A 55706-nucleotide genomic window follows, 5' to 3' on the forward strand; every position below is an offset into this window, starting at 1 on the left:
CATCCGAAATATCCGACCAGCCCAGGATATCCGCGCGGAGCTTAACTTGCACATAGATGTGGCCTGTGTCGGACAGGATCTCCAGATCCTCATCGCTCTCGACCAGCACAGACGAAACCTTGAACTCGGCGGCGCGCAGAAGAACCGCTGCAACATAAAGATGCTGATACAAAAAACCGCGATGCGTCGCTTCGATGCGGCCGAGCTGGACCGCGTCGACAACAGTTGGGCCCGTTTCTCCATTACGTTTCGTCATGTGCTTCCCCCCGTTGCCACGCCGCCTCAAACCAGTAGCGCATATGCCGGGTCTCGGACAGCAGGACTATCGCCAAGGGCCAAATGGGGCGACCGACTTTAACCTTCGGTTCGCTCGCACCAGCTTTGCCGCGGCCCTCCCCATGGGCGGGCTAGGCCTTCATCGATCAAGATATCGCCGATGGACCGTCCTGCCCTTGTGACAAGGCGAAGTCTTCGTCCGTATTGATCCTCATCCCGGTCTACCGTCGCTAATGAAAAACTGCCTTGATTGAGAAGTGATAGAAGACGCTGCTTGGCTGCTTCACCATTCTCCCGTTCGTAAGGGCAACGGGGCGGGCTCAGTTCAGGCGCGTCGATATCCGCGATCCTGATTTTCTGGCGCTGAAACCAGAACGTATCTCCGTCGACCACGCAGCTCACGCGTCGCCCTTCTCCGCAAATCGTGAAGGTGGCAGACATGCTGTCTGAAGAGCGCGTCTGCGCTTCACCCCGCGCGGCGATCGTTCCGAAGATCATCGCCAAGGTAACCGCGAACACAGCATTGGTTACGTTCCTGGTCATTACTCTTGATCTGCCTGGCGTTGATCGAACACCCCATGCGGCAAAGCAGCCGGACGATGGAAAGGGTTTTGCATTACACAGGTTTTCATATCGTTCCGCCGAAACCAGATCGCCCGACCGCACCGCAATGGCGCATTGCCGGCAGTGAATACGATCTGCTCGTCGGCGCGCATTCTCAAGACCTCGTGCGGCTGGATGAGAGGCCGTGATGCGAGTTGCTTCGAACGCGTCCGCGATGAGCCGCGCGACTGAAAACTGCGGCTGACCTGGTCAATCTCGACCGTGGTCGTGCCGCAGCGACGCGAAATGTAATCGGCCGTCTCGGGGTCGTTGATCGCTGCAAACGAGATCCAGCTGGCGCTCTCGAACCACTTGCTTGACGCATCGCGTCCGCCATATGTTTCGCGCAGCTGGCCAATCGACTGGTAGATCATGGTGAGGGTGATACCGTATTTCCGGCCGGCATCGCGGGCCGTTTCAAGCACCCGCATGTAGCCGAGCCTTGCGGCCTCATCAAGGAGGAACAATGTTCGGCTCTTCATAGCACCATTGCGGTTGTAGATAGCGTTGAGGAACGAGCCGATCACAACGCGTGCCAGGCCGGCATGCGTCTCCAAGGTCTTGAGGTCGATGTTTATGAAGACGTCCGTATCGCCGTTCGCCAGAGCATCGGTTGAAAAGTTGGAGCCGGACACTAACGCGCCGAAATTCGTGTAGCTCAGCCAGTGCGTCTCTTTGATCGCGTTCGCATAAACGCCAGAGAAGGTTTCAGGTGTCATGTTCACGAATGCCGCGACATTCTCCTTCACGAAGTCGGAGGCGGAATTGTCGTAAATCTCCTGCAGCCGGGCACGCAGCTTCGGCTCCGGCTCGGACAGGTTGGCTCTGACCTGCCGCAATGTCTGGTCCTTTTCATCCGTATGACCGGAGAGGCAGACGTCGGCGATCATCGCCGTCAACAGTTGGAGACCGGATGCACGGAAAAAATCATCGCGAACACCTGTCGCGCGGCCGCTATCACTCATGATCCAGGATGCGACAGCCGCAATATCCTCTTCCCGGGTGCCGCCGTGGCGGCCGATCCAATCAAGTGCGTTGAATCCGGAACCGGCAATCTTCGGGTCGAGCACGATCACGCGCCGACCTGACTTGCGCCGGTGATCCATGACCATCGGCGCCACCTCGTTCGACGGGTCGAGCACGACAAGTGAGCCGCCCCATTTGAGCGCGGTCGGCACAGTCACCGAAGTGGTCTTGAAGCCACCAGACCCGGCAAACACGATCCCGTGCGACGAACCAAAGGAACCGTCGAAGCACAGAAGAGGCGCCGACCCGCCTCTGCCCCAGGTGGCCGGCTCGGCCGCACGGAAAGAGACGGCGGCCGGACTATCGCGGTCAACGCGATATCGTTCGCCGATGACGATGCCACCCGTTTCAGGAAGCAGTTTTTCCGCTTCCTGCATCGACATCCAGTCAGCCTCCCCATGGAGCGCGCGTCTCCCCCGAATGCGCTTCGGTTCGCTCCGCGCAAAAGCGGCGTTCCCCATTCTGACGACGCGCAGCGCAAAGAATGTTGCGAGGATCGCAAGCCCCCCGCCCAGGACTGTCGACGGGTCCGCATAGGACATCGCTGACTGTCCTGCGGGCACCTGACTTGCAAAGCTCAGCAGCCGCGCTCCCTCCCTGAACGCCCCGACAAGAACGACGCCCAGCCCCCCGGTGGCCACGCTCCATCCTGCGGTCCTGATGTCGATCGATCCCCTCGCTCCGAACAAGAAGATGACACCGCAAGCAGCCGCGAGCGCATAAGGTAGCGCAAGTCCGATCCGGCCAAGCATTACCTGCCCCTCGCTGGTCGTGCCGAAACCCGCAACCCAGTGCTCGATACCTGGTACTGCGAAGACAACAGCAAGCATCGCGACGGCGGGAGCGGCGGCGAGGAAGATCTTTTTAGGCGTCATCAGTGAAAGCCTTTGCTCCGATCTCCGTCAGGCGAGACCGCTCCCCCTCGTCCGCCTTGATCCGTTGGCCAGCGTCGATCAACAGGCCAAGCAGAAGCGCTCTCTTCTCGTATCGCAAGCCCGCCTTGACGATCAGTCCGCCAAGCTCGATCTTCTCCCGCGCGTCTTTTTTTCGGGCTTCGACTGTGGTCATCCGCTGCATCCGTTCAGCCCTCAGAAGACTGGCCCGCAGCATCGCCAGTGCCGTTCGGCGGCGTGGCGGGACCTTTTCGCCCGTGAGCGGATTTCGTCTCGCGCCGAAACCGCGCCGCTACCTCTTCGAGCGCTGCAACAAGCTCCCCCTCCTCGACCTCGATCTCGCCAAGGCCCGCGCGCAAGGCGATACGGCCGATGCGTTCGGCGTCGCGCGTTTCTGCCAGCTTGAGCTGCTCCTGCAGGCGCGCGATTTCTTCACGGATTTTCGCTGTAGGCTTTTTCATAGGCGTTCGCTTCCTCTCAACTGCTGGTCTGATGAGGCCGAAGCCTGCACCAAGTCTTCTTCCGCTGGAAAGGTGCAATTTTGCACCTCGCCAAAGCGTCAGCTTTTGGCGAATGATCCCGCCGTTCCGAAGGAGCGGATCAAAGGGCGCAATTATACGTCGCTGCCGCGACGTGCTGTTGAAGATGCCCCGGCGGGGCCGCGCCTCTGAGAGAACGCCTTGATTTTACTCGCGATAAAAAGGACTTCGCGCCGTGGCCGTTCCGCATTTCTCAGTCAGCATCGTCGCACGCGGCTCGGGCCGCAGTGCCGTGCTGTCGGCGGCTTATCGGCACTGCGCCAAGATGGAGTTCGAGCGCGAAGCACGGACGATCGACTACACCCGCAAGCTTGGCCTCATCCACGAGGAGTTCGTCATTCCCGAGGATGCTCCAGCATGGGTGCGGGCGATGATTGCGGACCGATCGATATCGGGCGCCTCCGAAGTGTTCTGGAACAAGGTCGAGGCTTTTGAGAAACGTGCTGATGCGCAGCTCGCCAAGGACGTCACGATCGCTCTCCCGATCGAACTTACCGCGGACCAGAACATCGCCCTTGTCCGCGATTTCGTCGAACGGCATGTCACCGCCAAGGGCATGGTCGCCGACTGGGTTTTCCACGACGCGCCCGGCAATCCGCATATCCACCTGATGACAACACTGCGGCCCCTGACGGAAGATGGTTTCGGAGCTAAAAAGGTGGCGGTTATCGGGCCGGATGGCAAGCCGGTTCGAAACGACGCCGGCAAGATCGTTTACGAACTTTGGGCCGGCAGTGCCGACGATTTCAACGTGTTTCGGGACGGATGGTTCGCCTGCCATAACCGGCATCTGGCGCTTGCCGGAATGGACATCCGCATAGACGGGCGCTCCTTCGAAAAGCAGGGTATCGAGCTCACGCCGACGATTCATCTCGGCGTCGGAACCAAAGCGATCGAACGGAAAGCGCAGGATGCCAAGATCGGCCTTGCCTTGGAACGGCTTGAGCTGCAGGAGGAGCGGCGGGCGCAGAACGCCCGGCGGATTCAACGCCATCCAGAGATCGTGCTCGACCTGGTCACACGAGAAAAAAGCGTCTTCGACGAACGCGATATCGCCAAGATCCTCTATCGCTATATCGACGATGTCGCGCTTTTTCAAACCCTGATGGTGCGGATCCTGCAAAGCCCGCAGACGCTCCGGCTGGATCGCGAGCGCATGGACCTCGTGACGGGTGTGAAAGCACCGGCAAAATACACGACGCGCGAGCTGATCCGGATCGAAGCCGAGATGGCAAACCGGGCGATCTGGCTGTCGCAGCGCTCGTCTCACCGCGTCAGGGACCTGGTTCTCAAGTCCGTCTTCGCCCGCCATGAGCGCCTGTCGGACGAGCAGAGAACAGCGATCGAGCATGTGGCAGGACACGAGAGGATCGCGGCTGTGATCGGTCGCGCAGGTGCGGGCAAGACGACGATGATGAAGGCGGCCCGCGAGGCCTGGGAAAGCGCCGGTTATCGCGTCGTCGGCGGTGCCCTCGCCGGAAAGGCGGCCGAAGGACTTTCGAGCGAAGCGGGGATTGCCTCGCGCACCTTATCGTCCTGGCAATTGCGCTGGAGCCAAGGTCGCAGCCAACTCGACGACAGAACCGTCTTCGTCCTCGACGAGGCCGGAATGGTTTCGTCCCGGCAGATGGCGCTCTTCGTTGAAGTTGCAACAAAGGCCGGCGCGAAGCTTGTCCTGGTCGGAGATCCAGAACAGCTCCAGCCGATCGAAGCGGGTGCGGCCTTCCGCGCGATCGCCGACCGCATCGGTTACGCCGAACTGGAGACCATCTATCGCCAGCGCGAGCGATGGATGCGCGACGCGTCACTCGATCTCGCCCGAGGCAGGGTCGGAAAAGCGGTCGATGCCTATCGCGCCAATGGAAAGCTGATGGGCTCAGAGCTGAAGACGGATGCCGTCATCAATTTGATCTCCGACTGGAGCCGCGATTACGATCCGACCAAGTCTTCACTAATCCTTGCCCATCTGCGTCGCGATATCCGGATGCTGAACCAGCTGGCACGGGGGAAACTGGTCGACAGGGGGATTATTGATATCGGCCACTCGTTCAAAACTGCGGACGGGAACCGAAATTTTGCCGCCGGTGATCAGGTCGTATTCCTCAAGAATGAGGGTTCGCTTGGCGTCAAGAATGGCATGTTGGCGAAAGTCGTGGATGCCGCCCCGGGTCGCCTCGTCGTGCAGATCGGTGGTGCTGGAAACCCTCGGCTGGTCACCGTCGAGCAGCGCTTCTACAACAACATCGATCATGGCTATGCCACGACCGTCCACAAAAGCCAGGGCGCCACCGTCGATCACGTCAAGGTGCTAGCTTCCCTCTCGCTTGATCGTCATCTGACCTATGTGGCGATGACGCGCCACCGCGAGGATCTCGCAGTCTATTATGGGCGGAGATCCTTCGCCAAGGCTGGCGGTCTCGTGCCGATCCTGTCCCGCTCCAATGCGAAGGAAACGACGCTGGACTATGCCGCTGGCCGGTTCTACGCCCAGGCGCTTCGCTTTGCCGAAGCCCGCGGTCTCCACCTCGTCAATATCGCCCGCACGATCGCGCACGACCAGCTCCGATGGACCATTCGCCAATCGTCGAGGCTCGCCGAGCTTGGCGTTCGTCTTGCTGCTGTGGCCGCCAAACTCGGTTTGGGGACAACAAAGCTCGACCCATCCACCTCAGCCGCGATCAAGGAGGGAAAGCCCATGGTGTCCGGTACGACGATCTTCCCGCATTCGATCGGTCAGGCGATCGAAGACAAGCTTTCAGCCGACCCTGCCCTGAAGGCGGATTGGCAAGAGGTCTCCGCGCGCTTCCATCATATCTATGCCGACCCGCAGGCAGCGTTCAAAGCAGTCAACGTCGACGCCATGCTGGTCGATGGGGCCGCCGCGAAGGCAACGATCATCAAGATCGCCGAGCAGCCTGAAAGCTTCGGATCGCTGAAAGGAAAGACCGGCTTGTTTGCCGGCCGCGCCGATCGACAGGCGCGAGACAACGCCCTCATCAATGCTCCCGCGCTTGCCCGCGATCTTGAGAGTTTTATTTCAAAGCGGTCGGAAGCCGCAACCCGATACGAAGCCGAGGAACGGGCTCTTCGCAGCAAGCTCTCGCTCGATATTCCTGCCTTGTCTGCCTCGGCGCACCAGGTTCTCGAGCGGGTGCGCGATGCAATCGATCGAAACGACCTGCCAGCCGGCCTCGAATACGCCCTTGCCGATAAAATGGTAAAAGCTGAACTGGAAGGGTTCGCCAAGATCGTGGCGGAGCGCTTTGGGGAGCGAGCCTTCCTTCCTCTTGCTGCCAAGACCGCTGACGGAAAAGCGTTCAAATCTTTGTCCGTGGGGATGCAGCAAGCGCAAAAGAGCGAGCTTAGATCAGCCTGGGACACAATGCGGACGGTTCAGCAACTCGCCGCCCACGAGCGATCGGCCGTCGCCTTGAAGCATGCGGAAACGCTTCGCCAGACCCAGTCAAAGGGGCTGTCGCTGAAATGATCGAAACCACGACTTACCAACGTCAACAACGTGGGGCTCTCCTCCTCCTTGCTGCGTTCGCGGGCTTCATACTCATCGTGTCTGTGGGCGGGCTCGCCGGCCGGCTGCGGGTTAACACCACGCCAAGCGAGCCGCTTGGAATCTGGCGAATCGTGTTGCTTGATCGTGCCGCTCAGGTCGGCGACACCGTATTCGTTTGCCTTCCCACAACCGCAACCGTCATGGACGGGAAGACCAGAGGCTATCTGCGACCAGGGCTATGTCCGGGTGGCTTCGGCCCGCTGATCAAAACCATCATAGCTGTTGGCGGCCAGCAGGTTGATGTCGCCTCCGGCGTGAGCGTGGATGGACGCGTCATTCCCTCGTCGCGACCTCTAGCCCGCGACGGTCGAGGCCGTCCGCTACGACCGTATGAAGGCGGCGTGGTTCCGGCCCGCTCGATCTTTCTCCATTCGGCTTTCTCAGGGTCCTGGGACTCGCGATATTTCGGGCCGATTCCCGAAGAGGGCATTCTCGGTCTGGCGAGCGAGGTGCTGACCTTTGCGCCATGAATGCCAGCTCGCTCTCGCCCTCATCGTTGCGTCAGGAGCTGTCGGTTTCATCGCCTGGAGCGGCCAGGCCTCGGCACTTCCTTTGTCAGCGGCCTTTCCGCTAATCTGGTCATTGGCGCCAAGACGGCATTGCGCGGCAGCTGTATCCACAGCCTACTTCCTCGCCGCATCGCGCGGACTGCCACAGGGCGTCGCCGCATTCTACCAGTCGGATCTCTGGCCGGGTTTGATCCTTTGGATTGCCGCTTCCACCGGGTTCGTGTTTGTCCATACAGTCGTGTGGACGCCACACGCTGGGTGGCGGAGGGCCCTACGGTACTTCGCGGCCATATTGCTGATGGCTGTGCCCCCTTTCGGCATCGTCGGATGGGCCCATCCGATCACGGCCGCAGGCATCCTGTTCCCCGGGTGGGGCTGGGGCGGGCTTGTGTCAATGGCGGCCGGCCTCGTGATTATGTCGACACGATGCTGGCCAGCTGCGGCCTTCGCCTTCGCAGGCCTATGGCTTGGACCGGCTGCATTGGCGACAGACCGGGAAGATTGGCCCAAAAGCTGGCAAGCAGTCGACCTGCAGCTCGGTAGCAGTCTCGGCCGGGATGGAAGTCTTTCTCGCCATCGTGATCTCGCCGCGACAGTCTTCGATCAACACGTTTCCGGCCGTTCCATCGTGGTGTTGCCCGAGAGCGCACTAGGCTTATGGACATCCTCGGTGGATCGTTTGTGGCGCCAGCAGCTATCGGGAACCGGCCTTACAGTCGTCGCAGGCGCAGCGATGATCAACGCCGAAGGATACGACAATATCCTCGTACGGATCTCGGCCGAGAGCAGCGAAATTCTCTATCGTGAGCGAATGCCGGTCCCAGGCTCGATGTGGCAGCCGTGGCTTCCGCTGATCGGCAAAGGCAGCGGCGCCCGGGCACATTTCTTCGCAAATCCGGTGGCCGAGGTGCTCGGATATCGGGTTGCACCGCTCATTTGCTACGAGCAGCTGATCGTTTGGCCCGTTCTCCAGTCGATGTTGCACGATCCCGACCTCATAGTCGCGGTCGGAAACGGATGGTGGACCAAGGGGACAAGTATCGTCTCAATCCAACGCGCCAGCGCTGAGGCTTGGGCTCGCTTGTTCGGCAAGCCGCTCGTGATGTCTTTCAACACGTGATTTGGAGCAAACCATGGATGCCGGTTTCATCGATACGTGTGCGGATCCTGCCCTCCCCCCGGCGATTGTCGAGCAGTTTGTGGCGGCTGTCGGGAGCGACGATCCACTTGCTATCACCGTCAAAGAGAACGGCCGTCTCGTACTGATACCGAGGCCTCGCTCGGCGGACGAGGCGCTCGAAGTCGTGAAGGAATATGTGGGTCATGCAGTCGTGCGGGTCGGCCTGACGCAGTTTCCGGCGGGGATCGGAGCAAGCGATGCGTCGCAACTAAGGGCGATCATCTTCGACACCTGCGAGAACCTTCGGACCGGCACGGCCATGTTTGCAAAAATTGCCCGGATCGTTACCAAATGGTATGGGCACCCGACCAACACGGAACTTCTACCGCAAATGCTGGATGACGCCATCTATGCCTGGAGGACCGGCAGTTTTGAAGGGAGCAATGTGTTCAGGGCAGATGACCCTGGCGGTCCTACCTTCTTCGAAGCAATCCCCAAAACCGGCCGCCCGCCGGACGAGCCTGAGTCCGATCCTGGTGGTCAGACAGCTGCGTCGACATCCAACCCCGCTAGCGCGGCCGACGCTGGGATCAGAATTGACCTGTCGCGAATCGGCGGACAGAAATAATCGCATATCCGGCGTTCTGGGACGGCCAATAGACCAGCTGCTCGTGGCAGATAAGCGTATAGAATTTCGCCTAGCAGGACGCCATTTTAAATCTTTGCAATCGTACATTCTCGCGCTACAACCGTCTCATTGTATCTGATAATCGGTCACTCAATGCAACTTGCGATGCGCCGCCTGGTCGCTCATCACTGTTAGCGCGCGCTGCAAGCCAGCGCTTCGCGGTCGGGCGAAGTGGGGTTGCAGTGCTAAAAATACAGTGAGGTTGTCGATGGCCCATTGGCTCGAAAGACTATTGGACATTACTGCGATCGCTCGAGATCAAAGTACCCTCGAAGCGGCACTCTCGCAGCTTGCCGATCGGTTCGACTTCTCCGGATATGCGTTCGTCAACCTCCGACCCGGTCATTCTTTTGCAGTTTCAAACTATCAGGCGGAATGGCAAGAGCGATATTACCAGGAAAATTTCAGGCACCTGGACCCGGTCGTGCGCCAGGCCCAGAAATGGCGTCGCGCGTTCGCGTGGTCCGGAGAATCAGAAAAGGCCTCGCTGAGCAAAGAGGAGCGGCGATTTTTCGCAGATGCGAGCGAATATGATATCCGGTCCGGCGTCTCGATCCCGGTGGCGACACCCAACGGTGCGATTTCAATGCTCACTTTTGCGTCTTCCAAGGCCAACCTGTCTACTGAGAACGACATTGATGCGATAGTGGCCGCTTCAGCGGTAGCGCAATTACACGCTCGTATTGACCAGCTTAAAGTGCAGCCCTCGATCGAGGAAACTGTCTACCTTAGCCCGAAAGAGGCCACTTACGTCCGGTGGCTTGAACAGGGTAAAACGGTTGAAGACGCGGCAGATATCGAGAACGTCAAGTACAACACCGTTCGGATAGCCCTGGCGGACGCGCGGCGACGTTACGATCTGTGCAATAACACGCAACTGGTTGCCTTGGCGATACGCCGTGGGTTGATTTGATCAGGTGCGGTCAGACTTTCGGTGTCCGACCGAGGATCTTCAAGAGTGTCGTCAGAGCGGACATCTGGGCGTGCATTTCGATGGCCGCTGCGAAATAGTCAATCTGAGCCGCGTCATTCCCGTCGATGCCGCCTTGCGCGTTAGTCGGTAAGTTCTGAAACAGTATCTCAGCCTTTTCCACCAGATCACGGTGCTTTTTGATCGCTTCGACGGTTAGTCCCTCTATTATCCGTTCAGGTACACCTGCCAGCAACCCGACGAGTGGACGAAGGTCTACGTCTTCAATCGTGCCATTTTCCTCTTTGGACATGGCTCCTCCCAAACGAATGCGCGGTACGCCCCCGCATTGTTCCTGACCCCTGGCGATCGGGGAGTTAGTAACCGAGCATGTGCCGGCCCATGGACCTTTAGTTCCGAGGAACCTGGACATGAGTCCATGGCTCCCCGACCATAGGTCGAGGAATTCGACGTCCTAACGGCGGACGCCAAACCGACATGCTCGGGTTACTAAGCCCGCGAGATAGCGCGTACTACCTCGAGAGGGCTTATAGCGCTTGCGGCTCTACCACGCCACTACAGAATTGCAACGGATGAACTCTCACTGGCAGCGAGTGGTAAACTTTGCCAACAGATCGCGAAGGCTGCGACCAGACATTCCGGGAAAACGTGGATCAGACCAGCGAAGACGAGGGGAGCCATCCCGGTTAGTGTCATCCTACGAGGAACTCGCCGAAGAAAGCGAAACGACACGAGGCCGGGCCGATTGCTGCCAGATGATGGAGGATCGGCCGCAAGGCTCGGTTTCACGGAAGGATGTGAAATGGTATCGGTGCTATTAGCGCAAGATGATAGCGACCGCGACGATTTCGGGACGGAAAAATACCCGCGAGGATATCTTCCGGAACTTTGCGCAGCGCATTACCCACCGGGCGAGGGTCATTTCCCAAGTTGGCTCCAGGAGATTGCCAAAGTTAACTTCAATGGATCGCACTGGCAGGCTCGGTGGAGAACCAAACGTCGGGATAGATGGCTATCGCGCTTTCGTCAGGGGCGCGATCGGCCGTTCTCCACAGCGAGCGAATGGACCGAGCTTCCGGAAAACTGGCTGGCAACATGGAAGCAGTGACCTCCCTCGACGCGCCCACGCATGGAATAAACCAGGCAGGCATCAGGGGTGTGACGCTAAAGCCCCCGTTTTCTGCCCGCACCAGCAATGTCAGCGCGACCTCCTCGCTCGGTCGCCACGGAAAGATCATCCGTCCGCCGGGCTTCAGCGCCCTTAACCACTCGGTCGGCGGTGCGGCCACGCCGGCGTTCACGTAGATCACGTCCGACAGCGGCAACCGCTTCCTCGTAGCATCACCCGTGATGACATCTACGCCTTCAAACGGTTCGAGGTTCTGCGTGGCCTCTCCGGCCAGGTTCCCGTCGATTTCGAATGCGGTAACCTTGCCTGTGGGCAAGACGAGCATTGACAGGATCGCGGTGTAATACCCGGTTCCTGCGCCGACATGCGTGACGGCCTCCCCGCGCTGTGGCGCTACCGCTCCTATCCATGCCGCATGAAGCGAAGGTTCGCCGTTATTGATCCCCTTTTGTGCATCCAGCGCCACGAGGGCATTTTGATAGAGGTAGACTGGATCAGCGCTCGGCGTCTCAAAGTACCGGAGGTTAACCATGACTTTCCAAGGGCCGGGAGGGAAAAAAGCTTCGCGAGGGACAGCCTCGAAAGCTCTCTCAAGCCGCGGATCAGACGATCTGCTGGCCGCCGCCATGAGGCGGGCATAAAACCCTCTGATTTCTTCGATGCTGGCTCGCTCATTTAACATGGGGAGGTCTCCTGTCCGCGCTGGATTTGGGCGACAGCAAGGAAACCCCGACCGTACGCGCCTCGTCCGAATCTTCATCCTGTTCAAACTTCATCGCTGCCGTCAGCCGCGCAATGGTTGCTCGATGCACACGAAACAGCCGTGCCACATCGGCCGGTTTCCGGCCGGCCTCGAGCATGTCGATGATTTCTGCGCGCTGTTCATCATTGAATTTCGGCGGTCGGCCTCCAACGCGGCCTTGTTCACGAGCAGAATTCAATCCCGCGCGAGTTCTTTCGCGTACCATGGCGCGCTCGAATTCGGCAAATGCCCCGAGCATCTTCATCATCATGCGACCCGCCGGGCCCGAAGTGTCCACGGCTTCGGTCAACGACCGGAAGCTGGCGCCGGCTGCTTCCACCTTGTCCAGGATATGGAGAAGATCCTTCAGCGAACGGGAGAGTCGGTCGAGTTTCCAGACGACGAGGGTGTCTCCGTCGCGCAGCTGGTCAAGCAACCGATGAAGCTCAGGCCGATCCCATCGAGCACCTGATGCCTTTTCATCAAATACACGTTCGCAACCGGCTTCCCAGAGCGCCTCTATCTGGGTTGCCGCCTCCTGGCCGTCGTTCTTCGAAATCCGCGCGTAGCCGATTAACATGTTCTGCTACATAAACCTGTTGCCAATCACAATTTGGCAACAGGTTTATGCGCAAGTCAAGCATTTATGAATCCTGGAGCGAACGACAATATCAAAGGTAATGATTTGGCAGCCGTACCAAAATCTGCACCTCAATTAACACGGTTCCCATTTGACTCGGTAAATTGAGTGAAGCGCAACGAGGCCGGAGGCTGGCCAGTCATTTTTAGTTCGAATAAAGGTTCGGGAAAATGACGTCCTGATCTACGATCACGTTGAACCGGTAGCCCGGCCTAATGTTGATCGTCGGCTGCACATTCAGGTTTTTAGAGATCGTTTGCTCGGCAACCCGACCAAAAGTTTCCGCGAAATTTCGCCGGGCTGCATCCGACGCCGTATCCTGAGTGGCAAGTGTCGAGCTTTCCGGTACCGCCATGTCGATGCCTGTCCCGATGAGAGCGACGAGCGCAGCGGAGCCGAATGTCCGCAGATAATGATTGTCCACCTTATCGCGGAAGCCGCTATACCCCTCAGAGTCGGTCCCTGCCATGCCGCCGATCTGCAGCGTAGACCCATTCGGGAAGATGATGTCGGTCCAGACCACGAGGACTCGACTCTGGCCAAAGGAAACCTTGCTGTCATAGCGTCCAAAGAGTTTCGTCCCCTGCGGCACCAGCAGGAAGTGACCCGTCGCGCTGTCATAGACATTCTGGCTCACCTGGGCAGTGATCCGGCCAGGTAGGTCCGAATTGATGCCGGTGATCAAGGTAGCGGGAATGACTGAGCCACGCTTCAATTCGTATCGAGACTGCTGCAGCACGACCTGATTGGGCAGGTAGCCAAGCTCTTTGATGTCAGCATTGAAGAAATCCTCTTTCGAAGCCTGGCCGTTGGGATCCCCGGCTTGTCCAGCTATGCCCCCTCTCAACGCTGCAGCATAAAGATCTGAGGCACCGCTTGGACCCGTCGTTCCCTGTGTGCGCTCAGTCGTGCTGTCGGCATGGCCTCCCTTTGCGGCAATGTCCGATATGTCGACCTTCAACGGCGAGTCGATGGCGGCGCCTTTTGCCTGAAGGCTCGCCATGCGCTGTCGCTGCTGCTCGCGCGCGATCTGTTCTCGCTGCTCGCGCAGCATGCGGGCGTTCCATTCCTCATCCGATTCCATGCGTGGCCGTCGGGTGTCGCGAGGTTCCTCTTTAGCTTCGGCTTCAACAGGTTGGTTGACGACCGTCCTGCTCGTGTCGGGGGTGGGCTGGAAGACAGGCTGTTCCTCCTGATCACCGATAATACCATCCTTCACACCCCGCTTCATCTGTTCCGCAAAACTGGACGCCGGACTATTCGATCCGGCTTCATTCGGAAGGTCATGACCGAAGCGAAGCCCACGGGAGGAGAGCCCGTACACGAGCACTGCAAGAAAAACGACCGCGATGCCGATACCGAGAAAGAGTGGGACGCGATTGAGGCGCTTCATCCCCTGGGTGTCGGCAGAGCCGTTTGTTCCCAACTGAAGAGATTGGACCATGATCGTTTCCGCCTCAGTTGCGCTTCATCAAAGAAAGCGGGCTTGCAGGCGTCGCGACGCCGTTGGTGACGGAGTACGCACGCCCGAGCTCAAGCGTGTCCGTCGACAACCTGACGAGGACCTGTCCATCGGAGGCGACAATCGAATAAGCCACCTCGACAGGCTTGGGCCCGTCTTTCGCGCTTGTGGCCTTTTCGTCGCCAATGATGGAGAACCCCCATCCCTTCAGCGCAGATTCCAGTGAGACGGCAAAATCGGAACTATCCTTCTTGAGCCTGATCGGCGTAGCGGTCGATCCGGCCTGCTCGGCAAAGCGCCCCGCCATATCACCGGCAATCGCGCTCGCTGCCGGCTCCGTAACGTCAACGGAGGCGGCGCTTGTGGTCAGACCGTCGGTTGCGCTTTGACAACCCGCAAGGCTCAGGCAAAAGGCAATCGGCAGAAGGCAGCGACGCAACATGTTTCAGCCTCCCCGCCGGATGGTGATTTTCTGCTGCCTCCAGCCAACTCCCGATAACAGCACGGCCTTGTCGATATTGTAGTCGACGATCATCATGTCATTCTTCAGCCGGTAGTTGACGATGCGGTTTTGTCCTCCCGAAACGACGAAGAGAACGGGCGCGTCCTGACCGGAAATTGCGCGCGGGAACTGGATGTAGGTCTTCTGGCCATCGGAATAGACCCGCTTTGGTCGCCAAGGCGCGCTGCCGCTCAATGAGTAGGAAAACGCCAGCTGTTCCGGCGGTACGCCGCCGCCCGGTCCACTCATCGACTGGATCCTGGCATTGATGTCCGAAAGCTTGGTCGACGCATCCTCCGGATATTCGAAGCCGACGCGTGCCATGTATTGGCTGGGATGCGATTTCAGCTGGATATGATACGTCCGCCGAGATGTCGTGACGACCATCGAGGTTACCAGGCCGGGTTCGGAGGGCTTGACGATCAGATGGATTGCTTGCCCGGTCGCGGCGCCCGATGTAGCCGGCTCGACCTTCCATCGAACAGTATCGCCAACCAGAACATCGCGGACGATCTCCCCACCTTGTAGCTCGATATCGCAGACTTGAAGAGGTGAACATACGACAGACGGTTGGGTCTCGCCGAAGAGGAAGATCACCTTCCCATCTGGGCCGCGCGTGACCAATCCCGCCTGACCGCGCCATTTTCCGGACAGATTGGTGCCTTTCACCTCGTTGTTGGTCAGGCTTTGCGAAAGCGCCGGCGTCGGTGCGCCGGCCGTTACGCCCAGTGCAAGCAAGCAGCCAACCGCTGCATATCCGTATAGGGTCCCCATTGCATTTCCCTGCCCTTAGAGTTGTGCGGTCCAGTCGAAGTCGGTCACGTACACCCCGATCGGGTTGAGCCGGATTGTTGCTTCGTCCTGCGGTGAAGTGATCGCGACGGTGGCGATGCCGCGGAACCGGCGAGTTGCGACTTCCTTGCCCTTCCGGTCACGCTCGTATTCTGTCCAGTCGATCTGATAAGTCTGGTTGGAGAGTGCGACGATGTTGTTCACCTCAATCGCAATGGTCGCATTCACGGCCTTTTCAAAAGGCGAGTTTCCGCGGAACCAGGCATTGACCTTTTGCGTCGAGGGATCACTTGTCCGCAGCAGTGCGTAAGTGCGGTCGATATATTGCTTTTGAACCACCGCATCGGGTGTAATGGAGCGAAAGCTTGCAACGAAATTCCCCAGCGTGGCGCGCACGACCCGGGCGTCGGCATATTCGATCTGTTGCGGGAAACCTCCCGACACTGTGTTGCCGAGCTTGTCGACCTCGACGATGTAGGGCACAAGTTTCACTTGCGTGCTCAGATACAGCGCATAGCCGAAACCTATGACGGCCATAGCCAGGCTCAAGATTCCGACAGCCCTCCATGCAGAGGCGGCTCTCACGTAGGAGCCATACCGCTCAGACCATTCCTGTCTCGCCGCAAGATATGGATTATCCGGTGCGCGTTGCGCTGCCATGCTCGTTTCCTGTCTGATTGTTAAGATTTATCCGGCCGTTCTGGCGGCGGAGTGGAGGACGATGATTTGCCGCGAGCCTGATCAAGCTTGGCGTTCGCGAGGCCCAAGATCGATCCGGCATAAGCGCCGGGAGAGCCGATCGCCTTATCCTTAGCTGCTGATCCGGCCGCCATTGCGCCGGATGTGAAGCCGGCTCCCATGCCTCGAAGAGCCGCGCCCGATGCGGAGGCCCCTCCGGCCCTCGCAGCCTGCGCCGCCGCAAACCCTGCTCCGACGGCACCAGCACCGAGGAAGGCTCCGCCCGCCGCAAACGAAGCGGCCTGGCCGCCGTGGCGGATCGTCTCCATCCCACCGGACACGGAGGCCCCCTGCACCACGCCCTGAATGATGTTGGGAACATACAGAGCGATTATGAAAACAACGACGGAGATTCCGGCAATCGCCAGCGTTGTGATGAATTGATCGGATTCGGCCGTCGGTGCCTGCGCGAGACCAAGAAGAACATTTGAGCCGATCTTGGCGATCATCACGAGCGCCATCAGCTTCATGCCGACGCCAAAGGCATAGACAAGATACCGAATGGCGAAGTCCTTGGTGAACGACGATCCACCCAGTCCAAGCATGATCATGCCGGCGAGAAGCCCCACATACATCTCGACCATAACGGATACGAAAATCGCAGCCACGAGCGAGAAGCAGATAACGACGATGCCCATCGCGAGCACAGCTGCGATTGCAAGCGCATTGTCTTCGAAGACCCCGAATTTCGCCTGCTCCGACATCTGGGATGCAACGCGGATCCCGGCGTCGAAGACTTCGGCGGGCGATGCGGATCCGCCGCCAGCGCCGATCTGAAAGAGGCTATCGACAACCGCCTTGGCAAAGGTTGGCCCCTGGGTCAGGACGAACGCGAAGAAGCCGATGAACATGATGCGGCGGACAAGTTCGGCAAACCAGCTGTCGAGAGAGGCGGCCTGCGTCGCGAGCCACACCGCCGCGATGCCAACTTCGATCCCGGCGAGGATCCAGAACAGCGACTGTGCTGCATCCATAATGGTGGTTTCCCAGCCTTTTGCGGCCGTGGAAACCTGGTTCTCCAATTCCGTGAGGACTTGACCTTGCTGTGCAATGGCCGGTGCCGCCAAGAAAATGCAGGTCGCGCCGGCAAGCAGGAAGATCCGCGTCAAATCACGCCTCACCATCTCGGCCGCATCTCCTGCCCCTTTTCAATCGGGGACAGATCCTTGCCTGTCCCGAAGAACTTCTCACGTGCGGCGCGCTGCTCTCCGCTCATCTCAGGCGCAGCGGTGGTCCTGTTTTGGGCAAAGATTACGGCAGATACAGCGACGAGGGCGCAGCCGCCTGCAAGGACGGAAACGATCAGAACGGTTCTGGTCACCAGCGCGGCTCCATTTTTTGCCCGGTCGGGACCGACTGGACATCGGCATTGAAGAAATTCTCGCGGCGAGCCTGGGCAAGATCCTTGTCGGTCTGTTCGCTTTGCAGCCAGGTTCCCATCATTGTCGTCTGCTGCGAGACAATCCCCCGAAGCTTCTGCATTTGGGCCACCTGTTGGGCAGCAATCTGATGGCCAACCTGCAGGGCCTTCATCTGGCCGTCGGCCGATTGCGACATTGAGCGCAACGCGCTCATCGTCTCTTCTTCGCTGTCAAACTGATCAGCGGTCAGGCTTGCGGCTTTGAGAGTACTCGAAATCGTATCCCGGTTCGTGGTCGACCAGGTTTGATAGGTCGACGAGAAGCTCTCAGCATTAGGCAGGCTCGTCTTTAGATCAGCGTAGCTTTTGAACCGCTGCTTCAGCAGGTCGTCCGCGTTACTCATTTGAAACGCGATGCCTTGACCTTGATCTACGAGGTCTCGCAGCTGATCGAGGTCGTTCTCGACCTCTCCCCAGATATGGTTTGGAAGCTGCGCAGTGTTCTGCAGCATGTTCTGGTAAATGTTGAGCTGGTTCTGAATCTGCTCGGCAAGCTGGGTGATCTGCTTGATCTGGTTTTCGATCTGGGTACCGGATTGGCCGACCAGCGAGATCAGCTCGCCATTATTGAGAAGCTGCGTCCACTCTGTAGCGCCGCCGGCCGCGGAGCCGGCGAAGGATAGAGTCGGTGACAATGCGAGGCCGAGGTTTATGGAGACAGTGGCGATTGCCCTAAGCGTTTTTTGAAACCGGCTGCCATTACGCATAGCGATTGATCCCCCTTTCGATGAGCCATTGCCCCGGCCACTCCTTGCCATGGGCGGATTGAAGCGCCCGGATGCGGGCAAGGTCGGATTTCCCGGACGCGCCGACGAAAGACAGCGTAACCGGACCAAGTGACATGTCGAAAAGCCGGCGGCCGTCTGGCGAGGTCACATAATATTCCCGCTTGGGGATGGCGTTCGCGACGATGTCGATCTGCCGTTCGTTGAAGCCGATCCGCTCATAAAACTCCCGTGTACCGGTTTCCCGGGCAGCACCATTTGGGAGGCAAATCTTGGTCGGGCAGGATTCCTTCAGGACGTCGATAATGCCTGAACGCTCGGCGTCTGAGATCGATTGCGTCGCGAGAATGACGGCGCAATTGGCCTTTCTCAGAACCTTGAGCCACTCCCTGATCTTGTCCCGGAAAACCGGATGACCCAGCATCAGCCAAGCCTCATCGAGGATGATCAGGCTCGGCGAACCGTCCAGGCGCTTCTCGATGCGGCGGAACAGATAGGTCAGGACCGGCACGAGGTTTCGCTCACCCATGTTCATAAGCTGTTCGATCTCGAAACATTGGAAGCGGCCGAGCGCCAGGCCATCATGCTCTGCGTCGAGCAGCTGTCCCATTGGCCCGTCGACCGTATAGTGATGAAGCGCGTCCTTGATGTCGCGCGCCTGGACGCCACTGACGAAATCGGAAAGCGATCGGCCGGGCGCTGCGGCCATCAAGCCGATCTGCCTGGAAATGGCGTTGCGATGGTCCGGATTGATCGTAACACCCTGCAAGGCCACGAGAGTTTCGATCCACTCGGATGCCCAGGCGCGATCCCCATCGCTCGACAGATCCGAAAGCGGGCAGAAGGCGAGTTTAGCACCCTCCCCGTCCTCGGCGCCGATCGCGTAGTGGTCGCCCTCGACAGCGAGCGTTAGAGGCAGCATTGAGTTACCCTTGTCAAAGGCGAAGACCTGGGCTTGCTCATAGCGGCAAAACTGCGCTGCGATCAGCGCAAGAAGGGTGGACTTGCCCGAGCCGGTCGGACCGAAAATCAGACTGTGGCCGACGTCGTTGACATGCAGGTTCAGCCGAAACGGCGTCGAACCAGACGCTACCTGCATCAGCGGCGGCGCATCGTGCGGATAAAACGGGCATGGCGCCGTCGGACTTCCCGACCAGACCGAGTTGAGTGGGATGAGGTCTGCCAGATTACGGGTGTTGATCAAGGGCTCCCGAATGTTGCAGTACCAGTTCCCCGGCAGGCTTCCGAGAAAGGCGTCGGTCGCGTTCAGGGTTTCGATGCGCGCACCAAATCCTTCGGCCTGGATGAGGCGGCGGACAGCTTCAGCCTTCTCCTGCAGAGCCTCCAGTCTCTCGTCGAAGAGAATGACCACTGGCGTATAGTAGCCGTACGCCACGAGCTGTGAGGACGCTTCGGCAATCGCGTCCTCTGTTTCCATGACCATCGCCATTGCGTCCTGATCAATCGAGCGGGACTGCGTTTGGAATAACTGGTCAAAAAACGGTCGAACCTTCTGCTGCCATTTCTTGCGCGTGCGCTCCAGCCGCTGCTTTGCTTCTTCGGCGTTGAGGAAGATGAAGCGTGACGACCACCTATAGGTCAGAGGCATCAGGTCGAGGCTGTTGAGGATACCCGGCCAGCTCTCCGCCGGTAGTCCATCAATCGCCACGACGCCGAGGAAACGATTCTCAACCCGCGGAGTGAGGCCGTGCTCCATCTCCGCTGTTACCAGCCAGTCGAGATACATGGGGATTTCAGGCAGCCGAATGGGATGATTTTCGCCAGTGATCGTGAAACGGATGAACTGAAAAAGATCGTCATAGCGGGCAACCCTGGCGCCGCCACGCTCCGGCACCTCGCGGGTGAGCATGCGTTGAATCGAAACCGAATTTCCAAGGTATTGCTCGATCTCGCGAATCGACCGCCGAAACGTCTCCAGCACGGTATCGGCATAGCTCGCCGTGCGGCTTTCGGTGTCCGAGTATATGTAGCGGGTCAGGCCGGAGCGGCGTCGTTCCGGCGGTCGATACGTCATGATCAGGGCGTGCCGGCTTTCGAAATGCCCTTGCTCCCGCGCGAAGTGGTTGCGTCGCTCGTCATCGATCATGCGCGTAACGGCGTCGGGAAAATGGCTTCGGTCAGCCGAAGGATAGTCGATAGTCGGGAAGCGGACCGCCTCGACCTGGATCATCCAGCCCGAACCCAGCCGCGACAGGGTCGCGTTGATCTGCCGGGACAGCTCATTGCGTTCAAAGTCGGTTGCACTTTCAGAGTCCGGGCCAGCAAAGTACCAACCCGCCATCAGACTGCCGTCCTTGAGAAGAATTATTCCGTTATCGACGATCCCCGCATAAGGGACGAGTTCCGAGAACGATGGGCCGGCGGAGCGAAATGAGCGCAAAGCAACCATCATAAACCCTCAGAACTGTCGCCAGGGCGAAGACGTTGGCAGGTAATGCGGCCGATATCGCATGTGGCGCACATAAACCTGCCGCATCATTGGGTCGGCTTTTGCCATCATTTGCAGGACGCCGACGATAACAATCCAGATCAATATCCCGAAGAGCGCCGAGTAGACTGTGAGCACGACGAAAATCAAAATCACCGCCGCAAGCCCGGTCAGGAGCACAAGCTCCCGGTCAGCACCCATCAAGAGGTTTGGGCGCGAAAGAGCGCGGTGGACCCGATTGCGGTGGAGATTGACCCTTGGCTCAGCCATTGCCCCCCTCCCCTTCCGCGCTGGTGGGCGGCGTTGTGGGTTGGCCTGCGAATTGCCCAATCCCGATCGAGGCGCCCGTCGAACCGAAGAGGCCGACAATCGTGGTGGCACCGAGAAGGATGCCGGCGACAAGGACGACATACATCAGCCGCCGTGCGAAATCATTGAGCTCGCCGCCGAAGATCAACATGCCACCAGCGATCGCGACGGCGGCCAGCGCGATATAGCCCGCGACCGGCCCGGTGATTGATTCCTGGATCTGTTCGAGTGGGCCCTCCCACGGGAGGCTCCCTCCTGAACCCGCAAACGCCGGAGCGGCAATCGATGCGCAAATGAACGCGGCGGCTATTCCCAAACGAAGGGAGCGATTATGCGGCATGGCTGTCCTCATCGATTTGCGGATAGTGCTCTGTCTGATAACGGGATCCGCTGAAACCCTCGACATGAAGGACCTCCCGCACCCGCCTCCCCCGGCCGGCGCGCTCGATCGAAATCACCAGATCGACCGCTTCGCCGATGACCGCTTGCATCGGCTGCTGGCTTGCCTCTGCTGTCAGTTGCTCGAGGCGCCGGAGCGCCGACATCGCGGTGTTTGAGTGGATTGTCGTCACGCCGCCCGGGTGGCCGGTGTTCCACGCTTTTAGCAAAGTCAAAGCTGCACCATCTCTGACTTCTCCAACGATGATGCGATCTGGTCGCAGGCGCATTGTGCTCTTGAGAAGCCGGGCCATATCGACGGTATCGCTCGTGTGGAGGCTGACGGCATTTTCTGCGGCACACTGGATTTCGGAGGTGTCTTCAAGGATCACAATCCGATCCTCCGGTGCGGCGGTCACGACTTCAGCAATCACGGCATTTGCAAGTGTCGTTTTCCCAGATCCGGTTCCGCCGGCGATAACGATATTGAGCCGGTTGGCGATAGCGCTGCGGATGATCGCTGCTTGCGCGTCCGTCATGATCTTTGTGTTCACATAGTCCTCGAGGGGGATGAGCTGCGACGCGCGACGACGGATGGTGAACGTCGGCGCGCCGACCACTGGTGGAAGCAATCCCTCGAACCGGTGACCTCCGATGGGAAGCTCACCCGAAATGATCGGGCGGTCACTGTCGGCCTCCGACTGGAGGGCGTGCGCCACCGAACCAATGACCGTTTCGGCAGCTGTCGCGGCCATCTCGCCAGCCGGAGCTACGCCGTGGCCCAGGCGTTCGATGAAGAGTTTGCCGTCCGGATTGAGCATGATTTCAACGACGGTCGGATCGTCAAGGGCAATGCAAAGCCGCTCACCAAGTGCATCCTGCAATTTGCGGACAAGGCGGGAGTGCGATTGAAGCATGGGGGAAACCGTCTCCTCGTTTGAGTGTGTGAAGAGACAGACCGTGAAGATCGCAGATTGTCGAGGTGCAAATTTGCATCTCGTAGTGTGCAAGTGATTCCGTCAGGCTTGCTGCGATTCGGCCCCTGACACTCTATTTTCGCTGGACGGTGGCGATTGAGTCACAGGAAAGATCTGCAGAGTTAACTCTTCGCTTCTTGCGGTAACCCGCTGGAATCTAACAATGAGTCCGGGAGACGTTCGAAACCAGCAAATCGCGTTAAGACTTTGTTAACTTTAAAATTCTTGCAAAACGCGGTGGAATGGGTTGTCCTATCGACGGCAAAAAGGTGTGTTTACGAAAATTACCGTGTGTACGAGAGGACGACGTGGAAAATCCCGCCCAGCTTCAAAAAGCTATTCATAAACTGATAGCGGCCCACGCGCGAGACCTCTCTGGCGCATTGCACGAGCATCGCATCAAGCTGTACCCGCCGGAGGCACGCAAGACGCTCCGGTCTTTTTCGTCAACCGAGGCGGCGAAGCTCATTGGAGTAAACGACGGGTATCTCCGCCATCTTTCAATCGAAGGAAAAGGGCCTCAGCCTGAGATCGGCAATAACAATCGCCGTTCCTACTCCGTCGACACCATTCAGGCGCTGCGCGAGTATCTCGACGAGAACGGCAAGGGTGACCGCCGTTATTCGCCAAGGCGCTCCGGTAGTGAGCATCTTCAGGTTATCACGGCAGTCAATTTCAAGGGTGGTAGCGGCAAGACGACGACGGCCGCGCACCTCGCTCAATATCTTGCTCTGAATGGCTATCGGGTCTTGGCAATAGACCTCGATCCGCAGGCGAGTATGTCCGCGCTTCACGGGTTCCAGCCAGAGTTCGACGTCAAGGACAATGAGACGCTCTACGGGGCCGTTCGCTATGATGAAGAACGTCGACCTATGAGGGACGTCGTCAAGAAGACCTACTTCCCGAATCTGGATCTTGTCCCCGGCAATCTCGAGCTGATGGAGTTCGAACACGATACCGCAAAGGTACTAAGCTCCAATGATCGGAAGAATATCTTCTTTACGAGAATGGATGACGCGATTGCGTCCGTGGCTGATGACTACGACGTCGTTGTCGTTGATTGCCCTCCGCAGCTCGGCTTCCTGACCATTTCGGCTCTTTGCGCGGCGACGGCGGTTCTTGTTACTGTCCATCCGCAGATGCTCGATGTCATGTCGATGTGCCAGTTCCTCCTGATGACCTCCGAGCTTCTAAGCGTGGTCGCAGATGCCGGGGGCAGCATGAATTATGACTGGATGCGTTACCTGGTCACCCGGTATGAGCCGGGTGATGGACCGCAAAATCAGATGGTGTCGTTTATGCGAACCATGTTCGGCGATCATGTCTTAAATCACCCTATGCTGAAGAGCACGGCCGTTTCTGACGCTGGCATCACCAAGCAGACACTTTACGAAGTGAGCCGCGATCAGTTTACGAGGGCGACCTACGATCGAGCAATGGAGTCGCTCGACAACGTCAACAGCGAGATTGAGCAGCTTATCCAGTCATCGTGGGGTCGCAAATGAGGCCCGCCCCGACCGCAAAATCGATCCTTCGCGGCAAGTTGCCAGCCGGAAACTCGTCCCCCCCTCCCCTTCTAGGGCGCGCGGAGACAATCAATTGTGCCAAACGCGAGAGGAAAGTTGATGGCTAGAAAACATCTTCTCTCGGAGCTCAAGGCTTCATTGACTTCGACGGACCACACGGGTGAGTCAACCTCTACAGTCGCGGCTCCGCCCCATTACGCCCCAAGGGGTGCAATCGGGGCGGTATCTCGTTCGATTGAGGCTCTGAAGTCTCAGGGTTTGACCGAGATCGATCCTGATTTGATCGATGCGCCGGCCGTTACGGATCGGCTCGACGAAGATGACGATCAATTCGAAGAGTTTGCTCGCAACATTCGTGAGAACGGGCAGCAGGTTCCAATTCTTGTCCGCCCTCATCCGACGATAGAGGGCCGTTATCAGATTGCATATGGCCGCCGCCGCTTGCGCGCAGTCAAGGCGGCAGGCGTCAAGATCACAGCCGCGATCAGGTCTCTGACGGACGACGAGCTTGTCCTGGCTCAGGGTCAGGAAAACAGCGCACGCCAAGATCTCTCCTTCATCGAGCGGGCACTTTATGCCGCGCAGCTTGAGGCAAATGGATATCAGCGCTCCGTTATCATGGCCGCGCTTGCAGTTGATAAGAGCAACCTGTCGCGGCTTATCCAAGCGGCGACCCAGTTGCCAGCCGACGTCATTCGCCTCATCGGTGCCGCTCCGAAAACAGGGCGTGATCGCTGGTACGAATTGTCCTCACGACTGAGCGCAGATGGAGCACTTGAAACGGCGCGTGCACTGCTTTCTGACAAAGCAATCATGTCCATGGCCTCGGACGAACGTTTTGCCCGTATTTTTGATGCGGTGGCGCCGAAGAAAACGAAAAGCGCTAAGTTTAAAACGGAAGTCTGGCAGGCCGACGATGGCGTCAAGGCTGCCAGCTTCAGACAGGATAAAAAGACACTGACCCTGATGATCGACAAGAAGGCGGCGCCGGAATTCGGCGAGTACCTGATGTCGGCCCTGCCCGAAATCTATGCATCGTTCAAAAAGACGAGGCAGTAGATGAAGCGAAACAAAGAAAGGTATCCGTAGCGCAAAGAAAAAGCCCTCCGAAACGGTGTTCCAGAAGGCCTCTCTCAGTTTGGTCGCTTAGAGAATCGCACTTCCTGGAATCACAGTCAAGAGTCAACGTCGATCCGGCGTAGCCTTTTCTTTGCCTTGTGAAAGGTGAAGGACATGGAAACTGGTTATTTAACGACGCCCTTTGGGCGGCGGCCGATGACGCTTGCCCTGGTGCGGCGTCAACAGGCAACTGAACAGGCCCCGGCGGAAGCCTCGGTGGATAAGTGGCGTGTCTTTCGGGACGTCGGGGACGCTCGTTCTAGGCTCGGCATTCATGATCGCGCGCTCGCTGTTTTGAACGCTCTCTTGTCGTTCTTTCCAGCCACCGAATTAAGCGCCGATCGCAGCCTCGTCGTTTTTCCATCCAACGCCCAGCTCTCCGCGCGCGCAAACGGCATAGCCGGAACCACATTGCGTAAATGCCTTTTGGCCTTGGTCGAGGCGGGCATCATCATCCGCAAGGACAGCCCGAATGGAAAGCGATATGCTCGCAAAGACGATGAGGGCAGAATTGAAGATGCCTATGGGTTTAACCTTGCCCCTCTTGTAAGCCGCGCCGCTGAATTCGCTGCGCTGGCCCAGGAGGTTGCGGCCGAGCAGCGCCGCTACCGCTTAGTGAAAGATCGGCTGACGATCGTGCGGCGAGATGTTCGAAAGCTTATCACCGTCGGCTTAACGGAAGGCGTTGCTGGCGACTGGCATGCTGCGGAAGACGCCTTTATCAACATCGTAGGGCGGTTTAAGAGGAGGCCAACGCTTGGCGACCTGGAATCGAGCCTCGACGAAATGACGCTTCTGCACGAGGAAGTGTCCAGGATGTTGGAAACACGAGAAGAATCCAAAAAAACCGATGGCAATGACATCGCATCTGGTTGCCACATACAGAATTCAAATACCGACTCTATCCATGAACTTGAACCTCGCTTCGAAAAGAAGCCGGGGGAAAGACCTGAGCCAAACAGCCGGCCTAAGCTGAAAGACGAGCCGCAGACCTTCCCGTTGTCGATGGTTCTGAGGGCATGCCCCGAAATTGGGAACTTCGGCCCCGGAGGATCGATCGGGAATTGGCGGGAGTTGATGGCCGCGGCCGTAACTGCTCGTTCGACGCTCGGCGTCAGTCCGTCGGCATATGAGGAGGCCTGCGAAGTCATGGGGCAAGCGGCGGCAGCGATTGCTATCGCCTGCATTTATGAACGTGCAGGACATATAAACTCGGCCGGCGGTTATCTCCGAGACTTGACGTCGAAGGCGCGGCGAGGGGAATTTTCGCTTGGCCCGATGCTGTTTGCGCTGCTAAGGGCGAACAACCAGTCCTTGAGAGCGACATCATAACGCCGCGGGGGACTAATCCGTTGATTATAAACCATTAAATGCGATAGATTGTGAAAGTTTCCGGCTGACAACTTTTCGATCCTTGGTCAAGATGCATCGCAACAGCTTAAGGCCGAACCGGAGAATTTAACGAGGGCACTCCATGTGGCGAGCAAAGCGTAAACTCTTGAGCGTGAAACAGGTCAGTGCACACCGGCCGACGTCTTCGCGATTGATCATGGGCCGGGAGCCTGGAAGCATGGAGTTGTCGTTTACGCCAGCAGAACTGTATGGGGCGATGGCCCAATGCTCGAGTCGGCGCCGAATGGACCAGCAAGCAGCGCGAGCTCATGTAGCATTTTGCAGGCATCTGATCGCTCGCCACGTTGATGAAAAAGGGGAACGCTTCGCACTTCTGGACTCATCTCGAGATCTGAAAGACTATGTCAGGAAGGCAATGACGGGGCTGGTGGGAGACGGCATCGCTTATCTTCATATGGCCCGCGACGGATATCGATGGGTCGATCATTTTGAAAGCCATGTGGTGCACGGAAAGAAGCCGACAGCTCGATCTCCCGATTTCATTTTCAGCCGCAGCAATGATTTCTTTGTGGCACTGGCCGAATCCAAGGCAACAAAGGGTACCTCGAAGAAGGCGTTCAATGAACGCGTTGAGGACGGTTACAAAAATCAGGTTGAGCCTTATCTAGGTCGCAAGATCGGCAGCTGGATTGCCTCTCACGGCTTTTCTGTCGGAAGCTGGATGACACCGGTAAAAGGGGCAGAAATCTTCGTCCACCATACGGATGCAGCCGATCCGACAACTGTCGAAGGGTCAGCTGCCGAAGAGCGATCTGATCCCACCGGAGTGCGGTTCGGAAGCTACTGCGGCGTGCTAACCCTTCTTTTCGGACCGGAAGTTGGAGAGGCTGCGCGCGCGCGTGCGTGGCGTCCGTCCGAGCAGAGTTTTTCGACTGTTGTCTGGCTCGACCGCACCTGGATCCTTGGTGAAGAAATTGCGCCGGAATCTTTCGTGGTTGGCAAGGATGGAAGGGTCGCGTTTAAACAAACAACGTTCCGCTGGTTCAATGGCCTGGCAATTGACCTGGAGATCGCAAAGCGCGTGTTCGCCTACATCGAAGCGGAAGCGCCCGAAGCACATTCTCTGGAGAACCTTCCTGAATTCGGTGATGATATCGTTGAAGCGGCCAAGCAGGCTGGCGGGGCAATTTTCCCGGACGGTTTTGCGGTCCTGGGGAATGAAAAGGATCTTGCGGAATTCAGGCCAGGTTCCGTCGCTCCAAGACAGGCTGCTGAAATCGTGAGAGCTGGCGATATTAGAATAGCGACATCAAACACTGAGCTGCTCTCTTATCAAGGCGCGGGATACGAACAGAAAGCTTTAGAGGAGCCAGTTCGAAACGCGGGTCTTCTACCTCGAGATTGAGAGCTCACAATGTCGAGCGACCAGCCATCTTTTTGCATTCGTGTCAGCCAGCAGGAAAGAGCGCGCCAGGTGTTAGGAGGTTTGCCCGTATGAACGACTGGCAGACCCGGCCAATCTTGATCATCTGTCCAATATCCTGGGGCAAAGTAGGATAGATTTCGCATATTTCCTCTTCAGGGTCGTGGAGAAAAACTGGAACGAATATGCCGAGCTGCTCCCGCCTTCGATGCAGCTCTTGCATCGTTCCATACTCCTGAGCCCTTAACGCTGTAGAGATCTGCCTGTCGTATTCCTCAAGAGCTGCTGCTGCCTCAGAGTCATAAGCTGCTGGAGGAACATACAACGGCATGCGGTGTGCCGCGGGGTTTCTCCGTTTCTTTACATCTTCTTCCCAGGTAGAAAACGGAGATAATGTGGTGGCAAGGTGTTGTAGTTTCGGATCTGCAGCGAAGGCAGGCTTGAAAAGACTGATGGAGAGTGGTCTTGCGGCTTGCGTGCCGGCACTGCCTGCCTGATGGACAATCGTCCACGCATAGTTATCGAGTAGGCCGAGAATGTTGATGTAGATCGCGTTGAGGTCGCGGCACGCTTCGTCAGACTGTTCGAGTGTTAGTGGGGCAGCACGATCGGGCATTATGATACTTTGGAAGCTGCGAAATGAAGCTATCAGCATCCTGAGGCGCCGCAGTACGCCAAACCGCATGAAATATTCTGCAGTCTTTGAGAGCCCGCCTCCCTCGACCAATACGGCCGCGTCTCCCAAAAGCTGGTTCAGTGCGTTGTTTACACCATAGATGTGGTTCTCCTTCGCCTGATTATCGAAGTACCGGTCGTTGAGAGCATTCGCGCCCCGGACGAAGAGCCTTTCGGCCTGTGCCGCGTGAACAGCAAATTCTACCTCACGGACTCCGAATTCGTCGTCGAAGGTCATTCTGCAATCCTCATGCTCGTGCTGATGACGTGACGAATGGCGAGTGCGGGAGAGAATGTCAACGCAATGACTTTGAGCGAGGGCATGGTTTTGTTCAGGCTACTTGCGCCAATCCTGTCCGTGCTCCAGAGCGAACCTGCAAGAGTATCAACGAATTAATTCTGCAGGCACGGCTACTGACTGTCTTTGCCGGAACGAAATCATCGATCACGTCCTCCGGACGACCGTGCACTCAACCTTTGTAATTGCTTAAGCCCGAGCCTACCCATAGCCCCGCGCGACGAACGCGGCCCGGGGTCGGGATCAGGCGTAAGCTGAACCGCCCCCTCGCCCGTTTCTCAAAGAAGCGGATTATGCAAATTTCCGGTAACGTATTGAAATAAAGAGATAAATAGCCACGAGTAAGAAAAGTTTCCGGCTGGCAACTTTTTGCACACCGAAATAGCGCTGGCTGAGGGGTGTCGAGTAACCGGGTCTTGGCGCATTGATTGATGACATCTTTCAAACCTTCACCTGTGAGGATACCGTTGTCGAGTTGGACTTGGTCCCGATCGAGCCGTCCAAAAGCGATCGCAAATGACGTTTCTGCCGTAGCCCGCCGGCGTGGCCGATCAATAGCGACGATATCGGCAGCCATTACCGCTTCGTTCTCCATTGGCGGGACTGGCGAAGCTTCAGAAGAGTGAAGACAGACCGGCGCTCGATGGTCGACTCGGAATTGGCCTTTGCGCGCTTCGCTCGGCCGTGCCGGAGGCACATGCGGTAATGTAGAGGCCGGTGGTGTGTGGGTTGGATGGGGAGGGGAGATGCCCCGGAGCGACGGCACCACGCGTCCAAATGGTACCACTCGCTGGAGAAAGCTTTGCGGGTGGCGGCGGAACTCGCTGCCTCGATATAGGTGCGGGCCCGATCCGTGCGGTTGAAACTGCGGAGGTAGACCGGGAACTAGCGCCGCCGGTGGCGAGGCGGGGAAGTGGGTTTACCGCGTCGATCGTTGTCGAGATGAGCACCGCTTCGCATCACGCCGCCTTGATATCGGTTTGCGAAAAGTCGTTGCCCATAAAGAGCAAGACTTAGGGATGCCGGGTGGCGGCCCTTGCCGTAGGTCAGCCAGGCCTGCGTCGCCAGAGCGACGAGATCGGCATCGACAGGAACATGTGTGAACGTTCTGAGGCCGTGTTTTTGCCCGAGCGAAGACTTGGGACGCGATATCCCTGACGTTTGTTACAGAGGCGGCAAGCGTCGTTTGACGGATGTTCCCTTTATGACGGCCGTGCTCGTGACGGCGTGTTCCGAGAGCGCTTCGAGAACATCGTCCATCTGCTCGATCGTATGAACGACGAGACGGGCCAAGAAGGGATCATCACCGGTGATCTTGTCGCATTCGACAACTTCCGGGCGCTCCTGAATGAGCCGTTCAACAAAGTGGAGCTTGCCGGGCAGCGGCCTGATCCTCACCATTGCCCTGATCTGGTACCCGATGGCGCGCGTGTCGACATCGACCGTAAAGCCGTTGATGACGCCAGCGGCCTCAAGGCGGCGAACGCGTTCCGATACGCTCGGCGCGGACATACCCACAAGGCGGGAAAGCTCGCTCATCGACAAGCGGGCATCGGAATCGAGTGCGGAGAGAATCCGCGCGTCGGTCGCGTCCAGCGTCGACTTTCCAATATGAAGGTTTTCAGGTGTCTTTGCTTTCGACATGGTAGTTAATTTACCGAAACAGCTTTCAAAGTTCCATATAAAATAGCCAAACCGCATTGCATGATTGCTCCAACAGGAGAAAACCATGCTGCTCGGGATCATCGCCGGCCTCACCACTTGCGCCCTATGGGGACTGACTTTCATCGCCCCGCGCGCCATCGGGCCGTTCACGGCTTGGGATTTGACGATTGCGCGCTATGGCATCTTCGGTCTGGCCTGCCTGCTGTTGATGGCCGATCGACGCTTCCGGCCCACTGGTATTGCGCCATCGCGGCTTTTGATCGGGCTGCTACTCGGCGGCGCCGGATACGTCGGGTACTTCATCAGTGCGGCCTTTGCAGTCCAACTCGCCGGGGCAGCCGTTCCGCCTGTCATCATTGGCACCATGCCGGTGTTCCTGGCGATTATCGCCAATATCCGAGACCGCTGCGCACCATGGAAGGCTCTCGCGCCGCCCTTGGCGCTAATTGCTATCGGCGTGGCAAGTGTGAACGTCGCGACGATAGGCGCGGCCGACGTTGCGGATACAGGGTCAATTTTGCTCGGTGCTCTCGCCAGTTCCGCGGCGTTGGCGATCTGGATCGCCTACGGTCTGGTGAATGCGGGGGTCATGCGGTCAACGGACGCACCGGACGGTCTGCAATGGACGGGATTGCAAGGCATCGGGGCGGCGGTCGGGAGTCTCCTCCTATTGCCACTGGTTTCGTTCGATCTCGGAAATACGGCATCCACAGCGGAAACCTTCCGGTTCATCGCATGGGCGTTGGTGATGGGGCTGGCCGGCTCGTGGTTTGCGACGTGGTGCTGGGTGATCGCGTCCCGCCGCCTGCCGCTGGCTCTCGCTGCCCAGCTTATCGTTGCCGAAACGGTCTTTGGCCTCGCCTACGGCTTTGCGTTCGAGGGGCGCTTCCCAACGCTAGCCGAAGCAATCGGGGTAGCCATGCAGTTCCTCGGCGTCTGTTCCGCAATCGCTGTTTTCAGCAAGCCGCGCACTTCGCTCGGTCTATCGCAAAACTCAGTCGTGCGGGGCTGACTCTTGCGCCTGCTATCTGCGATAGAAATTTCCTTGGGAATTCAGAGCTGGCGATCTTGCTGCAAGTATTAGGATTTTTGCGGCTCTTCGAATGTCTTTTTGAGCCAGATGCAAGCATGGCCAGGAGGAAGGCCCTCGATCCGCCCGAATTCTTCGTAGCCGTTTTTGCGATAGAAGTTGGGGGCTTGAAAGCTGAATGTATCGACGTAAGAACCGATGCAACCCCGTGCCTGCGCTGCCATCTCCGCTCGGCCTAGGAGCTGTATCCCTACATGTTGCCCTCTTGCCGCCGGAGACAACCATAACCAGTCAATAAAGAGCCAAGAGTAAAATGTGCGTCCCTTCAGGCCTCCTTGAACGCCTCCATTGCCGTCGCGCGCGATAACCCACAAATCTTCTGCGTTATCCGGGCCCACCTTTTCCGCGTTGAAGATGTCCAAACCCTCGTCGATTAAGCGTTGCACATCGTCACTTGGAAGGCGTTCTATTTCGACACGAATTGCCAATATTGTTTCCATTCCTATCGCGAAATTCTCGAGACCTGCGACAGCACCTTATCCGAGGCCGCGGGCTTCGGCGACCATCCAGCTACAGAACTGCGCACTGCTCTCGGTTCTGACCGGTGATCCAATTTCAACCGGCTCATATCCAGACGGGGCCACCAACGCGCCGGATCGTGTTTCCCTGGCCGTGAGGATCGGCGGCACGAGCACCATACCAAGACCGGCGACACAAGCATGAAGAGCTGCCTCGTCCGTGAAAAATCAGGATTTCGACGACAGCTATCTCGTCTGCGGTTGGAAAGTGAGCAATGAAGCAACCCCAAGGTTCGGTCAATTGTTGGGTGCCTCAACGCTGAGCAGTGAACGCACCAACGCGGCCTGACTACGCACGCCAGTTTTGTCAAAAATACGCTGGAGTTGAGTGCGTAGCGTATTAGTGCTGACTCTCAGGCGTTCGGCGGCGGCCGCCAGATCGTGTCCATCGACGATGAGACGGGCGAGCCTGATCTGCGCCGGCGACAAACCATAGATTTCCTGCGCCTGGTCAATCCGGCGCGCGATCGTCTGCGCATCATCGAATGATACTAGCGCCTTGCCATCTTCAAGATGGACCCAGCAGTGCATCGGCACCCCCGCCGCATCCTCGCCAAGGATCACCGGCCAAGCCTGCTTCGGCGATAAGGTTAGTCGTGTCTGCCCCTGCAACTCACGAAAAGCCAAGCGGACAGCTTCACGGAGCACGGAGGCGTGTTCGCTTCGCTTGGCGCGGAGTCGACCAGCAGCGATGGCGAGCCCCTGATGGCCCTGTATCCGCTCCTGCGCCAGACGGTTCGTCCACAGAATGCGCATATCTGCGTCAACCTCGATCATCGGGAAGTTCGCCTGCTTGATGGTACTTTCCATCATCACCACGCAACTGATCTTCCAGACCCCATCGATCCTGTGCAGAATTTTTAGCTCGCGTTTAAGGTCATCGCCGCCGTCGATCCCGATTTGGTCGTAAGTGACCCACGCCATGCTCTCAGCAACGATGACGTTGATCTTGTCCCACCGAACATGCTCCGAAAAAGCGCGCCTCTGCGGGAAACGCTCCACGATCGTCTTAAGTCGAGCGGCAATTACGTCCCAGCCTTCATCGACCCGCACCCCAAGTGAGGCGTAATATTCCATTCGCCGCGTCTGCGGCGACTGTACCCAGTGGTTCGCCAATGTTTCGAAGTCCCGCTGCAACCATGCCTCGGTCTCGCTGCGGAGCACTGCCAGGATCGCGTCTTTTTCAGCCTCGCGTTCGTCCATCCATGATCTCCGCAAAATGCCAGGCATTTGCATAGCACGGTCGGAACCATATTCCACGGGGCCGCTCAGGGCAGGGTGATGCCAAGGATCGCGATCATGGCGGCTGCCGTGGCGATCGACCCAAGCAGCCCTGCTTTGAAGCGCAGGCCCGTGTGGTTTGAGTAATAGCGATCCTCGCCCAAAGCAATCATGCACGCTGGTCGAGTCTCGGCTCGAATGTGTGTGATGGCGAGACTGTAGATGTCCACGATTTCTCTCCTGTCCCGGTGCTTCATCCACGCAGCTTCGCATGGAGGGGCACCCCGACTTGTCATGCGAACGCACGACAGCGGGACAGGTTTGCAAAGGAAAATGGAGTCGACCGATTATGTCCGTCAGGCATCACATCGCATGTCTTTCAGCGTTAGTGAAAATCCCCAGCGCTTCGATTTTGCGTCTGACTTCTGCGACGGCGCAGAAACCTGGTTTTTGCAACAGGTAGCGAATGATGTTCCATTCCCGATATCAGAGCCCTGCTGCTTTGGTGAGATTCACTCGAAATCGGTCCCGTCGCCGCTGGTACCGTCGCGTCATCTCGGCGGAAGTGTGGCCCAGATGTTTTTGGATGTAGCGCTCATCGATCTCGGCGGATGAGGCGAGTCCCGCCCGTAGTGAGTGGCCCGAAAATTTGAAAGCCCGCTCGATCTCGCTAAGATCGCCGCGAACGCCGGCGGCCATTGCAGCGCGTTTCACCAGCCTCGCCACTTCCTTGTCATTCAGCCGGTCAGGCCCAACAGCTTTGCCTTGCCCCGTCACACGGCGGAAGAGGGGACCATGCGCAAGCCTGGTGAACCTGATCCACGTCTCGACGGCAAGGACAGGGCAGGTGGCGTCGGACGAACCGCGGCCGATCTCGACCTCGCGCCAGCCGGTCTTGCCGCGCAGGGTGACGAGCATGCCCTTGTCGAGGATCTCGATCCAACCGCGCCCGTCTTCCGTCTGATCTGCTTTGAGATCAAGGCCGACGATCTCCGAGCGGCGCAGACCGCCGGCATACCCGATCAGCAGCATGGCACGATCGCGCAGGCCGCGGAGCGATCCGCGGTCGAGTGTTTCCACCATCGCAATGATATCCTCTGCGAGCACGGCTTCCTTCTGCACCGGCGGCCGCGCATGACTGTTGCGGATGCCGGCCATCACGGTGGAGATCGTACGATCCTTGCGATCAAGGGTCAGCCCGCGTTGCGTATAGTTCCACGAAAGCGAGGAGAGGCGGCGTTCGATCGTCGAAACGGAGTTTGGCTTCGCGCCTCGTTCAGCAGTTCCGGAGGCGCACGCCGTGATATACAGGCCAACGGTCTGTGGATGTGGGGGGAGGGGTGCCAGGTTGGACCGCCGGCACCAGGCAGCATAATGCTTCCAGTCGGAAGCGTAGGCTTTGCGAGTGTTGGCGGAACTCGCCGCCTCGACATAATCGCGCGCGCGATCGGCGAGGGCCTCGAGATGCGCTGGCAGGCGGGGAGTGGCCAAGCCCGAGAGAGGGGAGGGGGTAGGCTCTTCCGGCATCTTGCCCATCGCGATCACGAGATCGACGATATCGGGCAGGTCGGCGTCACCAAGCGCTGCGGGTTCGGCCGACAGCGACGCCCCCGTAATATCATTCGAAGCCGCCGTCCTGTCAGACGTCGCTGGGCTCTCCTCGACGTGGATATTGGCATTTTGCTCGATGATTTGCGCCATTTCTCTATAATGACATGAACGTCCGATAATGCAAGATTATCGGACGTTTTTATGTGACGACGGGCACGGCGGTTTATATAGTTCTGTGTTGTCAAAAGCGCCGTTTGAAGTTAGCGTGTGACATGGCTTCACGACCCCGTACCTTACCCGATTTGCCACCGACCTTCCCACCCGTGCCGGACTGGGCGCGCGCCGCCGGCGCCCGCCAAGCCGCCGGAGACGCCGAGCTTTTCGCCGGTGCTGCGCTTGGCAGCATTCACCAGATCGCCCGTGGCCACCATCCCCTGGGCCAGCTTTGGCGCCAGCGTCTGGCGCTTCAATCGGCGGAAGCGGTCGTCCGCCTGCAGGGCCGCACGGAAGATGCGGCGGCGCTGCGCGATCATCTCTACCTGACCCGGCCCGGCGACGATCCCGGTCCCGCCGGCCGGATCCTGCAGGCCTGGCGGGCGCTGGGACGGGGATCGTCACTTGGGCCAGTATCACTCAACGCCGAATGGCTGGTGATCTTCGCCGATCTGTTGTCGCTCACTATCGACGCACCGGCGCAGGAGGCCATCGACAATGCCCTGGCGGCGAGCGTCGGAACCAGGAACCCGATCGAGGCGGCGAGCGCGACGGTCGCAACCAGCCTGACTCTGCGTCCTGACAGCCGCCCGCTGGCGCTCTGGCTCGCCGATGCGGTACTTGCCCGGCGTCTGAACTGGCCAGTTCCCGTGCCGCTGCTGGCCGCGCATCTGAAGCGGGATGACTTGCGTTTCGCCGGCGGTCCGCGTGCCGATCCGCAACGGTGGCAGACCGCCTGTGCCTTTGCCTACGGGCGAGGGGCGACAGCGGCTTTCGATCTCTACGCTGATCTGGCACGGCGCGCGCACCGACTGCTGGCCCTGGCACCGCAATTGCGCAGCAAGGATGCCGACGCCATGGTGGCGATCCTGATCAGCGAAGATGCACAGGCAGCTCAGACCGGCCGGACAGTAAGCGACCGCTCGAGCCGGCGCCTGTTCGAGCGGCTGGTTGCACTCGGAGGCGTGCGCGAACTGACGGGACGTCCGACGTTCCGGCTTTATGGATTGTAACCCACACCACCTTGGATAAGGGAGGGAACTGCGATGAAGAAACAATATGCCAATCGAGGAACAGCTCAGTCCAAGCACCTGGATCGCACGGGCATGACATGGCCGGACTTCGTCGACCGGATTGCTCAACGATGGTCGCGATCTTCAGGCCGGGAGCGGTTGGAACTTCTCGGGTTTATAGTCTGCGCTGCATTGATAACCCAGCCCTCGAGTGTCGCTGACTTCAGCCGGGCATTAGCCTGTGGCAGTGAGACGGTCTCGACTTTCGTTTCGCAGGACGCTGGCGATCTATCGCCGCAACGGCTGCAGAGCGGGACGGAACTCTCGTCTCCGTTTGCCAGGCAACACGCTTTGGCGCTCGCTCGACACCCGCAGCAGATCCGGTCCGTCAATTATCAACCGAGCGCGGAAGAACAACGAATGGGCGCTTGCATTCCAGACTGGGTATTATGAGTCGAACCAAACGCCAGGAGCCGCTTCTTGACGCGGAGCTTTCCGACCTGCCACCTGAACTGCGTTGGCGCGAATGGATGGGGCGTGTCGAGGCGCTGATCTTTGCGACGGCAGAACCCGTGACCCGCGAGACACTCGCTGTGCTCGTCGGGCGCGACTGCAGTATCGATCTTTTGATTGATGACATCCGCGATGAACTGCGCGACCGGCCCTACGATCTGGTATCGGTCGCTGGCGGCTGGCAGCACCGCACGCGTCCCAGGTTCGCAGCCGCGATCCGAAGCTTTACGGGGGTCGAACCTATGGGGCGGTCGCTGTCGCAGGGCGATCTTCTGGTGCTATCGATCATTGCCTATCATCAGCCGATCACCCGCGGCGAAATCTCCACGATGACCGGCAAGGAAGTCAGCCGCGATACGATCGCTCATCTGCGCTCGCTGGAGCTTGTGGCGTCGGGGCCTAGAAGTCCGCAACCGGGCGCGCCCTACACCTTGGTGACCACGAAGACGTTCCTGTCCCAGTTCGGGCTTCAGAGCCTGCACGACCTGCCGGACAGGGAGGCGCTTGAGGATGCGGGTCTCCTCAGTAAGGAGAAGCTGATTGCTGGCGATATTCCAATCGCAATCAGCGAGGAACCGGACGATGGCGAACGCGGGCTCGAGATTGATCTGCAATCAGATGTGCCCGACTGAAGGCGGTGGAGAAGGTATCGACGTAGCCAGCTACTAAGATCCAACGGACTGCGTCAAGCGTCCTATTCTTAAGGGTCTCCACCGAAGGCGACCATGAGAACGACGGCAGGCATGATACAGGACATTTTACCTATAAAGCAGTCGGCGGTGCGTTCGCATGTGGATTTGTCGCAAAAATCGATATTCTGCAACGGCGCAAAACCCAGTAGCAAAAATCAAACTTTAATTGGGACTTTTGCGAATCCCTACATCTTGAAAGCTTCGGCCAGAAGCCGCGTTCCCCTGTCGGCTTCCTGTACTGAAAGTCCGGAGAAGCCGAACATCAATCGCGACGTATCAGACGACGTGACGTTCATCCGGGAAAGCGGCATAACGACCACGCCCTTGCTCAAGGCGGCCTGTGAGATGGCGGTATCGCTCGTCCATGTGCCTGTGCTGCGAGCCGTCAGGTTAATTCCCTGGTCTGGTATTGCGACGTCGAGATACTCGTTGACGCGATCCTTCAGCAGTTCGGCAAGCAGATCGCGAGAAGCGCGGAGCCGCTCCCTCAACCGCCGCAGATGCGCAGGAAAATATCCCTCGTTCAGAAAATCGGCGACGACACGTCGCTGGAATGTCGGTGGGCAGCGATCGAGCGCTGGCCGGGTTGCTCTGAACACCGGCACAATCTCGACCGGAACGACGAGGTAACCGAGGCGCAGGCTCTGCAGTAGCGCCTTGCTGAACGTGCCCGTGTATAGGACACGATTGGCCTGATCGAGCCCTTGTAGCGATGCGATCGGATGCCCCTCGTAACGAAACTCGCTATCGTAATCGTCTTCGACGATCCAGCAGTCGTTCTCGCGCGCATAGGCAAGAAGCTCCAGCCGACGCGGCAGGGAAAGAACGGAGCCGACCGGAAAGTGGTTTGAGGGTGTAAGGTAAAACAGCGCCGGCGGCTCCAGTTGGTTGTCCGATAGGCTTTCGGTCATGATGCCATCGCGATCTACCGGCAAACCGATGTTTTTCGCGCCATTGAGCGCGAGACATTGTCGGGCGGGTGGGTAGCAAGGGTCTTCGACAATGACGGTATCGCCGGGCGAAGCCAGAATGCGAAAGGCGAGATCGAGGGCCTGCTGCGTTCCAGCGGTAATGAACAACTGCTCGTCCGTGCACCGTACACCGCGCGACACAGCCAGATGCGCAACGATCGCGGCCCGCAAGTCTGGTTCCCCTTGGATGTCCCCATAGTGTTGATTGCCACTGAGAACTGACCCGGCGGCTGCGACGGGTCAGTTCTCAGTGGCAATCAACAATCTGACAATAGTGCTGGCAGATGTTTTTGAATTCGCAAGTTATCCTTCTCGATTGATAATATGAGCGAGACGAACGAGATCACTTACGCGTTAAAATTGAAAAATACCTTAGACCTTTCTCGATTTATCAATGTTCTAGCCCTTCCGGAACTTAAGAAGTTCGGATTCATCGTTTTCCTAGGAAAATCTGCACACGTAACGTTTGTGACAGTTTCATGACACAACGAGGCGAGGCACTCAAATGATCCGGCATGATATTATTCTTGAGGACACGACGTTGCGCGACGGGGAACAGGCCCCAGGCGTAGCCTTCTCCAAAGAAACCAAACTCAAAATTCTCGACAAGCTTATCGAGGCGGGAGTTGGCTGGGTCGAACCCGGCATCCCGGCAATGGGCGGGGAAGAGCTCGCTACCCTGCACGAGATGCTGGAGCGGAAGAATGAGGTGCGGCTCATCGGTTGGAACCGTGGCATCATGGAAGATGTTGCCGCCACGATCGACATGGGATTCGACGCCGTCCACATCGGGCTGCCGACATCCAGTGTCCACCTGAAGGGCAGCATTGGCAAAGATCGCTCCTGGTTACTCCAACGTGCTGCTGAAATCATCAAATACTGCAAGGATCGCGATGTTTTCGTCTCGATCAGCGCAGAAGATATCGGCAGGACCGAAATCTCGTTCCTGCAGGAATATGCTGGCGCTTTGGCGGAATCCGGGGCAGATCGGCTTCGTCTTTCCGATACCATTGGCATCTTGTCGCCGGAGGAATATGGAAGGCGTGTGGAAGCCGTCGGCCGCGTTTCCTCGATCGACACGCAATGCCACTGCCACAATGACTTCGGCTTGGCTGTAGCCAATACCCTGGCTGGACTGAACGCCGGCGCACGCTATTTCCATGTTTGCGTGAATGCAATGGGCGAGCGTGCCGGCATGCCCGATTTGGCGCAAATGGCTTTGGCGCTCAAGCACCTGTACGGCCGCGACCTGGGAATCCGGACCAAGCACCTCAAGGAACTGGCCGAGATCGTCGCCGAAGCAAGCCATCAGCCTCTGCCCGCTTGGCAGCCAGTGGTCGGCGACAACGTGTTCGCTCATGAATCTGGAATTCACGTTAATGGCATGTTGAAAGATACCAGCACGTTTGAACCTTTTACTCCGGAAGAGGTCGGCAATGTGCGGCGGTACGTAATCGGCAAGCACTCGGGCCGGGCCACGCTTCGCAGTGTGCTCGAGAACCATGGGATCGCCGTCGACGAGGACAAGTTGGCGGAGTGCCTCACCCAGGTGCGCGCCGTCGCGATCCGTCAAGGCGCGGCACTTACTCCGGACCAGTTCTGCGATCTCTATAAGGAGCATAGCTATTCCGTGGAGGCGGCCCAATGAACAGCCCCACGCTCGTCGAGCAAATCATTGCCGGTCACGCCAAGCGCGACTTCGTCAGCCCCGGGGAGCTAGTGACGGCGAGCGTGGACCGGGTTTACCTTCAGGACGGCAATTCCCCGACCATCGCCGGGCTCTTTGCAGAGCACGGCTTTTCGGAAGTCTTCGATCGCGAGCGCATCGGGATCTTCTTTGATCATTCGGTTATCGCCCCTGACAAACATATCGCGGCACGTTTGCGCGAAGCCGAACGTCTGGCCGAGCGCTTGGGCGTTCGGGTGTTCCGCGCTGGTGAAGGCATCAGTCATGTCGTCGCGCTAGAAGAGGGCTGGTACGAGCCTGGCACCATCGTCGTCGGTTCGGATTCTCACACCTGTACAGGTGGCGCAACGCAGTGCTTAGCATTGGGGATGGGGGCATCAGACTGCACAGCGGCGATGGTGACCGGAGAGACTTGGCTACGTGTCCCGGAAACCGTCTGGATAAACGTCCTCGGTCGTCCGGGCTCGGCTGCCCGCGCGCGTGACGTTGCACTTTTTGCCTTGGCGGAAAACACCCAGCTTCCATTTCTGTACAAGGCGGTTGAATGGACCGGGGAGTGGTTCAGCGAGCTAGGTCTCGACTCATGCGCCAGCGTTGCGAACCTCGGTGTGGAAATGGGCGCCAAATGCACGTTCCTTCCGCCGGGTGTTGGACGCCCGAGCAACATGCAGCCCATCAACCTGCCGGCCGCCGATGATCCCCGTGTCATCAGTTTGAACATCGACGGTTTGCCCCCGATGATATCGAAGCCGCATTCACCAGGTAACGCTGTGCCGATCAGCGAATGCGAGGGCCTGCAAATCAACTATGTCTTTATAGGCACCTGTACGAACGGGAGACTTGAAGACATTGCAGAAGCGGCTGAGGTGCTTGGTGGCGCCAAGGTTCGGGCGGGCGTTCAATGTCTTGTCACTCCAGGCTCACAGCGCGTTTATCTCGAAGCGATGGAGCTCGGATATATCACCAAACTCGTGCGAGCAGGCGCAATCATTTCGCCTCCGGGATGCAGTGCGTGTCTCGGGACCCAAGGCAGCATCCCCGCGTCTGGCGACCGCGTCCTTTCCACCATGAACCGGAATTTCCTAGGGCGGATGGGGAATCCGGAGGCGGAAATCTATCTGGCCTCCCCTCTCGTCGCGGCTCACACCGCTATCCGCGGCGAGCTGCCCAAGCTTTCGGAGTTGACCTCATGACTGTACTTACCCTTTTGCGCGTCCGGAAGATCGACCGCGTCATTTCGACGGACGACATCATTCCCGGCCGATACAAACATATGTTCACCGACACAAACGAGCTTGCCAAGCATGTGTTCGAGAACATTTTTCCTGGGCTGGCCGCAACTTTCCGGCCAAGGGATGTCATTTGCAGCAGCACAACCTTTGGGATCGGTAGCTCTCGAGAGCAGGCGGTCAGTTCCCTTTTCGCCGCCGGCATCAACGCGGTGATTGCACCCAGCTTTGGCCGCATCTTCTTTCGGAACGCCTGGAATCTCGGACTGATAGCGATCGAAGTTGCTGACCTGCAGGTTTCGGAGGGCGACGTTATCTCTGTCGACCTCCATTCCGGCCAGGTCGCGGGCGCCGTCCGTCCCGCAAACTTCTCACCGCCGCCAGCCCGCATGCTTGAAATGATCAACGCTGGCGGCCTCTTGCCATTGATTGCAACGCGTTTTGCTGCGCAAGGAAGAATTCAGCTCGGAGGTTAACAGAAATGACGATAGGAAATCGAATCCTGCCAGAGAAGCGGCGGGCCAAGCTTCAACAGCTCCTGTCTGCGGGCGCATTGGTGCGGGCAATCGAGGCGCACAGTGGAATCTCCGCCCTCATATCTAGCGAAACGTCGGGGGTCGGAAATGGCCACGAAGGCCGCCGCTTCGACGCGCTCTGGCTCTCCAGTCTGACCAGTTCTGCGGCCCGCGCGCTGCCGGACATGGAGCTCTATGCGCTGGAGCGCCGGCTGGAGCTGGTGGACGAAATTTTGAGTGCGACCTCCAAGCCGTTGATTGTCGACGGCGATACAGGCGGGGATCCCACTGCGTTCGAGTATCTCTGCGCTCGCCTTGAATCCGCGGGTGTCAGTGCCGTCGTCATTGAAGACAAGCAGCACCCCAAACGCAACAGCCTCTCTTTGAGTTCAACCCACGTTCTCGAGGATCCCGTCACGTTCGGCCAAAAGATCTATCGCGGGCGCGAGGCTCTTCTGTCCGAAGATTTCCGGATATTTGCCCGTTTGGAGAGCTTGATCGCCGGCGAAACGGTCGAGGACGCTCTGCGGCGCGCACGAGTCTACCTGGAACACGGCGCCCACGGTGTCATGATTCATTCGAAGGAACGCGGGCCTACCAGCGTCTTTGAGTTCCTGGATCGCTTCCGCGGTGAGGGTTTTACCCAGCCGGTGATCTGCGTACCCACGACCTACAACAATGTGCGGGCGCAGGATCTTCATGCACGAGGCGCGAGTATCGTTATTCACGCAAACCATCTTTTGCGCGCCTCCCACTTCGCCATGCGTCAGATCTGCATGTCTTTGCTCGAAAACGACAGATCAATGGAAGCCGACAATATCATCACCCCCGTCGCGGAAATCTTCCGAGAAGTTGGTTACGACGCCGCGCTGGCCAGAGACGCCGCCAGGGACAGCGCAAGCTGACGAACGCGCATGGATATCTTGATCCTGGACGGGGACGGTATAGGCCCTGAGATAGCCGCCTCTTGCGCTGACATCCTCGTTTATTTGAACAAGGAACGCGACCTTGGGCTCACACTGGAGCGCCGCGCGCTGGGACTGGCGACGCTTGCTAAAGAGGGCTCAACTCTTCCCTCGTCCGTCCGCAGTGCGGCAGAAGCCGCGGACGGAATTGTGCTCGCGCCCCTTTCAACCTTCAGCTACCCCACTGCTGAACTCGGTGGGGTCAACGCATCTGCTGAATTCCGCACGGGGCTTGATCTCTTCGCCAATTTTCGACCTTGTCGGAGCCGTAAAAAATTCGACCGATCGGTTGACGTCGACCTAGTTGTCGTCCGTGAGAACACGGAAGGATTCTATGCCTGTCGCACGATGCACGCCGGATCGGGAGAATTCATGCCCGATCCAGACACCGCGTTTGCATTGCGTAAGATTACATCCGCCGCCAGCGCCGCCATCGCGCATGAGGCCCTGCAACTCGCATCGGCGCGCCGCAAGAAGTTGGCGGTAATTCACAAGGCCAATGTTCTGAAACTCTCGGACGCATTGTTTCTGCAGGCGGTGCGCTCGGCGGCGATGGACTTTGAGGACGTCATTATTGAGGAATTACTGGTCGATACAGCGGCCGCGCTTTTAGTCCGCGATCCCGGGCAATTCGATGTTCTGCTCACGACCAACATGTTCGGCGATATCCTTTCCAATGAAGCAGCCGAGATCGCTGGAGGGTTGGGCATGGCACCCTCACTCAATGCCGGTAACGAACGTGCCATGGCGCAAGCCGCACACGGATCGGCCCCTGACATCGCGGGACAAAACAGGGCCAACCCGACAGGACTTATCCTCTCGAGTGCAATGCTGCTCGATTGGCTCGGCCGGCGGGCAAAACGAGACGATCTTATCGATGCGGCGAAAGCGATCGAGATAGCGATCGATTTGACGCTGGCAGAGACAGGCATGTGTACCCCTGACCAGGGCGGAAGCGCCACAACCTCTCAATTCACCCATTCCGTCATTCAGAAATTGTAAGCGAGGCGCGTCATGAACAAAAAGGCCATCCGTCAAATGTTCATGGCCTTTGCGGTCTTTGCTGGAGCTCCAGGACCCACAATGAGCCAAGAACAAACGGATGCGCTCGACCGCGCCTCAAAGCAGCTAGTGGAACCATTCCTACAGGCCACACGAAAGATGGTGGAGATTGAATCTCCTTCGCTGGACGCAACTGGCATCCATGCAATGGAGGTTGAATTGGAGTCCCAGGCACGTGAGATCGGTGCGGAGATTGAGCTCATCCCTGCCAGCACCGGGCCGGGAAATAACGTGGTTGCAAGATGGCGAGGTCAGGGCAAGACGAACATTCTGTTGGTTTCCCATATGGACACGGTATATCCGGCAGGAATTCTGCAAACCTTTCCATGGCGAGAGGAGGTAAGTCGGATCTACGGGCCTGGCGTCCTCGATGACAAAGGTGGCATTGCAATGGCGCTGATGGCCGTCCGCCTGCTTCGGGAGGCGGGACGGGATGCGTACGGGACAGTGACCCTGTTAAGCACAACGGACGAGGAGAAGCAGTCGGCGGGATCAAAGGAGCTCATCAGGTCGCTTGCGCAAGAACATGATGTCGCCTTCGTCCTTGAATTCGGCACTCCGGATGATCGCATCGTGCTCTCACGCAAGGGCATCGGCTACTTCCGGTTGGACGTCCTTGGCAAAGCTGCGCATGCAGGCGCGGAGCCGGAAAAGGGATGCAATGCCGTGACTGAGATTGCCTTCCAGATTCTGCAGATGAGGCAATTGGAGCGGCCGGAGCTGAGCACATCATTCAATTTCACGATTCTGAACGGCGGCGAGCGGAGCAATATCATTCCCGCTCAGGCGAAGGCCCAGGCAGACGTGCGTGTTCTGGATCCCAGCGAATTCGACCGTCTCGAAAGCGACGCGGCTCAACTGGCCGCTACGAAACAGCTCTTTGCCTGCTCACAGGTGCGGACATCGCTGGAACGCGGGCGCCCTCCATTCCCTTCGACCGATAAAACCGCGAGATTGGTGGAAATGGCGCAGGGCATCTATCGTGAAATCGACATGGACCTAAGAACGGAGGCCAGCGGGGCTGGGACAGACGGAAATTACACCGCTGCAGCCGGAACAACGACACTCGACGGACTTGGACCTGTAGGTGGCGGCGCTCACACAGCTGGCGAGGAGTATATTGAACGGGCGCTTATCGCACCACGCATCTACCTGCTGGCGCGATTGATCGAAGAAGTTTCCCGCGAAAGTTTTTCAAAGTGATCGCCTTTCTGGTTCGATGATTGAGCGAATTCGTGAGCCGCGTCCGTTAGCCAAGTGCAAAATGTGACGGACTTCTTGTTGCGCTGTCTACGCCGCAAGGCGACATACGTTTGGCCGCTGTCTGTAAAGCCAAATGGAGCGACCAGCCTGCCAGCCGCAATATCGTCAGCGACAAGCGGCCACGGCGCGATACAGATGCCCAAACCCGCCACAGCAGCTTCGAGCATGAAGTAGAAATGTTCGAATTCCGTTCCGTGCTCGGCATCAACCTTCACGCTTGATCGAGCGATCCAATTTTCCCAAGCTGATTGGCGGGTTTGCGTACGCAGAAGAGGCAATGTGAAAATGTTCTCCCGCTGCAAATTCAGGTTTGCCGCGTGAACGGGTCCAAACTTCTCTGCGAATAAGGGAAACACCTCGCAGTCCTCGGGCCACGGCTCCTGGCCCACACGAATTGCGACGTCAAAACGTTCGCGCGAGAAATCAACCGGTGAGTCCGCCGTGCTTAAACGGACGTCGATCGATCCGTGATCGGCCCGGAAGCGATGAAGTCGTGGGATTAACCATTTCATCAAGAAAGTACCAAGGCAGGAGACGTCTAACGATCCGGATTCGGCATCTGTCACGAGGCGAACCGTCGAATCAATTTGATCAAAGGCGGCACTCAGGCCCGGAATTAAAGTCTTGCCTGCGTCAGTGAGTTTAGGGGCATGCTTCGGTCCCTCGAACAATGGCGTGCCTAGAAGCTCTTCCAAATGTTGGATTTGGCGGCTGACTGCACTGTGGGTCACATTTAGTTCTTCCGCCGCAAGCTTCATCAGACCCAAGCGACCTGCCGCCTCGAAAGCACGAAGGGCATTAAGTGAAGGCAATCGGCGCATATGTTCGTATTCCTCACATAGTTATTTCGAAGAAATCGATTATCTGCAGGGGTTTAGGGCGCTACAGACATACATGTATTGGAGAAAATTGCGAGTCCTGGATATGAATGGTCTCCTCACTTGGTCGATAAAAGTTCTCGCGCGGTGGGCCGATCGGTCTCGTCAGCGCAGATATCTAGCGGACCTTGAGCATTACCAACTCACCGACATAGGGATCTCGTCCGAACAACGACGCTGCGAATGCGCGAAATGGTTTTGGCGATAGTTCCGTGAAATTAAGCACCTTACGGATTACGCGATAAACGGCTCAAACTATCAAATGAAAAAATAGTAACAATGACTTTTGCAGCCATTTTCCTTGTTGTTCTAGCAGCTCTTGTTCACGCAACGTGGAACTTGCTGTCTAAACGTGCGTCATCTGTCGGCCCGACCTTTGTGTTCGCTTATAATTTCGTTGCGTGCGTTGCGTATGCACCTTGGGTCATTTACTTGATCGCGCGACAAACTATTCAATGGGACTGGTCAGTGGTTGGTTTTATTGTATGCAGCGGTTTGATCCATCTCGCCTATAGTTTGTCTCTTCAGCGTGGATATCAAAAGGCGGACTTCTCAGTCGTCTATCCCGTTGCTCGGGGAACTGGGCCAATGCTGTCAACTTTCGGTGCCATACTACTTCTTGGCGAGCGCCCTCCTATCCAGGTCATTGCCGGTCTCATGGCTGTTGTTGGCGGGATTGCGTTGATTGCAACGCAGGGCAGGCTCGAAGCTTTTCGTAAACCTGGAGGTCTGACCGGTATAAAGTGGGGAACGACAACTGGCGGACTAATTGCATCTTATACTGTGGTTGATGCCTATGCGGTGAAAGCCCTTGGAATAGCTCCCGTAGTATTGGACTGGTTTTCCAATCTTCTGCGTTTTTTTCTCCTCGCTCCACTGGTGATTGCTGATCCTGGCCGGGCTAGAGCCGCGATGCGCGGATACTGGCTGCTGGCAGTTGGCGTAGGACTGCTATCTCCGCTCTCCTATATTCTGATCCTAACCGCGCTAAATATGGGTGCCCCGCTCAGCATAGTGGCACCGATGCGCGAAATGTCCATGATGATCGGAGCTGTAATGGGGATGGTCATCCTACGCGAATCCGTTGGGCTGTGGCGTATTGTTGGATGTGCGGTTCTTGTCCTAGGTGTTGTTTTGCTGACGTCGTGAACCACAGTCGCCACGCAAGCTCTAGAGTGCTAACTCCACCGACATCCCTCGTTGTCGGGCCCCACTCTTTACAAGTACGTCATTCGTGCAAAAGCAGCGGAGTACGAACTTTCAAGAATCGGCTCCTCGCAGAGATCGCGAGTAGGGCTAGCTTGTAGCACGATGCTCGCGGTTGGTTTGGCCGACGCGGCTTGCCCGAGCTACCCCGTGTTCGACCAGGCAATCGATTATTTCGGCATAGTCAGCCGTTGCCTTCGCGTACATGCTGATGTTGGTGAAGCCCGGAATGGTGTTCACCTCGTTGACGACGAATGTCATATCCGGCGTCAGGTTGACACGCGCATGCTATCGCAGCCGAGAGCCCTGAACGCCAGGGCGGCCATGTCGCGCGTTCGCGCTTCCACCTGTGGCGGCGGCGCCGTCGGCACTTTGAGCGCAGCCCCGTCCTCATCGAGGTATTTTGCGTAATAGCTGTTGAACCCATGGGTTTCTGCCGAAGCGATCTCGCCGGGGATTTCAGCATTTGCTGAACATAACTCGTGGAGTGAAATAAGTTGACAAATTTCACCGGTTTGGCCATTTTCAGCAGATGCTGAAAACTATTAACGAAGTGAACGAGCTAGAGGACCAGGCGACTGAAGCGATCACCGCACTGTTGCACGCTGTCCCTTTCGTTCAGATGATGAAAGTCGAACAGGCGCCATCAAATTCTGGTTTCGACATTCTTGTTGAACTCAGTTGGGAAGGGCATAGCCGCTTTCTCGCCTGCGAAGTCAAAGCTCAAGGGCAGCCGCGGCATGTGCGCGCGGCGCTCCTTCAACTTCGCAAGACTGCGAAAATGTTTGATCCGCGGGCGATGCCGATCTTCATCGCACCATATATATCTCCCGAAGCGCAAGCGCTCTGCAATGAGTTTGAAGTAGGATATCTCGACCTGGTCGGAAATGCGCGGATCGTCTTCGATACCGTCTTTATCGAGCGTCGGGTCGACACGAAGCCGCCTGCCATTCAGCGAAGCCTGAAATCCATCTTCAAGCCAAAATCCGCGCAGGTTTTGAGAGTGCTCCTCCGCGATCCGGATCGCGCATGGCGCGTGGCGGATCTCGCCCACACCGCAGAGGTAAGTCTCGGACATGTCAGCAACGTTCGCAGCGAGCTGGTGGATCGGGAATGGGCAGAGGTCGCAGATGACGGCCTGCGGTTGTCGCGCCCCGACGCGCTGCTGGATGCCTGGCGCGACGCTTATGAACCACCGCCCGGCGAACGCATGGGCTTCTATACAACACTCCATGGCCAATCTCTGGAGGACGCGGCGCGGGGTGTTCTCAGCGTAAGGAGTGATGGGCGGAACGCGATTTTCGCATCCTTTTCGGCGGCGCATTGGCTGGCGCCTTACGGGCGGGTAGCGACCCAATATTTTTACGCGGATCCCGCCGGACTGACGGCCTTGCGCACTGCTCTCAAACTGTCACCCGCGACATCGGGGGCAAATATCGTGGTCACTGTTCTGAAGGACCATGGCCTATTCAATGACGCCACCGAGCCTGCTCCGGGAGTTGTCTGTACAAGCCCAGTACAAACTTATCTCGATCTTGCCGTATCAGGAGAGCGCGGCGCCGAGGCGGCTGAACACCTCAGACAGGACCTTCTTACATGGCAAAGATAGTCACGCCCGACCCGCAGTCCGCCGCAGACTACGAGGACCGCACGACAAAAGCTGTCAAAGGTGTCCTGGTTGAGATCGGGCAGATACTCGGCAGCTTCAAAGGAAAGTTCGCCGTGATCGGCGGTGCCGTTCCCTGGCTGCTTCTCGACAATGAGGACATGCCTCACGTTGGTACTCTTGATGTCGATCTTGGCCTGGATGCGGAAGCTCTCGGAGACGGCGAGTACGTGTCTCTGGTCGAGGCCTTGATGGGCCAGGGCTATAAGCAGCGTGAGGAGCTGCGGCGCTTCCAGCTCGTTCGCGAAGTACCGGTTGATGATGGTGGCGCGCCGATCGATATCGTCGTCGATTTCCTCATGCCCCGTGATGCGGAGATCGTCAAAAACCGTCCGCCGATCCTGAGCGATTTCGCTGTCCAGCGTGCCGACGGCGCGGATCTTGCCCTGCGTTTTTATCAGCTGGTCGCAATCACCGGCGATATGCCTGGCGGCGGCACCAATCGTGTCGAGGTCGCCGTCTGCTCTATTCCCGCATTGCTCGCCATGAAAGGCTACGCCCTCAACGGCCGCCACAAGCAGAAAGATGCCTACGATATCTATTACAGCATCAGAAACTATCCCGATGGGATCGAGGCCCTGGCTGAAGCCTGCAAACCTTTGCTCGAAGAAAAGAGCGGCGCACAAGGCTATCAATATATCGCCGACAAGTTCGACGCGCTGGATGGTTACGGCGCAACGAGTGTTCGAAAATTCGTCGCGGAGACGGATATCCTTGACGGCCGCACGCCTGAGCAATGGCAGCAGGACGCGTTCGGTCAAATCGACGCGTGGCTGCGCGCCCTTGGTTTGCGAGAATGACGTCGTTGAGGCGTTTGTGGGGCGAAATATAAAAAGACGATTGGGGGCAATGTGGGAAATTCAGGATCGCGGTGGCTTCGATGGGAGCCACATATTCATGCACCGGGGACTGTGCTCAATGATCAGTTCAATGGCTCCGACAGCTGGGAGCAATACCTCGCCAAGATAGAGGCGGCGACGCCTGCAATTCGCGCGCTTGGCGTGACCGACTACTATCTGCTCGACACATATGAACGCGTCCGTGAGGCGAAAGCTGGCGGCCGGCTCCCCGGTGTCGACCTGGTGTTCCCAAATGTGGAGCTGCGTCTCGCTTTCGGAACCGTCAAGGGCAATTGGGTCAACTGTCATCTTCTCGTCAACCCGAAGGATCCGGATCACGTAGGAGCGACACAGCGTTTTCTCGCGCAGCTGACGTTCGAATATTCTGGCGATCGATTCACATGCACGCCCGACGAACTCATGCGCCTGGGATCGAAAATCGATCCCACTCTTTCGGGACGGGCCGCGCTCGCGCGCGGTGCGACCCAGTTCAAAGTCAGCTTCGAACAGTTAAGCGAGCTCTACCGCGCCATCGACTGGGCCAGGAACAACATCCTCATCGCGGTCGCGGGCAGCGAACATGACGGTACCTCCGGCATGCGAGGCGAATCCGAAGGCGCGCAGCGGCAGGAAGTGGAAAGGTTCGCTCACATCATCTTCGCGAGCAGCGCCAGCCAACGCGATTTCTGGCTCGGTCGCAAAAGCAGCGCAACTCCCGATGAAATTCGCGCCCGCTATGGTGCGCTCAAACCGTGTCTTCACGGCAGCGACGCCCATGAAACAGCAAAGATCGGCGCGCCTGACGGCGACCGCTATTCCTGGGTGAAAGGGGGGGCGCATTTCGACTCGCTCCGTCAGGCGGTCATCGATCCGGCCGGGCGGGCGTTCGTCGGAGCAGCACCCCCGATCCGCGCCACGCCCTCGCAGGTCATCTCCCGCGTTTCGATCCTTAACGCCCCCTGGGCTGCAACACCCATCATCGAGCTTAATCCCGGGCTTGTGGCAATCATCGGCGCGCGTGGATCCGGAAAGACGGCGCTTGCCGACGCAATCGCCGCCGGCTGCGACGCAGCCTCCGAACATCTCAGTCCGGCCTCGTTTCTCGTGCGCGCGGGCAATTTGCTGGAGGGAGCCAGTGTCCGGCTGGATTGGGGCAGCGGCGATCCATCCGAGCGCAAACTGCTCGATTACGAATACGATGCCGATCTGGATGGCCGGTTCCCGCGAGCACGCTATCTTTCACAGAAGTTTGTCGAGGAACTTTGCTCGGCCGACGGTATGACAGACGCCCTGCTCGGTGAAATCGAACGGGTCATTTTCGAGGCTCACCCTGAAAAGGACGGAACTTTCCGTTTCGATCAGTTACTGGAACTCCGTGCCACCCGCTTTCGTCTTGCGCGCCAGCGCGAAGAGGAGGCGATTGCCACACTTTCAAACCAGATTGGACTGGAACGGGAAAAGCGGCGCCAAATTCCGGGCCTCACCCAGCAGATCGCCCAGAAGGAGCAGATCGTCAAAGGGCTGGAGACGGATCGAGACAAGCTGATTGTCAAAGGGAGCGAAGTTCGGGCCGAGCGGCTCACTGTCATTGCCAACGCGGCTGAGAAGGTGCGTTCTTTCGTGCGGTTCTTTACGAACCAGGAAACTACGCTTCTCGCGTTGCAAGACGAGGTGAAGGCCTTTCGCCAGAACAAGGCGCCGGAGGCTCTGCGTCAAACCAAGTCAAGCTTCGTCGCTGCGCGGCTCGAAGATTCCGACTGGCAGGACTTCCTGCTGGAATATCACGGTAATGTCGATGCCGCTCTTGCGGCAAAGCTCAAAACCGCACGCGCGAATGCAGCAGGCTGGCGGGGTTCGGCTCCTGCGCCTCTCTCTGACCCCAACCTGTCCTACCTCGCGGACGATGCCGATCCGGAAAAGACCACACTTGCTGTGCTCGAGGCAGAATCGGCGCGTCTGCAAGGATTGATCAATATTGATACCGAGACCGCGAACAAGTTTGGCGCTTTGGTCAGGCGCATCGCAGAAGAGAACACCCAGATCGAGACCACACGCACGACGCTTGCCGATTGCCAAGGGGCATCCGAGCGGATGGCAAGCCTCAGCAAGCAACGGCGCGAAACCTATCTTCGTGTGTTCGAGTCGATTATCGCCGAGGAACAGGTTCTGCGCGATCTCTACAGACCTTTGGTGGATAGATTGCAGGCAGCCAAGGGCACGTTGCAGAAGCTGTCATTCTCAGCTTCCCGGCACGCCGATGTGAAACAATGGGCTTTACTTGGCGAGAAACTTTTCGATCTGCGGCGCGCGGGCGACTTCAAGGGCAAGGGCTCGCTAGAGCAATGGGCCAACACTCACCTGCGAAAGGCTTGGGAAACAGGCGATGTCCCTGCCATAGACACGGCCATTCAGCATTTCACCGACGCCTGGCAGGAAGAGCTCCTCGCTGTCGCCAATGTGGCGAGCAATGATCAGGCGGCTTATCGAAGCTGGTTGGTGCGCTTTGCCAAATGGCTGTTTGGTACCGAGCATATCCAGATCGAGTACAGCATCGACTACGAGGGTACGGACATTACCAAACTCTCGCCCGGTACCCGTGGGATCGTCCTGCTCTTGCTCTACCTTGCGCTCGATGAGAGCGATCACCGGCCCTTGATCATTGATCAGCCGGAGGAGAACCTCGATCCGAAATCGATTTTTGACGAGCTTGTCAGCCTGTTTGTGACTGCCAAGGCCAAACGGCAGGTCATAATGGTGACCCACAACGCTAATCTTGTGATCAACACCGACGCAGATCAGATCATCGTTGCGAACGCTGGACCGCACGGGCCTGGCGAGTTGCCCCCGATCACTTATTTTTCCGGCGGCATGGAGGACGCCGATATGCGCCAGCAGGTGTGCGACATCCTTGAGGGAGGGGAGGAGGCGTTCAAGGAACGAGCTCGACGCCTGAGGGTGAGGCTGGAGCGTTAGTTTATTCATCCGTCTGCACGGGTGGTGGCATCCTGAGCCATGCTCAGTCTCTCCGAGCGGCAATGACGCACTCCGAGGCGCGGGAGTTCGGCCCGGGAAATCGAGGATTAGATCCCATCAAACCTGCGCCAAGCCTCTAATCCGGACCGGCATTTTGATAGGGATAGACCGGCTCCGCCGACTAACTCGACAACAAGAAGCCAGCGAGTACCTCGTTGAAACGGTCTGGCGCCTCGATAAAGGAAAAGTGCGCCCCACCTTCATTCTCGTCGAAGATGATCAGCTTTGATCCCGCGATCTGACTGTGAATCCACTTCTGCGAGCGAGCGTCGACATGACTGACACGGCCTCCCACGATGAGCGTTGGCCGGTCGATCCGGGTAAGAATATCACTCCAGTCGATTGAGCAGTGATTGACGAAAAGGCTAGCGGCAAGCCGGGGATCCACCCTGAGGTTCTCCGCCAGCAGCCAATCCTTTAGCTCTGTCGGGATTTGTTTGGTCACCATTGAGTCGAGAAAGGCGCTTCGTGTTGCATGGCCATCGGCGCCCATGATTTGCTCAGCAATTGAAAGCATGGTGGCGCTGTCAAAAAGGGCACCCGCATTGACCACATCCTCTTCGCTCATTCCGGGCTGGCGCATCACAGACGCCGGTTCATCAACGAAGACCAGGCGGTCAATCTGCCTGGTGCCGCACAGGTCGATCATTGCCCAGGCCACAGAGGCTCCCATCGACCACCCGACAATGTCAGCGCGTTCGATTTGCTCATGCTGCATCAGTTCCTGTACGTCGCGGGCGAACCGATAGATCCGATAACCATGCGTCGCATCGGGGGATTGACCATGCCCACGAAAGTCGAGTGCGATGACGCGCCGACTTTTTGATAGATGGACGATCTGATGCCGGAACATTGCCGCCGACTGCGACCAGCCGGGCAACAGGATCAGTGCTTTGCCTGATCCCTCATCGGTATAGGCGAGTGTTGCCCCGTCCGAGGTCTCGAATGTCTTCTTCATATGGTGTTCTCCTCCTTACATTCTTCATCAATTCGCCATTGCTTTTCTGCCGCCTCCCGCGGTTCAGACAATGACGCATCAGTATCGCATGAAGCCTCCGTCGACATTGAGCGTCACGCCCGTGATGAAGCCGGCGGCCGGCGAGACAAGGAAAGCAGTCGCTTCGGCTATGTCGTCAGGTCGCCCTGTCCGGCCAACAGGAATTGCGGCAACGATGTCTTCTCGCTGCTTGTCCGTTAGTGACGAAGTCAGATCTGTGTCGGTGAGGCCGGGGCAGATTGTGTTGCACGTCACATTAAAAGGACCGGCTTCTCGAGCGATACCCTTGCTGAATGCGATCACGGCACCCTTCGCTGCGGCATAGCAGCTGTTGCCCAGCAGACCTCCCCCTTGCTGGCCGGCCACGGAGGCGATGTTAACGATGCGGCCCCAATGCGAGGCGGCCATATGAGGAAGGAAGGACTTCGTCAGGAGAAAGACCGCGGTCAGATCAATAGCGATCAACCGCTGGAATTCAGCAAGTTCTATATCTTCAACTGGACCCGTCGAGACGATACCGGCATTGTTTACCAGTATATCTATCCCCGAAAACCGAGTCACCGTTTCACATGCCATTTGAAGGACGTGCGTGGGATCGGCAAGATCAACATTCATGAAGGTGGCGGCATCATCGCGCTTGGCAAGATCGCGGACCGTACGTTCGCCGGCGTCACGGTCGATGTCCCAGATGACGACGTGAGCACCGCGCCCCGCTAGTCGGTCAGCAATTGCAAGACCTATGCCGTGTGCAGCCCCCGTGACCAAGGCCACACGGCCTGTCATGTCCCGTTGCATAGTCCCCCCGTTGCCGATAGCATTTCGGCAGTGTCTCCCTGATGAGGAGACTAGATTTCCTATCGGGAAGGTGCAAACGACTTGTCCTTGCCCTTTCGTTAAGCGGAGCTTCACCGATGTCGCGGCTGGGCGTACCCTTGAGCAGCCTGGAGATTTTCGCCGAAGCTGGACAGGCATGTTCATTCAAGCGTGCGGCGGAGCGGCTTGCGCTATCGACAAGCGCTGTCAGTCAGGCCGTCAGAAAGCTGGAGGAGCGCCTGGATCGCCGTCTGTTCGATCGTGTTGGCAATCAGTTGAAACTGACGCCAGAGGGGGTAAAACTGCTCAAACATGTGGCGGCGGGGTTCGATGAAATGCGTGCGGGGCTCAGTACCATTGCCAACAGCCGAGACGATCCGATTTCGATCTGCAGCCCGCCGGGAATTGCAAGTCAGCTCCTACCCGTCGTCGTCCAATCGCTTCTGGCTTCCCATGAGCGTGACATTCGCCTGCTTGCGGATGAGGCGCCTAACTTTCGCTCCTATCGTGACTTTGATGTCGCGGTCCTCTACGGCGAGGCGGCAGCAAGTCTACACGATCTGGAATCGCTTGGACCAGACGTGTTCGCGCCGGTGTGTGCCCCGCAGGTGAAGCACGGTCTTAAGACCGCGGGAGACCTTGCAAACTTGCCCCTGATCGTCAATGAGACCAACGCGGTCACCTGGGTCGAATGGCTTGATCTGAACAATGTCTCCCTACCGCAGGCGAACTGGTTGCGCTTCAATCGCGCCTCACAGATCATACCGGCTGTACTTTCCGGACTCGGAGTGGCGCTTGAGTCACTTCGGGTATTCGCGCCTCAGCTTGAGCGTGGCGAACTTGTGCTTTGCGATCTTCCCGGCAGCAAGGCAATCTCCCGCGAACTCACCTTCCTGCATGTCACGACCAAACCCGCTCGAGTTGAACGGGCAACAAGGGTCGCGGATCTCGTGCGTTGTGAGTGCAAGACGGCCCCTGACGGGCGTCGGATCGCTTGGGATAAGCTTTAACTAAGCGGCCATCCGCGCAATTGCTCTGGAGTCATTAACTGCGCGTCAGATCGTCATGACCGAATAAGAGGTCGCCGATTTGAATCTTCTCAAGGCGACAGGGGGATCGTCCTGCTCTCGCTCTACCTTGCGCTCGATGAAAGCTATCACCGGCCCTTAATCATCGATCAAGGCCGACGCGCAAATGTCGCTCATAGGGGACGACTACAGCAAGACGCGGGTGGGAGTAGGTGAGTGCGCCAACAGTCCGAATGGTCTCGGGGGCATTTGCATGGCTGGCGTCAAA

The 55706-nt window shown here is 58.1% G+C and carries 54 protein-coding genes and 5 pseudogenes (1 of these 59 only partly in view); 26 read left to right on the forward strand and 33 right to left on the reverse strand.

Annotation, left to right across the window (positions count from 1 at the left end):
• The 5 genes from AGR2A_RS28210 to traC form a co-directional block, all read right to left on the reverse strand.
• On the reverse strand, window positions 1–256 hold the 5' end (the start) of the coding sequence (locus AGR2A_RS28210; protein ID WP_080823881.1) for an SEC-C metal-binding domain-containing protein. The gene continues 2609 nt to the left of window position 1, outside the view; 256 of the gene's 2865 nt are visible here — the first part of the coding sequence; its start codon is at window positions 254–256; its stop codon lies beyond the left edge, outside the window.
• Between the two features lie 98 nt (window positions 257–354).
• Window positions 355–774 carry a thermonuclease family protein gene (locus AGR2A_RS28215; RefSeq protein WP_234899600.1) on the reverse strand — a complete coding sequence of 140 codons (420 nt, stop codon included), beginning with the start codon at window positions 772–774 and terminating at the stop codon, window positions 355–357.
• Window positions 775–818: 44 nt separating this feature from the next.
• Window positions 819–2780: a Ti-type conjugative transfer system protein TraG gene (gene traG, locus AGR2A_RS28220; protein ID WP_080823883.1), complete on the reverse strand. Its 1962-nt coding sequence runs from the start codon at window positions 2778–2780 to the stop codon at window positions 819–821.
• Window positions 2770–2982 carry a type IV conjugative transfer system coupling protein TraD gene (gene traD / locus AGR2A_RS28225; protein WP_080823884.1) on the reverse strand — a complete coding sequence of 71 codons (213 nt, stop codon included), beginning with the start codon at window positions 2980–2982 and terminating at the stop codon, window positions 2770–2772. Before traD ends, traG begins: the two co-directional genes overlap by 11 nt.
• Before the next feature lie 4 nt (window positions 2983–2986).
• Window positions 2987–3259 carry a conjugal transfer protein TraC gene (gene traC / locus AGR2A_RS28230; RefSeq protein WP_003501743.1) on the reverse strand — a complete coding sequence of 91 codons (273 nt, stop codon included), beginning with the start codon at window positions 3257–3259 and terminating at the stop codon, window positions 2987–2989.
• A gap of 253 nt (window positions 3260–3512) precedes the next feature.
• On the opposite strand from traC, the gene traA reads away from it, so the two are divergent.
• From traA to traR, 5 genes are all read left to right on the forward strand, one after another.
• A complete protein-coding gene (gene traA, locus AGR2A_RS28235; RefSeq protein WP_080823885.1) occupies window positions 3513–6824 on the forward strand; it encodes a Ti-type conjugative transfer relaxase TraA in 3312 nt (1103 codons plus the stop codon).
• Window positions 6821–7375, forward strand: coding sequence for a conjugative transfer signal peptidase TraF (gene traF / locus AGR2A_RS28240; RefSeq protein WP_080823886.1), 555 nt, complete (start codon window positions 6821–6823; stop codon window positions 7373–7375). Before traA ends, traF begins: the two co-directional genes overlap by 4 nt.
• Window positions 7365–8534 (forward strand): conjugal transfer protein TraB, encoded by a 1170-nt coding sequence (locus AGR2A_RS28245; protein WP_080823887.1) that lies wholly within the window; start codon window positions 7365–7367, stop codon window positions 8532–8534. The genes traF and AGR2A_RS28245 overlap by 11 nt, the downstream gene beginning before the upstream one ends.
• Before the next feature lie 13 nt (window positions 8535–8547).
• The gene (locus AGR2A_RS28250; protein WP_080823888.1) at window positions 8548–9162 is read left to right on the forward strand and encodes a TraH family protein; all 615 of its coding nucleotides are present in this window, start codon (window positions 8548–8550) and stop codon (window positions 9160–9162) included.
• A gap of 268 nt (window positions 9163–9430) precedes the next feature.
• A complete protein-coding gene (gene traR / locus AGR2A_RS28255) occupies window positions 9431–10135 on the forward strand; it encodes an autoinducer-binding transcriptional regulator TraR (RefSeq protein WP_003501732.1) in 705 nt (234 codons plus the stop codon).
• Window positions 10136–10145: 10 nt separating this feature from the next.
• Here traR and AGR2A_RS28260 read toward each other — a convergent pair whose 3' ends face one another.
• The 14 genes from AGR2A_RS28260 to trbB all read right to left on the reverse strand — a co-directional run bounded on the left by AGR2A_RS28260 (window position 10146) and on the right by trbB (window position 22356).
• Complete coding sequence (locus tag AGR2A_RS28260; RefSeq protein WP_080823889.1) at window positions 10146–10445, reverse strand: transcriptional repressor TraM; 300 nt, start codon at window positions 10443–10445, stop codon at window positions 10146–10148.
• A gap of 667 nt (window positions 10446–11112) precedes the next feature.
• The gene (locus AGR2A_RS28265) at window positions 11113–11964 is read right to left on the reverse strand and encodes a protein-L-isoaspartate O-methyltransferase family protein (protein WP_080823890.1); all 852 of its coding nucleotides are present in this window, start codon (window positions 11962–11964) and stop codon (window positions 11113–11115) included.
• Window positions 11954–12604 carry a recombinase family protein gene (locus AGR2A_RS28270; protein ID WP_080823891.1) on the reverse strand — a complete coding sequence of 217 codons (651 nt, stop codon included), beginning with the start codon at window positions 12602–12604 and terminating at the stop codon, window positions 11954–11956. Before AGR2A_RS28270 ends, AGR2A_RS28265 begins: the two co-directional genes overlap by 11 nt.
• Window positions 12605–12809: 205 nt before the next feature.
• Window positions 12810–14108, reverse strand: a complete 1299-nt coding sequence (gene trbI, locus AGR2A_RS28275; protein ID WP_080823892.1) for an IncP-type conjugal transfer protein TrbI — start codon at window positions 14106–14108, stop codon at window positions 12810–12812.
• A gap of 13 nt (window positions 14109–14121) precedes the next feature.
• Window positions 14122–14568 carry a conjugal transfer protein TrbH gene (gene trbH, locus AGR2A_RS28280; RefSeq protein WP_080823893.1) on the reverse strand — a complete coding sequence of 149 codons (447 nt, stop codon included), beginning with the start codon at window positions 14566–14568 and terminating at the stop codon, window positions 14122–14124.
• A gap of 3 nt (window positions 14569–14571) precedes the next feature.
• Window positions 14572–15402 carry a P-type conjugative transfer protein TrbG gene (gene trbG / locus AGR2A_RS28285; protein WP_003501721.1) on the reverse strand — a complete coding sequence of 277 codons (831 nt, stop codon included), beginning with the start codon at window positions 15400–15402 and terminating at the stop codon, window positions 14572–14574.
• A gap of 15 nt (window positions 15403–15417) precedes the next feature.
• A complete protein-coding gene (locus AGR2A_RS28290) occupies window positions 15418–16080 on the reverse strand; it encodes a conjugal transfer protein TrbF (protein ID WP_003501718.1) in 663 nt (220 codons plus the stop codon).
• Window positions 16081–16100: 20 nt separating this feature from the next.
• Window positions 16101–17282 carry a P-type conjugative transfer protein TrbL gene (gene trbL, locus AGR2A_RS28295; RefSeq protein WP_080823894.1) on the reverse strand — a complete coding sequence of 394 codons (1182 nt, stop codon included), beginning with the start codon at window positions 17280–17282 and terminating at the stop codon, window positions 16101–16103.
• Window positions 17276–17479, reverse strand: a complete 204-nt coding sequence (trbK, locus tag AGR2A_RS28300) for an entry exclusion protein TrbK (protein ID WP_080823895.1) — start codon at window positions 17477–17479, stop codon at window positions 17276–17278. Before trbK ends, trbL begins: the two co-directional genes overlap by 7 nt.
• Entirely contained in the window at window positions 17476–18285 is an 810-nt protein-coding gene (gene trbJ / locus AGR2A_RS28305) for a P-type conjugative transfer protein TrbJ (RefSeq protein WP_080823896.1), read from the reverse strand. The genes trbK and trbJ overlap by 4 nt, the downstream gene beginning before the upstream one ends.
• Window positions 18278–20713 carry a conjugal transfer protein TrbE gene (locus AGR2A_RS28310; protein ID WP_080823938.1) on the reverse strand — a complete coding sequence of 812 codons (2436 nt, stop codon included), beginning with the start codon at window positions 20711–20713 and terminating at the stop codon, window positions 18278–18280. Before AGR2A_RS28310 ends, trbJ begins: the two co-directional genes overlap by 8 nt.
• A gap of 9 nt (window positions 20714–20722) precedes the next feature.
• Window positions 20723–21022 (reverse strand): conjugal transfer protein TrbD, encoded by a 300-nt coding sequence (locus tag AGR2A_RS28315; protein ID WP_080823897.1) that lies wholly within the window; start codon window positions 21020–21022, stop codon window positions 20723–20725.
• Window positions 21015–21401 (reverse strand): TrbC/VirB2 family protein, encoded by a 387-nt coding sequence (locus AGR2A_RS28320; protein WP_035243728.1) that lies wholly within the window; start codon window positions 21399–21401, stop codon window positions 21015–21017. Before AGR2A_RS28320 ends, AGR2A_RS28315 begins: the two co-directional genes overlap by 8 nt.
• Entirely contained in the window at window positions 21391–22356 is a 966-nt protein-coding gene (trbB, locus tag AGR2A_RS28325) for a P-type conjugative transfer ATPase TrbB (RefSeq protein WP_080823898.1), read from the reverse strand. The genes AGR2A_RS28320 and trbB overlap by 11 nt, the downstream gene beginning before the upstream one ends.
• A 368-nt stretch (window positions 22357–22724) precedes the next feature.
• Here trbB and repA point away from each other — a divergent pair, with 368 nt between their 5' ends.
• From repA to AGR2A_RS28345, 4 genes are all read left to right on the forward strand, one after another.
• Window positions 22725–23921, forward strand: coding sequence for a plasmid partitioning protein RepA (gene repA, locus AGR2A_RS28330; protein ID WP_003501703.1), 1197 nt, complete (start codon window positions 22725–22727; stop codon window positions 23919–23921).
• A 120-nt stretch (window positions 23922–24041) separates the two neighbouring features.
• Window positions 24042–25001 (forward strand): plasmid partitioning protein RepB, encoded by a 960-nt coding sequence (gene repB, locus AGR2A_RS28335; protein ID WP_080823899.1) that lies wholly within the window; start codon window positions 24042–24044, stop codon window positions 24999–25001.
• A 174-nt stretch (window positions 25002–25175) separates the two neighbouring features.
• Window positions 25176–26393, forward strand: coding sequence for a plasmid replication protein RepC (gene repC, locus AGR2A_RS28340; protein WP_080823900.1), 1218 nt, complete (start codon window positions 25176–25178; stop codon window positions 26391–26393).
• 304 nt (window positions 26394–26697) lie between these two features.
• Window positions 26698–27819 (forward strand): hypothetical protein, encoded by a 1122-nt coding sequence (locus AGR2A_RS28345; protein ID WP_234882109.1) that lies wholly within the window; start codon window positions 26698–26700, stop codon window positions 27817–27819.
• Between the two features lie 43 nt (window positions 27820–27862).
• Here AGR2A_RS28345 and AGR2A_RS28350 read toward each other — a convergent pair whose 3' ends face one another.
• The 5 genes and pseudogenes from AGR2A_RS28350 to AGR2A_RS28365 form a co-directional block, all read right to left on the reverse strand.
• Complete coding sequence (locus AGR2A_RS28350; RefSeq protein WP_080823902.1) at window positions 27863–28750, reverse strand: hypothetical protein; 888 nt, start codon at window positions 28748–28750, stop codon at window positions 27863–27865.
• Between the two features lie 232 nt (window positions 28751–28982).
• Window positions 28983–29387: a hypothetical protein gene (locus AGR2A_RS28355; RefSeq protein ID WP_094513383.1), complete on the reverse strand. Its 405-nt coding sequence runs from the start codon at window positions 29385–29387 to the stop codon at window positions 28983–28985.
• Window positions 29388–29443: 56 nt separating this feature from the next.
• A pseudogene (locus tag AGR2A_RS30295) lies at window positions 29444–29665 on the reverse strand (integrase); the annotation flags it as partial.
• A 104-nt stretch (window positions 29666–29769) separates the two neighbouring features.
• Window positions 29770–29905: pseudogene (locus AGR2A_RS30300) on the reverse strand (type II toxin-antitoxin system VapC family toxin); the annotation flags it as partial.
• A gap of 69 nt (window positions 29906–29974) precedes the next feature.
• A complete protein-coding gene (locus AGR2A_RS28365) occupies window positions 29975–30454 on the reverse strand; it encodes an Lrp/AsnC family transcriptional regulator (RefSeq protein WP_080823904.1) in 480 nt (159 codons plus the stop codon).
• Window positions 30455–30539: 85 nt separating this feature from the next.
• Here AGR2A_RS28365 and AGR2A_RS28370 point away from each other — a divergent pair, with 85 nt between their 5' ends.
• A complete protein-coding gene (locus tag AGR2A_RS28370; RefSeq protein WP_080823905.1) occupies window positions 30540–31487 on the forward strand; it encodes a DMT family transporter in 948 nt (315 codons plus the stop codon).
• Window positions 31488–31555: 68 nt separating this feature from the next.
• Here AGR2A_RS28370 and AGR2A_RS28375 read toward each other — a convergent pair whose 3' ends face one another.
• The 4 genes from AGR2A_RS28375 to AGR2A_RS28390 form a co-directional block, all read right to left on the reverse strand.
• Window positions 31556–31993, reverse strand: a complete 438-nt coding sequence (locus AGR2A_RS28375) for a GNAT family N-acetyltransferase (protein WP_234825410.1) — start codon at window positions 31991–31993, stop codon at window positions 31556–31558.
• 327 nt (window positions 31994–32320) lie between these two features.
• Window positions 32321–33286, reverse strand: coding sequence for a helix-turn-helix transcriptional regulator (locus AGR2A_RS28380; protein WP_169692224.1), 966 nt, complete (start codon window positions 33284–33286; stop codon window positions 32321–32323).
• Window positions 33287–33351: 65 nt separating this feature from the next.
• Window positions 33352–33534 carry a hypothetical protein gene (locus tag AGR2A_RS28385; RefSeq protein WP_136883662.1) on the reverse strand — a complete coding sequence of 61 codons (183 nt, stop codon included), beginning with the start codon at window positions 33532–33534 and terminating at the stop codon, window positions 33352–33354.
• Between the two features lie 256 nt (window positions 33535–33790).
• Entirely contained in the window at window positions 33791–35005 is a 1215-nt protein-coding gene (locus AGR2A_RS28390; RefSeq protein ID WP_080823908.1) for a site-specific integrase, read from the reverse strand.
• Window positions 35006–35127: 122 nt separating this feature from the next.
• Here AGR2A_RS28390 and AGR2A_RS28395 point away from each other — a divergent pair, with 122 nt between their 5' ends.
• Genes AGR2A_RS28395 through scpB form a run of 3 tightly spaced genes read left to right on the forward strand, consistent with a single transcriptional unit; the run spans window position 35128 to window position 37226 of the window.
• On the forward strand, window positions 35128–36081 hold the full coding sequence (locus AGR2A_RS28395) for a DUF1403 family protein (RefSeq protein WP_080823909.1): 954 nt from the start codon (window positions 35128–35130) through the stop codon (window positions 36079–36081).
• Window positions 36082–36114: 33 nt separating this feature from the next.
• Complete coding sequence (locus tag AGR2A_RS28400) at window positions 36115–36534, forward strand: hypothetical protein (protein ID WP_080823910.1); 420 nt, start codon at window positions 36115–36117, stop codon at window positions 36532–36534.
• Window positions 36531–37226, forward strand: coding sequence for an SMC-Scp complex subunit ScpB (gene scpB, locus AGR2A_RS28405; RefSeq protein WP_080823911.1), 696 nt, complete (start codon window positions 36531–36533; stop codon window positions 37224–37226). Before AGR2A_RS28400 ends, scpB begins: the two co-directional genes overlap by 4 nt.
• A gap of 245 nt (window positions 37227–37471) precedes the next feature.
• On the opposite strand, the pseudogene AGR2A_RS28410 reads toward scpB, so the two are convergent.
• A pseudogene (locus AGR2A_RS28410) lies at window positions 37472–38455 on the reverse strand (PLP-dependent aminotransferase family protein); the annotation flags it as partial.
• A gap of 307 nt (window positions 38456–38762) precedes the next feature.
• On the opposite strand from AGR2A_RS28410, the gene AGR2A_RS28415 reads away from it, so the two are divergent.
• The 6 genes from AGR2A_RS28415 to AGR2A_RS28440 are packed head-to-tail and all read left to right on the forward strand — an operon-like array spanning window position 38763 to window position 44918.
• Window positions 38763–39905 (forward strand): homocitrate synthase/isopropylmalate synthase family protein, encoded by a 1143-nt coding sequence (locus tag AGR2A_RS28415; RefSeq protein WP_080823913.1) that lies wholly within the window; start codon window positions 38763–38765, stop codon window positions 39903–39905.
• On the forward strand, window positions 39902–41137 hold the full coding sequence (locus AGR2A_RS28420) for a 3-isopropylmalate dehydratase large subunit (protein WP_080823914.1): 1236 nt from the start codon (window positions 39902–39904) through the stop codon (window positions 41135–41137). The genes AGR2A_RS28415 and AGR2A_RS28420 overlap by 4 nt, the downstream gene beginning before the upstream one ends.
• Window positions 41134–41649 (forward strand): hypothetical protein, encoded by a 516-nt coding sequence (locus AGR2A_RS28425; RefSeq protein ID WP_080823915.1) that lies wholly within the window; start codon window positions 41134–41136, stop codon window positions 41647–41649. Before AGR2A_RS28420 ends, AGR2A_RS28425 begins: the two co-directional genes overlap by 4 nt.
• 5 nt (window positions 41650–41654) lie before the next feature.
• Window positions 41655–42593 (forward strand): isocitrate lyase/phosphoenolpyruvate mutase family protein, encoded by a 939-nt coding sequence (locus AGR2A_RS28430; RefSeq protein WP_080823916.1) that lies wholly within the window; start codon window positions 41655–41657, stop codon window positions 42591–42593.
• 9 nt (window positions 42594–42602) lie between these two features.
• A complete protein-coding gene (locus AGR2A_RS28435; RefSeq protein WP_080823917.1) occupies window positions 42603–43655 on the forward strand; it encodes an isocitrate/isopropylmalate dehydrogenase family protein in 1053 nt (350 codons plus the stop codon).
• 12 nt (window positions 43656–43667) lie between these two features.
• On the forward strand, window positions 43668–44918 hold the full coding sequence (locus AGR2A_RS28440; RefSeq protein ID WP_080823918.1) for a glutamate carboxypeptidase: 1251 nt from the start codon (window positions 43668–43670) through the stop codon (window positions 44916–44918).
• Here the strand turns inward: AGR2A_RS28440 and AGR2A_RS28445 are convergent.
• A complete protein-coding gene (locus AGR2A_RS28445) occupies window positions 44864–45799 on the reverse strand; it encodes a LysR substrate-binding domain-containing protein (protein ID WP_080823919.1) in 936 nt (311 codons plus the stop codon). The genes AGR2A_RS28440 and AGR2A_RS28445 overlap by 55 nt on opposite strands.
• A gap of 103 nt (window positions 45800–45902) precedes the next feature.
• Here AGR2A_RS28445 and AGR2A_RS30435 point away from each other — a divergent pair, with 103 nt between their 5' ends.
• Window positions 45903–46064 carry a DUF1127 domain-containing protein gene (locus AGR2A_RS30435; RefSeq protein ID WP_107328155.1) on the forward strand — a complete coding sequence of 54 codons (162 nt, stop codon included), beginning with the start codon at window positions 45903–45905 and terminating at the stop codon, window positions 46062–46064.
• Between the two features lie 71 nt (window positions 46065–46135).
• Window positions 46136–47005, forward strand: a complete 870-nt coding sequence (locus tag AGR2A_RS28455; RefSeq protein WP_052820700.1) for a DMT family transporter — start codon at window positions 46136–46138, stop codon at window positions 47003–47005.
• 147 nt (window positions 47006–47152) lie between these two features.
• Here the strand turns inward: AGR2A_RS28455 and AGR2A_RS28460 are convergent.
• Window positions 47153–47517, reverse strand: a pseudogene (locus AGR2A_RS28460) (D-alanine--D-alanine ligase A); the annotation flags it as partial.
• Window positions 47518–47594: 77 nt separating this feature from the next.
• Here AGR2A_RS28460 and AGR2A_RS28465 point away from each other — a divergent pair.
• Genes AGR2A_RS28465 through AGR2A_RS28475 form a run of 3 tightly spaced genes read left to right on the forward strand, consistent with a single transcriptional unit; the run spans window position 47595 to window position 52540 of the window.
• Complete coding sequence (locus tag AGR2A_RS28465; RefSeq protein ID WP_052820701.1) at window positions 47595–48671, forward strand: type IV toxin-antitoxin system AbiEi family antitoxin; 1077 nt, start codon at window positions 47595–47597, stop codon at window positions 48669–48671.
• A complete protein-coding gene (locus tag AGR2A_RS28470; RefSeq protein WP_052820702.1) occupies window positions 48659–49528 on the forward strand; it encodes a nucleotidyl transferase AbiEii/AbiGii toxin family protein in 870 nt (289 codons plus the stop codon). The genes AGR2A_RS28465 and AGR2A_RS28470 overlap by 13 nt, the downstream gene beginning before the upstream one ends.
• A 51-nt stretch (window positions 49529–49579) precedes the next feature.
• The gene (locus AGR2A_RS28475; protein ID WP_052820703.1) at window positions 49580–52540 is read left to right on the forward strand and encodes a TrlF family AAA-like ATPase; all 2961 of its coding nucleotides are present in this window, start codon (window positions 49580–49582) and stop codon (window positions 52538–52540) included.
• A 181-nt stretch (window positions 52541–52721) separates the two neighbouring features.
• Here the strand turns inward: AGR2A_RS28475 and AGR2A_RS28480 are convergent, their stop codons facing one another.
• Window positions 52722–53558 (reverse strand): alpha/beta fold hydrolase, encoded by an 837-nt coding sequence (locus AGR2A_RS28480; RefSeq protein ID WP_052820704.1) that lies wholly within the window; start codon window positions 53556–53558, stop codon window positions 52722–52724.
• Window positions 53559–53636: 78 nt separating this feature from the next.
• Window positions 53637–54380 carry an SDR family NAD(P)-dependent oxidoreductase gene (locus tag AGR2A_RS28485; protein WP_157952878.1) on the reverse strand — a complete coding sequence of 248 codons (744 nt, stop codon included), beginning with the start codon at window positions 54378–54380 and terminating at the stop codon, window positions 53637–53639.
• A 128-nt stretch (window positions 54381–54508) separates the two neighbouring features.
• Here AGR2A_RS28485 and AGR2A_RS28490 point away from each other — a divergent pair, with 128 nt between their 5' ends.
• Both AGR2A_RS28490 and AGR2A_RS30495 read left to right on the forward strand, forming a co-directional pair.
• Complete coding sequence (locus AGR2A_RS28490; RefSeq protein WP_052820707.1) at window positions 54509–55420, forward strand: LysR family transcriptional regulator; 912 nt, start codon at window positions 54509–54511, stop codon at window positions 55418–55420.
• Window positions 55421–55507: 87 nt separating this feature from the next.
• Window positions 55508–55591 (forward strand): annotated as a pseudogene (locus tag AGR2A_RS30495) (AAA family ATPase); the annotation flags it as partial.
• Window positions 55592–55706 lie beyond the last annotated feature (115 nt).

This window comes from Agrobacterium genomosp. 2 str. CFBP 5494 (assembly GCF_900013495.1).
Classification (GTDB): domain Bacteria; phylum Pseudomonadota; class Alphaproteobacteria; order Rhizobiales; family Rhizobiaceae; genus Agrobacterium; species Agrobacterium pusense.

Excerpts from the sequence above, each read along its gene's own strand:
- traF (WP_080823886.1), top strand. The coding sequence starts at position 6,821 with ATGATCGAAACCACGACTTACCAACGTCAACAACGTGGGGCTCTCCTC.
- traC (WP_003501743.1), bottom strand. The coding sequence starts at position 3,259 with ATGAAAAAGCCTACAGCGAAAATCCGTGAAGAAATCGCGCGCCTGCAG.
- AGR2A_RS28270 (WP_080823891.1), bottom strand. The coding sequence starts at position 12,604 with ATGTTAATCGGCTACGCGCGGATTTCGAAGAACGACGGCCAGGAGGCG.
- AGR2A_RS28260 (WP_080823889.1), bottom strand. The coding sequence starts at position 10,445 with ATGTCCAAAGAGGAAAATGGCACGATTGAAGACGTAGACCTTCGTCCA.
- trbG (WP_003501721.1), bottom strand. The coding sequence starts at position 15,402 with ATGGGGACCCTATACGGATATGCAGCGGTTGGCTGCTTGCTTGCACTG.
- AGR2A_RS28440 (WP_080823918.1), top strand. The coding sequence starts at position 43,668 with ATGAACAAAAAGGCCATCCGTCAAATGTTCATGGCCTTTGCGGTCTTT.
- trbB (WP_080823898.1), bottom strand. The coding sequence starts at position 22,356 with ATGCTTCAATCGCACTCCCGCCTTGTCCGCAAATTGCAGGATGCACTT.
- AGR2A_RS28430 (WP_080823916.1), top strand. The coding sequence starts at position 41,655 with ATGACGATAGGAAATCGAATCCTGCCAGAGAAGCGGCGGGCCAAGCTT.
- traR (WP_003501732.1), top strand. The coding sequence starts at position 9,431 with ATGGCCCATTGGCTCGAAAGACTATTGGACATTACTGCGATCGCTCGA.
- traD (WP_080823884.1), bottom strand. The coding sequence starts at position 2,982 with ATGCAGCGGATGACCACAGTCGAAGCCCGAAAAAAAGACGCGCGGGAG.
- AGR2A_RS28215 (WP_234899600.1), bottom strand. The coding sequence starts at position 774 with ATGATCTTCGGAACGATCGCCGCGCGGGGTGAAGCGCAGACGCGCTCT.
- AGR2A_RS28485 (WP_157952878.1), bottom strand. The coding sequence starts at position 54,380 with ATGACAGGCCGTGTGGCCTTGGTCACGGGGGCTGCACACGGCATAGGT.
- AGR2A_RS28355 (WP_094513383.1), bottom strand. The coding sequence starts at position 29,387 with ATGGCTGCCGATATCGTCGCTATTGATCGGCCACGCCGGCGGGCTACG.
- repC (WP_080823900.1), top strand. The coding sequence starts at position 25,176 with ATGGAAACTGGTTATTTAACGACGCCCTTTGGGCGGCGGCCGATGACG.
- AGR2A_RS28380 (WP_169692224.1), bottom strand. The coding sequence starts at position 33,286 with ATGGACGAACGCGAGGCTGAAAAAGACGCGATCCTGGCAGTGCTCCGC.
- AGR2A_RS28455 (WP_052820700.1), top strand. The coding sequence starts at position 46,136 with ATGACTTTTGCAGCCATTTTCCTTGTTGTTCTAGCAGCTCTTGTTCAC.
- AGR2A_RS30435 (WP_107328155.1), top strand. The coding sequence starts at position 45,903 with ATGAATGGTCTCCTCACTTGGTCGATAAAAGTTCTCGCGCGGTGGGCC.
- AGR2A_RS28395 (WP_080823909.1), top strand. The coding sequence starts at position 35,128 with ATGGCTTCACGACCCCGTACCTTACCCGATTTGCCACCGACCTTCCCA.
- repB (WP_080823899.1), top strand. The coding sequence starts at position 24,042 with ATGGCTAGAAAACATCTTCTCTCGGAGCTCAAGGCTTCATTGACTTCG.
- trbI (WP_080823892.1), bottom strand. The coding sequence starts at position 14,108 with ATGGTCCAATCTCTTCAGTTGGGAACAAACGGCTCTGCCGACACCCAG.
- AGR2A_RS28480 (WP_052820704.1), bottom strand. The coding sequence starts at position 53,558 with ATGAAGAAGACATTCGAGACCTCGGACGGGGCAACACTCGCCTATACC.
- AGR2A_RS28470 (WP_052820702.1), top strand. The coding sequence starts at position 48,659 with ATGGCAAAGATAGTCACGCCCGACCCGCAGTCCGCCGCAGACTACGAG.
- AGR2A_RS28390 (WP_080823908.1), bottom strand. The coding sequence starts at position 35,005 with ATGGCGCAAATCATCGAGCAAAATGCCAATATCCACGTCGAGGAGAGC.
- AGR2A_RS28365 (WP_080823904.1), bottom strand. The coding sequence starts at position 30,454 with ATGTCGAAAGCAAAGACACCTGAAAACCTTCATATTGGAAAGTCGACG.
- trbH (WP_080823893.1), bottom strand. The coding sequence starts at position 14,568 with ATGTTGCGTCGCTGCCTTCTGCCGATTGCCTTTTGCCTGAGCCTTGCG.
- AGR2A_RS28415 (WP_080823913.1), top strand. The coding sequence starts at position 38,763 with ATGATCCGGCATGATATTATTCTTGAGGACACGACGTTGCGCGACGGG.
- traG (WP_080823883.1), bottom strand. The coding sequence starts at position 2,780 with ATGACGCCTAAAAAGATCTTCCTCGCCGCCGCTCCCGCCGTCGCGATG.
- AGR2A_RS28425 (WP_080823915.1), top strand. The coding sequence starts at position 41,134 with ATGACTGTACTTACCCTTTTGCGCGTCCGGAAGATCGACCGCGTCATT.
- AGR2A_RS28490 (WP_052820707.1), top strand. The coding sequence starts at position 54,509 with ATGTCGCGGCTGGGCGTACCCTTGAGCAGCCTGGAGATTTTCGCCGAA.
- AGR2A_RS28465 (WP_052820701.1), top strand. The coding sequence starts at position 47,595 with ATGCTGAAAACTATTAACGAAGTGAACGAGCTAGAGGACCAGGCGACT.
- trbJ (WP_080823896.1), bottom strand. The coding sequence starts at position 18,285 with ATGCGTAATGGCAGCCGGTTTCAAAAAACGCTTAGGGCAATCGCCACT.
- AGR2A_RS28320 (WP_035243728.1), bottom strand. The coding sequence starts at position 21,401 with ATGCCGCATAATCGCTCCCTTCGTTTGGGAATAGCCGCCGCGTTCATT.
- AGR2A_RS28370 (WP_080823905.1), top strand. The coding sequence starts at position 30,540 with ATGCTGCTCGGGATCATCGCCGGCCTCACCACTTGCGCCCTATGGGGA.
- AGR2A_RS28345 (WP_234882109.1), top strand. The coding sequence starts at position 26,698 with ATGGACCAGCAAGCAGCGCGAGCTCATGTAGCATTTTGCAGGCATCTG.
- AGR2A_RS28400 (WP_080823910.1), top strand. The coding sequence starts at position 36,115 with ATGAAGAAACAATATGCCAATCGAGGAACAGCTCAGTCCAAGCACCTG.
- AGR2A_RS28350 (WP_080823902.1), bottom strand. The coding sequence starts at position 28,750 with ATGACCTTCGACGACGAATTCGGAGTCCGTGAGGTAGAATTTGCTGTT.
- AGR2A_RS28445 (WP_080823919.1), bottom strand. The coding sequence starts at position 45,799 with ATGCGCCGATTGCCTTCACTTAATGCCCTTCGTGCTTTCGAGGCGGCA.
- AGR2A_RS28310 (WP_080823938.1), bottom strand. The coding sequence starts at position 20,713 with ATGGTTGCTTTGCGCTCATTTCGCTCCGCCGGCCCATCGTTCTCGGAA.
- AGR2A_RS28265 (WP_080823890.1), bottom strand. The coding sequence starts at position 11,964 with ATGTTAAATGAGCGAGCCAGCATCGAAGAAATCAGAGGGTTTTATGCC.
- AGR2A_RS28315 (WP_080823897.1), bottom strand. The coding sequence starts at position 21,022 with ATGGCTGAGCCAAGGGTCAATCTCCACCGCAATCGGGTCCACCGCGCT.
- AGR2A_RS28420 (WP_080823914.1), top strand. The coding sequence starts at position 39,902 with ATGAACAGCCCCACGCTCGTCGAGCAAATCATTGCCGGTCACGCCAAG.
- AGR2A_RS28250 (WP_080823888.1), top strand. The coding sequence starts at position 8,548 with ATGGATGCCGGTTTCATCGATACGTGTGCGGATCCTGCCCTCCCCCCG.
- scpB (WP_080823911.1), top strand. The coding sequence starts at position 36,531 with ATGAGTCGAACCAAACGCCAGGAGCCGCTTCTTGACGCGGAGCTTTCC.
- AGR2A_RS28435 (WP_080823917.1), top strand. The coding sequence starts at position 42,603 with ATGGATATCTTGATCCTGGACGGGGACGGTATAGGCCCTGAGATAGCC.
- AGR2A_RS28290 (WP_003501718.1), bottom strand. The coding sequence starts at position 16,080 with ATGGCAGCGCAACGCGCACCGGATAATCCATATCTTGCGGCGAGACAG.
- trbL (WP_080823894.1), bottom strand. The coding sequence starts at position 17,282 with ATGGTGAGGCGTGATTTGACGCGGATCTTCCTGCTTGCCGGCGCGACC.